General features: G+C 68.2%; 60 protein-coding genes, 1 tRNA gene and 1 pseudogene (1 of these 62 running past the window's edge). 33 read left to right on the top strand and 29 right to left on the bottom strand.

Annotated features, from left to right (window positions below):
- From VEB62_RS02785 to VEB62_RS16690, 5 genes and pseudogenes are all read right to left on the bottom strand, one after another.
- Positions 1-495, bottom strand: partial view of a hypothetical protein gene (locus VEB62_RS02785; RefSeq protein WP_324795163.1) — the 5' portion only. Its footprint begins 12 nt before the window's first position; only the first 495 of its 507 coding nucleotides appear in the window; the start codon lies at positions 493-495; its stop codon lies beyond the left edge, outside the window.
- Between the two features lie 150 nt (positions 496-645).
- Positions 646-1,098: a hypothetical protein gene (locus VEB62_RS02780; RefSeq protein ID WP_324795162.1), complete on the bottom strand. Its 453-nt coding sequence runs from the start codon at positions 1,096-1,098 to the stop codon at positions 646-648.
- Between the two features lie 163 nt (positions 1,099-1,261).
- Entirely contained in the window at positions 1,262-1,684 is a 423-nt protein-coding gene (locus VEB62_RS02775; protein WP_324795161.1) for a DoxX family protein, read from the bottom strand.
- Positions 1,685-1,755: 71 nt separating this feature from the next.
- Positions 1,756-1,929, bottom strand: coding sequence for a hypothetical protein (locus VEB62_RS02770; protein ID WP_324795160.1), 174 nt, complete (start codon positions 1,927-1,929; stop codon positions 1,756-1,758).
- Between the two features lie 398 nt (positions 1,930-2,327).
- Positions 2,328-2,504: pseudogene (locus tag VEB62_RS16690) on the bottom strand (pirin family protein); the annotation flags it as partial.
- Here VEB62_RS16690 and VEB62_RS02760 point away from each other — a divergent pair.
- Positions 2,457-2,618, top strand: a complete 162-nt coding sequence (locus tag VEB62_RS02760; protein WP_324795157.1) for a hypothetical protein — start codon at positions 2,457-2,459, stop codon at positions 2,616-2,618. The pseudogene VEB62_RS16690 and the gene VEB62_RS02760 sit on opposite strands and share 48 nt — an antisense overlap.
- A 68-nt stretch (positions 2,619-2,686) precedes the next feature.
- Here the strand turns inward: VEB62_RS02760 and VEB62_RS02755 are convergent, their stop codons facing one another.
- Positions 2,687-3,295, bottom strand: coding sequence for an isochorismatase family protein (locus VEB62_RS02755; RefSeq protein ID WP_324795155.1), 609 nt, complete (start codon positions 3,293-3,295; stop codon positions 2,687-2,689).
- Between the two features lie 121 nt (positions 3,296-3,416).
- Between VEB62_RS02755 and VEB62_RS02750 the strand changes: the two genes are divergently transcribed.
- Positions 3,417-4,340 (top strand): LysR family transcriptional regulator, encoded by a 924-nt coding sequence (locus VEB62_RS02750; RefSeq protein WP_324795153.1) that lies wholly within the window; start codon positions 3,417-3,419, stop codon positions 4,338-4,340.
- Positions 4,341-4,436: 96 nt separating this feature from the next.
- On the opposite strand, the gene VEB62_RS02745 is transcribed toward VEB62_RS02750, so the two are convergent.
- A complete protein-coding gene (locus tag VEB62_RS02745) occupies positions 4,437-5,315 on the bottom strand; it encodes an SDR family oxidoreductase (RefSeq protein ID WP_324795151.1) in 879 nt (292 codons plus the stop codon).
- A 96-nt stretch (positions 5,316-5,411) separates the two neighbouring features.
- Between VEB62_RS02745 and VEB62_RS02740 the strand changes: the two genes are divergently transcribed.
- On the top strand, positions 5,412-6,311 hold the full coding sequence (locus VEB62_RS02740; protein ID WP_324795149.1) for a LysR family transcriptional regulator: 900 nt from the start codon (positions 5,412-5,414) through the stop codon (positions 6,309-6,311).
- Between the two features lie 336 nt (positions 6,312-6,647).
- On the top strand, positions 6,648-6,944 hold the full coding sequence (locus VEB62_RS02735) for a DUF7662 domain-containing protein (protein WP_324795147.1): 297 nt from the start codon (positions 6,648-6,650) through the stop codon (positions 6,942-6,944).
- A gap of 38 nt (positions 6,945-6,982) precedes the next feature.
- On the opposite strand, the gene VEB62_RS02730 is transcribed toward VEB62_RS02735, so the two are convergent.
- Both VEB62_RS02730 and VEB62_RS02725 read right to left on the bottom strand, forming a co-directional pair.
- On the bottom strand, positions 6,983-7,204 hold the full coding sequence (locus VEB62_RS02730; RefSeq protein WP_324795145.1) for an ammonium transporter family protein: 222 nt from the start codon (positions 7,202-7,204) through the stop codon (positions 6,983-6,985).
- A gap of 134 nt (positions 7,205-7,338) precedes the next feature.
- Positions 7,339-7,746, bottom strand: coding sequence for a nuclease (locus tag VEB62_RS02725; protein ID WP_324795144.1), 408 nt, complete (start codon positions 7,744-7,746; stop codon positions 7,339-7,341).
- 98 nt (positions 7,747-7,844) lie between these two features.
- On the opposite strand from VEB62_RS02725, the gene VEB62_RS02720 reads away from it, so the two are divergent.
- The 4 genes from VEB62_RS02720 to VEB62_RS02705 all read left to right on the top strand — a co-directional run bounded on the left by VEB62_RS02720 (position 7,845) and on the right by VEB62_RS02705 (position 9,429).
- Positions 7,845-8,102 carry a hypothetical protein gene (locus VEB62_RS02720; protein ID WP_324795142.1) on the top strand — a complete coding sequence of 86 codons (258 nt, stop codon included), beginning with the start codon at positions 7,845-7,847 and terminating at the stop codon, positions 8,100-8,102.
- A gap of 2 nt (positions 8,103-8,104) precedes the next feature.
- Positions 8,105-8,638, top strand: a complete 534-nt coding sequence (locus VEB62_RS02715) for a transglycosylase SLT domain-containing protein (protein WP_324795141.1) — start codon at positions 8,105-8,107, stop codon at positions 8,636-8,638.
- A complete protein-coding gene (locus VEB62_RS02710) occupies positions 8,635-8,916 on the top strand; it encodes a hypothetical protein (RefSeq protein ID WP_324795139.1) in 282 nt (93 codons plus the stop codon). The genes VEB62_RS02715 and VEB62_RS02710 overlap by 4 nt, the downstream gene beginning before the upstream one ends.
- A gap of 87 nt (positions 8,917-9,003) precedes the next feature.
- Positions 9,004-9,429: a helix-turn-helix transcriptional regulator gene (locus VEB62_RS02705; RefSeq protein ID WP_324795137.1), complete on the top strand. Its 426-nt coding sequence runs from the start codon at positions 9,004-9,006 to the stop codon at positions 9,427-9,429.
- 62 nt (positions 9,430-9,491) lie between these two features.
- On the opposite strand, the gene VEB62_RS02700 is transcribed toward VEB62_RS02705, so the two are convergent.
- The gene (locus VEB62_RS02700; protein ID WP_324795134.1) at positions 9,492-10,985 is read right to left on the bottom strand and encodes a Fic family protein; all 1,494 of its coding nucleotides are present in this window, start codon (positions 10,983-10,985) and stop codon (positions 9,492-9,494) included.
- Positions 10,986-11,374: 389 nt separating this feature from the next.
- Here VEB62_RS02700 and VEB62_RS02695 point away from each other — a divergent pair, with 389 nt between their 5' ends.
- From VEB62_RS02695 to VEB62_RS02680, 4 genes are all read left to right on the top strand, one after another.
- Positions 11,375-12,769 carry a serine hydrolase domain-containing protein gene (locus VEB62_RS02695; protein ID WP_324795132.1) on the top strand — a complete coding sequence of 465 codons (1,395 nt, stop codon included), beginning with the start codon at positions 11,375-11,377 and terminating at the stop codon, positions 12,767-12,769.
- A 1,089-nt stretch (positions 12,770-13,858) separates the two neighbouring features.
- Complete coding sequence (locus tag VEB62_RS02690; protein WP_324795130.1) at positions 13,859-15,805, top strand: TonB-dependent receptor plug domain-containing protein; 1,947 nt, start codon at positions 13,859-13,861, stop codon at positions 15,803-15,805.
- A 1-nt stretch (position 15,806) separates the two neighbouring features.
- A complete protein-coding gene (locus VEB62_RS02685; protein ID WP_324795128.1) occupies positions 15,807-16,328 on the top strand; it encodes a YfiR family protein in 522 nt (173 codons plus the stop codon).
- On the top strand, positions 16,325-18,295 hold the full coding sequence (locus VEB62_RS02680; RefSeq protein ID WP_324795127.1) for an ATP-binding protein: 1,971 nt from the start codon (positions 16,325-16,327) through the stop codon (positions 18,293-18,295). The genes VEB62_RS02685 and VEB62_RS02680 overlap by 4 nt, the downstream gene beginning before the upstream one ends.
- Before the next feature lie 456 nt (positions 18,296-18,751).
- Here VEB62_RS02680 and VEB62_RS02675 read toward each other — a convergent pair whose 3' ends face one another.
- From VEB62_RS02675 to VEB62_RS02660, 4 genes are all read right to left on the bottom strand, one after another.
- Positions 18,752-20,422, bottom strand: a complete 1,671-nt coding sequence (locus tag VEB62_RS02675) for an MHYT domain-containing protein (protein WP_324795125.1) — start codon at positions 20,420-20,422, stop codon at positions 18,752-18,754.
- A gap of 506 nt (positions 20,423-20,928) precedes the next feature.
- A complete protein-coding gene (locus VEB62_RS02670; protein ID WP_324795123.1) occupies positions 20,929-21,096 on the bottom strand; it encodes a hypothetical protein in 168 nt (55 codons plus the stop codon).
- The gene (locus VEB62_RS02665; protein ID WP_324795121.1) at positions 21,096-21,272 is read right to left on the bottom strand and encodes a DUF3606 domain-containing protein; all 177 of its coding nucleotides are present in this window, start codon (positions 21,270-21,272) and stop codon (positions 21,096-21,098) included. The genes VEB62_RS02670 and VEB62_RS02665 overlap by 1 nt, the downstream gene beginning before the upstream one ends.
- A gap of 10 nt (positions 21,273-21,282) precedes the next feature.
- A complete protein-coding gene (locus tag VEB62_RS02660; protein WP_324795119.1) occupies positions 21,283-21,483 on the bottom strand; it encodes a hypothetical protein in 201 nt (66 codons plus the stop codon).
- 365 nt (positions 21,484-21,848) lie between these two features.
- On the opposite strand from VEB62_RS02660, the gene VEB62_RS02655 reads away from it, so the two are divergent.
- The 4 genes from VEB62_RS02655 (at position 21,849) to VEB62_RS02640 (ending at position 24,835) form a co-directional block, all read left to right on the top strand.
- Positions 21,849-22,517 carry a DUF6766 family protein gene (locus VEB62_RS02655; RefSeq protein WP_324795118.1) on the top strand — a complete coding sequence of 223 codons (669 nt, stop codon included), beginning with the start codon at positions 21,849-21,851 and terminating at the stop codon, positions 22,515-22,517.
- Between the two features lie 252 nt (positions 22,518-22,769).
- Entirely contained in the window at positions 22,770-23,003 is a 234-nt protein-coding gene (locus tag VEB62_RS02650) for a hypothetical protein (RefSeq protein WP_324795116.1), read from the top strand.
- Between the two features lie 397 nt (positions 23,004-23,400).
- Entirely contained in the window at positions 23,401-24,180 is a 780-nt protein-coding gene (locus VEB62_RS02645; RefSeq protein ID WP_324795114.1) for a COG4705 family protein, read from the top strand.
- Between the two features lie 31 nt (positions 24,181-24,211).
- Positions 24,212-24,835: a methyltransferase family protein gene (locus VEB62_RS02640; protein WP_324795112.1), complete on the top strand. Its 624-nt coding sequence runs from the start codon at positions 24,212-24,214 to the stop codon at positions 24,833-24,835.
- Between the two features lie 80 nt (positions 24,836-24,915).
- Here VEB62_RS02640 and mprF read toward each other — a convergent pair whose 3' ends face one another.
- Complete coding sequence (mprF, locus tag VEB62_RS02635) at positions 24,916-27,486, bottom strand: bifunctional lysylphosphatidylglycerol flippase/synthetase MprF (protein WP_324795110.1); 2,571 nt, start codon at positions 27,484-27,486, stop codon at positions 24,916-24,918.
- Positions 27,487-28,033: 547 nt separating this feature from the next.
- Between mprF and VEB62_RS02630 the strand changes: the two genes are divergently transcribed.
- Positions 28,034-28,246 (top strand): hypothetical protein, encoded by a 213-nt coding sequence (locus VEB62_RS02630; RefSeq protein ID WP_324795108.1) that lies wholly within the window; start codon positions 28,034-28,036, stop codon positions 28,244-28,246.
- Between the two features lie 259 nt (positions 28,247-28,505).
- Here the strand turns inward: VEB62_RS02630 and VEB62_RS02625 are convergent, their stop codons facing one another.
- Together VEB62_RS02625 and VEB62_RS02620 are read right to left on the bottom strand one after the other, a co-directional pair.
- Entirely contained in the window at positions 28,506-28,667 is a 162-nt protein-coding gene (locus VEB62_RS02625; protein WP_324795106.1) for a hypothetical protein, read from the bottom strand.
- Positions 28,668-29,228: 561 nt separating this feature from the next.
- Positions 29,229-29,435: a hypothetical protein gene (locus tag VEB62_RS02620; RefSeq protein WP_324795105.1), complete on the bottom strand. Its 207-nt coding sequence runs from the start codon at positions 29,433-29,435 to the stop codon at positions 29,229-29,231.
- Between the two features lie 397 nt (positions 29,436-29,832).
- On the opposite strand from VEB62_RS02620, the gene VEB62_RS02615 reads away from it, so the two are divergent.
- Positions 29,833-30,345 carry a hypothetical protein gene (locus VEB62_RS02615; protein ID WP_324795104.1) on the top strand — a complete coding sequence of 171 codons (513 nt, stop codon included), beginning with the start codon at positions 29,833-29,835 and terminating at the stop codon, positions 30,343-30,345.
- A gap of 9 nt (positions 30,346-30,354) precedes the next feature.
- On the top strand, positions 30,355-30,696 hold the full coding sequence (locus tag VEB62_RS02610) for a hypothetical protein (RefSeq protein WP_324795103.1): 342 nt from the start codon (positions 30,355-30,357) through the stop codon (positions 30,694-30,696).
- Between the two features lie 83 nt (positions 30,697-30,779).
- On the opposite strand, the gene VEB62_RS02605 is transcribed toward VEB62_RS02610, so the two are convergent.
- Positions 30,780-30,956 (bottom strand): hypothetical protein, encoded by a 177-nt coding sequence (locus VEB62_RS02605; RefSeq protein ID WP_324795102.1) that lies wholly within the window; start codon positions 30,954-30,956, stop codon positions 30,780-30,782.
- Between the two features lie 201 nt (positions 30,957-31,157).
- Here VEB62_RS02605 and VEB62_RS02600 point away from each other — a divergent pair, with 201 nt between their 5' ends.
- Entirely contained in the window at positions 31,158-31,871 is a 714-nt protein-coding gene (locus VEB62_RS02600) for a hypothetical protein (protein ID WP_324795100.1), read from the top strand.
- A gap of 271 nt (positions 31,872-32,142) precedes the next feature.
- On the opposite strand, the gene VEB62_RS02595 is transcribed toward VEB62_RS02600, so the two are convergent.
- On the bottom strand, positions 32,143-32,649 hold the full coding sequence (locus VEB62_RS02595; protein WP_324795098.1) for a peptidase S14: 507 nt from the start codon (positions 32,647-32,649) through the stop codon (positions 32,143-32,145).
- 89 nt (positions 32,650-32,738) lie between these two features.
- Between VEB62_RS02595 and VEB62_RS02590 the strand changes: the two genes are divergently transcribed.
- The 3 genes from VEB62_RS02590 to VEB62_RS02580 all read left to right on the top strand — a co-directional run bounded on the left by VEB62_RS02590 (position 32,739) and on the right by VEB62_RS02580 (position 34,483).
- Positions 32,739-32,891 carry a hypothetical protein gene (locus VEB62_RS02590; RefSeq protein WP_324795097.1) on the top strand — a complete coding sequence of 51 codons (153 nt, stop codon included), beginning with the start codon at positions 32,739-32,741 and terminating at the stop codon, positions 32,889-32,891.
- A gap of 396 nt (positions 32,892-33,287) precedes the next feature.
- Positions 33,288-33,467, top strand: coding sequence for a DUF3606 domain-containing protein (locus tag VEB62_RS02585; protein WP_324795096.1), 180 nt, complete (start codon positions 33,288-33,290; stop codon positions 33,465-33,467).
- A gap of 38 nt (positions 33,468-33,505) precedes the next feature.
- Complete coding sequence (locus VEB62_RS02580) at positions 33,506-34,483, top strand: TIGR03885 family FMN-dependent LLM class oxidoreductase (protein ID WP_324795095.1); 978 nt, start codon at positions 33,506-33,508, stop codon at positions 34,481-34,483.
- Here the strand turns inward: VEB62_RS02580 and VEB62_RS02575 are convergent.
- A complete protein-coding gene (locus tag VEB62_RS02575; protein ID WP_324795093.1) occupies positions 34,480-36,186 on the bottom strand; it encodes a glycoside hydrolase family 15 protein in 1,707 nt (568 codons plus the stop codon). The two genes, VEB62_RS02580 and VEB62_RS02575, sit on opposite strands and share 4 nt — an antisense overlap.
- A gap of 222 nt (positions 36,187-36,408) precedes the next feature.
- Between VEB62_RS02575 and VEB62_RS02570 the strand changes: the two genes are divergently transcribed.
- From VEB62_RS02570 to VEB62_RS02560, 3 genes are all read left to right on the top strand, one after another.
- Positions 36,409-36,783 carry a sensory rhodopsin transducer gene (locus tag VEB62_RS02570; protein WP_324795091.1) on the top strand — a complete coding sequence of 125 codons (375 nt, stop codon included), beginning with the start codon at positions 36,409-36,411 and terminating at the stop codon, positions 36,781-36,783.
- Between the two features lie 165 nt (positions 36,784-36,948).
- Positions 36,949-39,060 carry a glycoside hydrolase family 65 protein gene (locus VEB62_RS02565; RefSeq protein WP_324795090.1) on the top strand — a complete coding sequence of 704 codons (2,112 nt, stop codon included), beginning with the start codon at positions 36,949-36,951 and terminating at the stop codon, positions 39,058-39,060.
- 410 nt (positions 39,061-39,470) lie between these two features.
- On the top strand, positions 39,471-39,872 hold the full coding sequence (locus tag VEB62_RS02560; RefSeq protein WP_324795088.1) for a nuclear transport factor 2 family protein: 402 nt from the start codon (positions 39,471-39,473) through the stop codon (positions 39,870-39,872).
- A 94-nt stretch (positions 39,873-39,966) separates the two neighbouring features.
- Here the strand turns inward: VEB62_RS02560 and VEB62_RS02555 are convergent, their stop codons facing one another.
- The 4 genes from VEB62_RS02555 to VEB62_RS02540 all read right to left on the bottom strand — a co-directional run bounded on the left by VEB62_RS02555 (position 39,967) and on the right by VEB62_RS02540 (position 42,739).
- Positions 39,967-40,221, bottom strand: coding sequence for a hypothetical protein (locus VEB62_RS02555; protein WP_324795086.1), 255 nt, complete (start codon positions 40,219-40,221; stop codon positions 39,967-39,969).
- A 239-nt stretch (positions 40,222-40,460) separates the two neighbouring features.
- A tRNA-Val gene (locus tag VEB62_RS02550) sits at positions 40,461-40,535 on the bottom strand.
- A 79-nt stretch (positions 40,536-40,614) separates the two neighbouring features.
- Positions 40,615-41,904 (bottom strand): dicarboxylate/amino acid:cation symporter, encoded by a 1,290-nt coding sequence (locus tag VEB62_RS02545; protein ID WP_324795084.1) that lies wholly within the window; start codon positions 41,902-41,904, stop codon positions 40,615-40,617.
- 85 nt (positions 41,905-41,989) lie between these two features.
- Positions 41,990-42,739: an SDR family oxidoreductase gene (locus tag VEB62_RS02540; RefSeq protein WP_324795082.1), complete on the bottom strand. Its 750-nt coding sequence runs from the start codon at positions 42,737-42,739 to the stop codon at positions 41,990-41,992.
- A 105-nt stretch (positions 42,740-42,844) separates the two neighbouring features.
- On the opposite strand from VEB62_RS02540, the gene VEB62_RS02535 reads away from it, so the two are divergent.
- Complete coding sequence (locus VEB62_RS02535; protein ID WP_324795081.1) at positions 42,845-43,249, top strand: winged helix-turn-helix transcriptional regulator; 405 nt, start codon at positions 42,845-42,847, stop codon at positions 43,247-43,249.
- On the opposite strand, the gene VEB62_RS02530 is transcribed toward VEB62_RS02535, so the two are convergent.
- Complete coding sequence (locus VEB62_RS02530) at positions 43,219-43,947, bottom strand: HAD-IA family hydrolase (RefSeq protein ID WP_324795080.1); 729 nt, start codon at positions 43,945-43,947, stop codon at positions 43,219-43,221. The two genes, VEB62_RS02535 and VEB62_RS02530, sit on opposite strands and share 31 nt — an antisense overlap.
- A 66-nt stretch (positions 43,948-44,013) precedes the next feature.
- Between VEB62_RS02530 and glmU the strand changes: the two genes are divergently transcribed.
- On the top strand, positions 44,014-45,366 hold the full coding sequence (glmU, locus tag VEB62_RS02525; RefSeq protein ID WP_324795078.1) for a bifunctional UDP-N-acetylglucosamine diphosphorylase/glucosamine-1-phosphate N-acetyltransferase GlmU: 1,353 nt from the start codon (positions 44,014-44,016) through the stop codon (positions 45,364-45,366).
- 3 nt (positions 45,367-45,369) lie between these two features.
- On the opposite strand, the gene VEB62_RS02520 is transcribed toward glmU, so the two are convergent.
- A complete protein-coding gene (locus VEB62_RS02520) occupies positions 45,370-45,852 on the bottom strand; it encodes a hypothetical protein (protein ID WP_324795076.1) in 483 nt (160 codons plus the stop codon).
- An 89-nt stretch (positions 45,853-45,941) separates the two neighbouring features.
- On the opposite strand from VEB62_RS02520, the gene rpiA reads away from it, so the two are divergent.
- Both rpiA and gor read left to right on the top strand, forming a co-directional pair.
- Complete coding sequence (gene rpiA / locus VEB62_RS02515) at positions 45,942-46,628, top strand: ribose-5-phosphate isomerase RpiA (protein ID WP_324795075.1); 687 nt, start codon at positions 45,942-45,944, stop codon at positions 46,626-46,628.
- Between the two features lie 140 nt (positions 46,629-46,768).
- Positions 46,769-48,163 (top strand): glutathione-disulfide reductase, encoded by a 1,395-nt coding sequence (gene gor, locus VEB62_RS02510; protein WP_324795073.1) that lies wholly within the window; start codon positions 46,769-46,771, stop codon positions 48,161-48,163.
- Positions 48,164-48,197: 34 nt separating this feature from the next.
- On the opposite strand, the gene VEB62_RS02505 is transcribed toward gor, so the two are convergent.
- Positions 48,198-48,752 carry a PadR family transcriptional regulator gene (locus tag VEB62_RS02505; protein WP_324795072.1) on the bottom strand — a complete coding sequence of 185 codons (555 nt, stop codon included), beginning with the start codon at positions 48,750-48,752 and terminating at the stop codon, positions 48,198-48,200.
- Positions 48,753-48,834: 82 nt separating this feature from the next.
- Between VEB62_RS02505 and VEB62_RS02500 the strand changes: the two genes are divergently transcribed.
- Positions 48,835-50,103, top strand: a complete 1,269-nt coding sequence (locus tag VEB62_RS02500) for a S41 family peptidase (protein ID WP_324795070.1) — start codon at positions 48,835-48,837, stop codon at positions 50,101-50,103.
- A gap of 216 nt (positions 50,104-50,319) precedes the next feature.
- Positions 50,320-50,838, top strand: coding sequence for a hypothetical protein (locus tag VEB62_RS02495; protein ID WP_324795068.1), 519 nt, complete (start codon positions 50,320-50,322; stop codon positions 50,836-50,838).
- Between the two features lie 96 nt (positions 50,839-50,934).
- On the opposite strand, the gene VEB62_RS16750 is transcribed toward VEB62_RS02495, so the two are convergent.
- Positions 50,935-51,366 carry a YunG family protein gene (locus tag VEB62_RS16750; RefSeq protein WP_422653083.1) on the bottom strand — a complete coding sequence of 144 codons (432 nt, stop codon included), beginning with the start codon at positions 51,364-51,366 and terminating at the stop codon, positions 50,935-50,937.
- A gap of 75 nt (positions 51,367-51,441) precedes the next feature.
- Positions 51,442-51,897, bottom strand: coding sequence for an SMI1/KNR4 family protein (locus VEB62_RS16685; RefSeq protein WP_414641974.1), 456 nt, complete (start codon positions 51,895-51,897; stop codon positions 51,442-51,444).
- A gap of 148 nt (positions 51,898-52,045) precedes the next feature.
- Here VEB62_RS16685 and VEB62_RS02485 point away from each other — a divergent pair, with 148 nt between their 5' ends.
- The gene (locus VEB62_RS02485; protein WP_324795064.1) at positions 52,046-52,351 is read left to right on the top strand and encodes a hypothetical protein; all 306 of its coding nucleotides are present in this window, start codon (positions 52,046-52,048) and stop codon (positions 52,349-52,351) included.
- Positions 52,352-53,015: the final 664 nt, after the last annotated feature.

Genomic DNA, 53,015 nt, shown 5'->3' with positions numbered 1-53,015 from the left:
GAGTGCTAGTCCGAGGCCTCGATCCGCCGCCCGTTCGGCAAAGTGGAGGAGGGCCGTGAAATGGGCTGCGTAGTACTCGACTGGATCGTCCGGCAGCATCGCCCCGCGCAGTTCCATCTGAGCTTCTCGCGTTGGCGGGAATGACCGAAGGATGTCGCTAGAGGTGAGGCCCGCGAGGATGCTCGACGCATGCTGAACCTCGGAAGGGTAAAGGCAGGTGACATCCGACCAGACTAGGTCGTCCTGCAGACCCGTCGCACATTCCTTGTTGAGACGCTTCGACCCTTCCAAGAGATCACGCAACGCTCTGACCTGCGCTTCCGACAAAGAGTCTTGCGCAAGCGCGAGCAGCGCTTTGGGAGCCCAATCGAGGTCCAGAATGTCTTCTGGGCCGGTCAGTTTGAATCGCAGGAGCCGATCCAATACCTCGGGATTGGCGGACATCTCTTCCAAGATGCCCTGAGCGACTCGGGCGATTTGCTGAGTGACAGCCACCGGGTCAGCGTCCTTTTGTCTTGGATTGCAGGCAGGGAGTGATCATCGCCCGAGCGTAGTGGCCCCAGTGCAGTCTGCAATCGTCTTGGAAGACACCTACTGTCCGCAAGGGTCGCAAACGGAACGTCGCCTGAGGGTGGGAAGCGGTCGTTACTTCTTCGGTGGAAGCCGTCTCTTGGCCTCGCCTATCATCCATTCCACCGCATCGAGCGGAAGGCTATTTCCGAAGGTGGATGCCGTCATGGAGCCGTCGAGGTCAGAGTAAAAGACTTCGCCGAGCGGCATCGTCTCCATCGAGCCGTCATTCAGTTCGAGATACATTCCGTCTCGGTCAGCCACGTCGCTTCCCATTACTAACTCATAGCCGCCAAGCGCCGGTGAAACCGGTTCGATCTCTGTCAGCGATGTCGAGGCGAAGCGCAGGACATATGGTTTTTCGGTAGGTTTGCCCTCCGGCATCGCGCTTCCGAAGAAGGCCACGTAGCAGTCGAAAACGCCAAGCTGATCGTCCAGCCAGCAATGGACGACAACACCATCCTCCCAACTGTCGCCGGGATGGTTGATGCGCCGAACGACCGTGCCGGGTTTCAAATAGTGAGACATGGCATCTTGTCGCTGATGGCTCGAAGGCCCGCAATGGGTCGGAAGCTGACCTTCTGCCTAGCTCCACTCGAACGTCCGCTTCTCCGGCCGCGGGCCAATGTCCGCTCCTGGCGCGGAGCGGCGGAAGCGAAGGCTGTGGCTCACCCCGCCCCCATGTCGGGTTTCAGGTCAAGGCGGATTGCGCCAGCCGGGATCGTCCGCGCTTGATCACCGCATCGAGGGAAAACGCCGTCGCTCCTAATACCGCCACCTGAAGCAGGCCGCCGGTGATCGCGACGTTTTTCATGAAGTGGATCATCTGGTTCTGATCCGCGAACCGGGCGTGGAACAGGATCGCAGTCAGGATCGAAAAGCCGGCGAGCAGCACGGCCGCCGGGCGTGTCTGAAAGCCGACGGCCAGAGCGAGGCCGCCGAGCAGTTCCATCGCGATCGCGCCCCACAGCGCGACGTCGGCCGCTGGAAGGCCCACGGACTGGATGTAGCCCCTGGTCGCCTCGAGGGCGGCCAGTTTGCCGGCTCCGCTGAGGATGAAGATCAGGGCAAGGGCGAGGCGACCGCCGGTGGCGGCCGCGTTGGAGATGTTCATGGTCGTGTTCCGGAATCTGGAGGAAATGGAAAGGCCGCGGACGGCCGTCGGCGGCCGTCGGCGTGCCTGGTTCAGCGGAAGACCGGGGTAGAGCCGGAAGCGGTGCGGCGGTCGCCCGCCTCGGCCAGGGCCCGGCCAAGCTCGGCGATCCGGCTCTCTCCACGCGCCAAGGCCTCAGCCGAGGTGTGGACGGAGTAGTAGCCGGTGTGCAGGTCGTGCGGATGCGGAACGGCCGACCCCAGCACGAAGACGGCATCGTCGTTTCCGGACGCGGAGAGGGTGATCGTCTCCTCCGACGGGGCGAAGGCGGCGAGCTCCCCGCCGAAATCGGCTTCGAGGCCGCAAGCCTGCCCTGGGCGACGCCGACCCAGGCCGCGGTGTGGCCGGCGGGTGGCGTGTAGGACCAGGTCTCGCCCGGCCGCAGCGTGACCGGCAGGTAGTTGACGCCATCGGGTGCGCGAACCGGACTGCGAACGCCCTCATGATGGCCCAGGATGACATGGGCAGGACCGGCGGCGGCCATGCCCTCGGCAGCGATGTACTGGCTTTCGGACGGCCCGTTCTCCGTCTCGGGCGGAAGCGTGATCCAGAGCTGGAAGCCCTGGACCCGGTCCGAAGATCCGGCCGACAACTCCTTGCCGTGCCATACCCCGCCTCCCGCCCGCATCCATTCGACGCCGCCGTATCCGATCGTCCCCTGGCCGGCGTCCGGATCGTCAAAGCGCAGATCGCCTCGGATCAGGACGGTGATGGTGGCTATGCCTGAGTGAGGATGAATGCCCATGCCTTCGGCCATCGCCTTCGGATCGGCTTCGAACAGGTCGAGGAAGACGAAAGGCTTCAGCGCCTGACCGAGGTCGCCGGGGCTCATCAGCCGGGTGATCGGTCCGTGGCGGCGCCCTCGCGTCAGATGCACGATCTGACGGGGGAGTGATGTTTCGGCGCGGGCGGTCGAGAGGACGGCCAAAGACATGGGAGTTTTCCTTGAGGGTTCGCGCCGGATCAGCGCGCCGCGAGGGCGCCGAGGTCCGTCAGGTAGGTTTTCAGGATGGTGCGGGCGTCGTTCGCCACCGGAGAGGCCCAGTCCCGGAACAACTCCGTGACCATGGCCAAGGCGGTGTTCGGGGCGGCGCCGGCCTGGGTCAGGCGTTCGACGGCGGTGCGGTGGGCCAGCTGCGACATGCCGCCGACGGCGTCGACCACGAAGGTCACGTCGTAGCCGTCGGCCATGGCCTCGAGCACCGGGAAGGCCAGGCAGATTTCGGTGTAGAGAGCGCCGAAGATCAGCTTCTTGCGGCCCGTCTTCTCCACCGCCTTGCGGAAGGCCTTGTCTTCCCAGGCGTTCATCGACGAGCGGTCGATGACCTCGATCCCGGGCAATTCGTCGACGATCGACTGACGCGTCGGGTGGTTCACGCCCATCTTCACGCCGACCGTCGACAGGACGACGGGGATGCCGAACGCCCTGGCCGCCTTGATCAGCAGCCGCACGTTCAGATCGATCAGGTCCGCCGGCGTTTCCGAACGGACGTTGTCGAACATCTCGGTCTGGTAATCGATCAGCACGAGGGCTGATTCCTCATGCTTGAAGAGGCGCTGGGGCGTGGTCATCTGATTCATCCTCTTGGGGGGAGCCTGATCGCCCCGCCGTCTGTGGTTGAGATTGGCGTTCCGGACTTCGGCAGGGTAGACCCGCAAATCCGACCTCTGTGTCGCGGAAAGTGGAACACTCATGTTCGATCTGGAGGATCTCGCCACCTTCGTGGAGGTCGCCGATGCGGGGGGCGTGACCGCGGGTGCGCGACGCTTGGGGCTGCCGAAATCCATCGTGAGCCGTCGCCTGAAGCGACTTGAAGCCGCCCTCGACACGGAGCTTCTCACCCGTACGACCCGGGGCGCGGCGCTGACGGAGGCGGGCGTGACCTTTCGCCAGCACGCCGCCCGTGTTGTCGCCGAGCTTGAAGCCGCCAGAGAGGCTGTTTCACCGGAAGGCGAGTTGACCGGCCGGCTGCGGATCGCGGCGCCCCTGACCCTTGGGCCCACTCACTTCGCGCCGGTGCTCGCCCGGCTGGCCAGCCGCCATCCGCAGCTCCAGGTGCATACGGCCTACAGCGACCGGTTCGTGGATCTCGTCGGCGAGGGGTTCGATGCGGGGATTCGCGTGGGTTATCTGACCGACTCCAATCTGCTGGCGCGCCGGATCGGCCCATTGCGGGGCCGGTGTGTCGCCAGTCCGGACTACCTCGCCTCGCACGGCGAACCGGAAACGCCGGAAGCCCTGGTCGAGCACCAGTGCCTTATGCAGGGGACCGAGACCTGGCGTTTCCTGAAGGACGGGCAGATCATTTCCGTTCGGCCTCAGGGGCGGTTCAAGGCCGACAACGGCGTCGCCCTGGCCGCCGCCGCGATTCAGGGGCTGGGGATCGCGGCGCTTCCGGACCTTCTGATCCAGGACGCGATCGCCTCCGGCGCGCTCGTCACGGTGCTGGCAGCCTGGCCCCCGCCGCCGGCCGGCATCTATCTCGTTCGACCCCCCAGCGATTTCCAGACGCGTAAGGTCCGCGTGCTCGGCGACGCCCTGAGCGAGTGTTTCGAGAGCGGCGCCTTGGTGTGGGAGGCGGACATCCCCTCCGGTGCGCACCATGGAAGCGGATAGTTGTCGACGGACGACTGGCGGTGGTTGAGCTGTCGTCCCAGGCGTCACCGGGGCGGGCGGGGACCGCCTCCAGGAGACGGCCCCGGGCCTCATTTGTCAGGCTTGATCCGCGGCGGTGGCGATTCCGGCCGCGAAGCCGCGATAGGTGTGCAGCGGGCGGCCGAGGATGCCGGTCAGACGCGCGACATCGCCGGCCTCCGGGATCATGCCGTCGCTGACGAAGCGCTCGGCCATCAGCCGCATTTCATAGGCCATCCATTTGGGCATGAAGTTCGCCAGGTTCTGCTCGAACCCGGCGGGATCATCGCCGCCATAAACGATCGGGCGGCCCAGGACGTCCGACCAGATCGCCGCCACGTCCGATCCCGTCAGCGTGTCGGGGCCGACCAGATTGATGGTCTCGACCGGCAGCTTGCCGGGCGCCTGATCACGGCGGATCAGCTCGATCGCCGCGACCTCGGCGATGTCGCGGGAGTCGACCATGGCCAGGCCCTTGCCGCCGATCGGCATCGGATAGACGCCGTGGTCCAGGACGACGTCCTTGATCGTCAGCTCGTTGTCGATGAAGTAGGCGGGACGCAGGATCGTGGCGCTGAAGCCCATCTGTTCGATCATCCGTTCGGCGCCGGACTTCACCGCGAAGTGCGGCACGTTCACGAAACGGTCGGCGTGGATTACCGACAGATAGACGACCCGCTCGACGCCAGACTGGCGGGCGACGTTCAGAGTGATGAGCGCCTGGGTGAATTCGTCCGCCGCCACCGCATTGAGCAGGAACAGCGTGCGAACGCCGGCGAAAGCGGTTCGCAGCGCGTCGACGTCCAGCAGGTCGCCCTGCACCACGTCCACGCCGGCGGGGAAGTCGGCTTTCGCAGGATCGCGGACCAGGACGCGCACGTGGGCGCCGCGATGGATGAGTTGCTGGACGACCTGGCGGCCGATGCGGCCGGTGGCGCCGGTGACAAGGATGGTCATTGGAAATCTCCGGGTTGAGTAGGCCCGGGAGATTGGTGATCCACATGTTGTCCGACAGCCGCTAGATTGGGACACTGCGTCTCATTGGTGGAACACATGGACCTGCTTGCGCTTGCGGACTTCAACCTTGTCGCCCGGCATGGAGGGGTCGGCCGGGCCGCCCGCGCCGCCGGTCGCCCCAAGGCGACCTTGTCCCGCAGGGTCGCGGAACTGGAGGCCAGCCTCGGCCTGCGCCTGTTCGAGCGGGGCGGGCGGACGCTGAAGCTCACCCAGGAGGGACGGGCGCTGCACGAGCGGACGGCCGCACTGCTCACCGAGCTGGACGAGACGGCGGTAGAGATCGCTTCCGGCGGAAGCACCCCTCGCGGGCTACTGCGGATCAGCGCGCCGTTGCTGTTCTCGCAGATGGCGATGGGAAGGCTGGCCGCCGGGTTCGCCATGAAGTTCCCGGATGTGCGGCTGGAGGCGACGACGGAGGATCGGGCCGTCGACATGGTCGAGGAGGGCTACGATCTGGTGATCCGCGTGAACCCGGATCCGGACGAGACCCTCGTCGGGCGGGCCTTTCTGCGCGACCGTCTGGTGGTGGTGGCCAGCGCCGATCTCGCCCGGCCCGGCGACGGATCCGCCGTCCCCGCCATCGCACGGGGGACGGCGTCCGGAAGGCAGGTCTGGAAGGTGGCGAATGCGGGCGAAACGTCGGACATCCTCATCGACCCGGTTCTCGGCCTGTCATCGATGATCATGGTCCGCGACGCGGTTCGGGCGGGAGTCGGCGCTGCGCGACTTCCGGTGTCGCTCATCAGTCACGACGTAGCGGCTGGCAGCCTGGTGCATTGGGGCGACGTCGACGGGCCCGAGATCGCCCTGTGGGCGCTATACCCGTCGCGTCGCCTGCTCAGCGCGCGGGTTTCGGCGTTTCTTGATCACCTCAAGACCGCATTTCCCACCGGCGAGCCGCACGAACTGGCCGCCTTTGTGAGGGCTCAAGGTTAGCTGAGGCCCCACGGTCGTCAGCCCTGACCGGCGTCGGCGATGGAACGGTTCGGCCGAAAAAGGACCGCCGCTGATAGCAATGTCAGGCCGGCAACCCGTTCTGCTTTCGCAGGCGTTTGCCAAACGCGGACTCGGGGACGAAACGACGCAGGAAGCTGATATGGCGGGTCATTTTTCCGGCCGCATAGCGCCCCTCGGCGCGGAAGCGTCGTCATCCGAGCCTTCCAGTTAGCCTGGCCGACCCGGCAACGATCAGCGTCAGCAGAGTTGCTGACCGGCGGGACCCAGGCTCTGCATTGGGCTTGACGTTGGACCACGCAGGCGGAAAACACGCTGATGGCCAAATACGCCCCCCTCGCATCCTTCCTCCAGCGCCAACGGCGGCCCGAGGTGATACTGACCTTCCGCGATATCGAACGCATCGTCTGCGACCTTCTCCCGAAGGCTGCGACGACCGAAACCTGGTGGAGGCCGGATCCCGGCGCAACGGTGATGCCGCAGCACCTCGCCTTTGCGGAGGCCGGATTCGTCGCCGAGCCTCACCTGCGGACCGAAACCGTGCGGTTCGTGCGTTCGGACCCGCCCCGGGGCGACGGCATCGTCGTCCCCAACAGCGATCCTCTGACTTTGTGACGCCGTGCCCCGCGGTTGAGCCGCTCAGGTGAAGCGGGTCAGCGGTGGGCCTGCCCTTGCGGCGCCGGCGTATCCGACGGAGCCGGTGCGGGCGGCGCGGGTTCGGCCGGGGCCGGCTCGGCCTTCATCTCGTCGCAGCAACTCACGGCGGCGCCTGCGGCCATGTCCTTGCAGCAGTCGCAGCCCTCGGCGGCCAGGGCCGCGCCGGCGCTCAGCGTCAGGATCGCTCCCGCGGCGGCCAGCAGATTGGAAACTTTCATCATTGTTCTCCCGGTGACCCATCGAGCTGACGGAGCCGGACGTCTTGTGACCGTCCGGACCTTCAGCGGCCCGGGCGGCACTGTAGGGGCCCGGCGCCGGGCGCGGCAAGGCGCCTGACCGACGAAGCCGCCGTCTAGTTCCCGCCTTCGCGACCGCCGGCCGCGCGGAGGAGGTCGCCCACCCGGCGTCCATTCAGGTGACAAGAAGCGATGACCCGGTCGTGGACGACGACTCGGCCGGTCCGGCCGCGAACCGCTACGCAGTCGAGGCGGCGGCCGCGGACGACGCGGACCAGCCGGTCGCGGTCGGTGGAGCCGGTCGGGCTGTGCAGTTCAGCGGCGTCGAAGTCCGAAAGCCGCACCTCGATCCAGTCGTCAGGGTCGGTGGCGTTTCCCAGGCAGAGGCTGTCGCCGTCGCCGACATAGCGCACGATTCCAGAGAAGGCTTCCCCGGCGCGGCCGGGCAGCCGGCCCTCGCAGGGGTCGGCCCGGGCGACGGCCGGAACCAGCAGGACGGCGGCGCAGATCAGAAGGCCTTTCATGGTCGCAGGGTGGCGCGGCGCCGACGAGGGGACAAGCCCGCGCCGGGAGAAAGGAAGGCCGACGGCGGGCGCTCCGTGGTGGAGCGAAGGAGACCGCCATGACACCGACCCCGAACCGGGCGCCGACCCCCGAACCGCACCGGCGCGCGCGCCCGTCGCCGACCCTTGTCCCTGCGGCGCTGGACGATCTGACCCTGCTCGCCCTGTTGCTGGGGCGGACGGGCCCGGACGCGGATCCGCAGCGGCTCGCTGCGGCCCTGCTCGACCGGTTCGGAAGCCTTGGCGCCCTGGCCGGAGCGACATCCGGCGAACTGGCGCGCGCGGCCGGCGCGGGCCCGGCGTCCCGGCCGAGCTGAAGTTGCTGCGCGAGTTCGCGATCCGCCTGGCGCGAGAGGACGCCGGCCGCCGCCCGGTGATCACGTCCTGGACGGCGCTTCTGGCCTATGTCCGGACGGCGCTCGCCCACCAGCCGCGCGAACAGTTCCGCGCCCTCTATCTCGACCGCCGCAACTGTCTGCTCCGCGACGAACTGGTCGCGGACGAGAGCGCCTACCGGCCCGATGCCCGGTCGCCGGTCGGCGCGGGCGGACTGACCCAGTTGATGCCGGGCACCGCCGTGGAGCTGGGCGTCCGCGACCGCTTCGATCCCGTCGAGAACCTGCGCGGCGGCGCGGACTATCTGGCGCGTCAGATCCGGCGCTTCGGCGACCTTCGGCTGGCGCTGGCGGCCTACAATGCGGGTCCGGCCCGCGTCGCGCGGCTGGGGCGGGTGCCGGACATAGCCGAGACCCAGGCCTATGTGGCGACGGTTGTGGACTGCTACCTGGCGCTGACCGCGGGACGGGGGATCACCAGTTCGGCCCAGTGTCGCCCGCGCGGAGCGGGGCGATGATCGGGGAGACGTCCGCCGAACCCGGGGCCGCCTCCGGCGGGGATGAGGATCTGCTGACGCGGGCGGAGGCGTCGGCCTTCCTGGCCCAGTTCGGCATCCGGTTGAAGCCGTCCAGCCTGGCGCGACTGTGGTCGACCGGCGGCGGCGGTCCGCCCTGCCGTCACATCCGGTCCAGGCCCCACTATCCGCGCGGCCTGCTGCGGGAATGGGCGCGGTCGCAGATTACCGACATCCGCACCGCCGCGCCGCCGGCGGCGAGGGGACGGCGCCATGGTTGAGCGCTCGATCAGACACGCCGCGATCGGCGCCCGGACGGTTTGCACGATGTTCGGGACGGCGGCCGGGCGGATGTTCGGAGGCCCGTCATGACGTTCGAGCCCGAAGGCGGGCCGGTCGAGACGGGCGGCCCGGAAGACCGGCTGCTGCCCTGGGATCGGGTCCGGGACGTCACGGGCCTCAGCCGGTCCACGGCGTGGCGCCTGCAGCAGGTCGGGGATTTTCCCGAGCCGGTGCGCATCTCGTCCAACCGGGTCGGCTGGTGGGAAAGCGAACTGACCGCCTGGAAGGCGACACGCAAGACCCGGGGCCTCCCATGTCCCAGGCCGCTGGCCCGGCCCCGGGAGCCGAAGCTGATTCAGAGCGCGCGGTCGCTCCGTCGGCAGAAGGATGAGGAAAAGCCGATCGCGGCGGCGACGGCCGCGCCGGAGCCCTCGGTCCCTGTTGCGCCGGCCGCTGCGCCCCGGCGGCGGAAGGGGCAGGCGTCCGCGGATCAGATCGATTTCGGGTTCTAGCGCCGGACGTCGAGACGCCGTGGTCGTGGGCTGACCCGCGCCGACCGACGGCGGCTCCCTGGCTAGAAGGTCTGGGGCAGGCGCAGCCTTATGCCGCGCTCGTCGGCCTCGGCCGGGTCCATGAACGCGTTGCAGCCCTCCAGCACCGCTTGCGTCGCGCCGAGATCGGCCCAGGGGACCGCCGCCACCCATTTCTGCGCGAAATCCAGGCTGCGGATCAGGGTGTTCGGATTGTCGCTGTTCGAGAGCACCTTCAGTCCCGTCAGGTAGTTGCTGCGGAAGATCGTCGGGATGATGATGCGCTCCTCGTCGGCGGCGACGAGTTCGGCGTTCATCATGATCCGTCCGATCCGGCCGTTGCCGTCGGCGAAGGGGTGAACCTCCGACACCAGGAACATCATGTAGACGGCGCGGGCGAAGGGCGTCTCCAGGCTGTGGTAGAGCTCAAGCCCGCGCGCCAGCGTGCCTTCGACGTGGGCCGGGTCCACGAAGGTCGTCTGGCCGGCCCGATTGGCCTCCTGCTTGAACGCTCCCGGGTTCTTGTCCGGCCGTGCGGCCATGAGAGCGGCATGCCGGCCCTTCAGGAGATCGAAGAACTCCGGGGCGTCCCGGGGCGTCCTGGCCATTTCGACGGGATCCGAAACCAGCCTCCAGGTGCCGAGGACGTCATGGGCGTCCGAAGGACGATCCCGGGGGATGACGTTCCGGAACACGATGTCGGCGGCCTCGCTGACCTCGAACTCCGTGCCTTCGATGAAGTTGGAGAAATAGGCCTCGAAGAAGGCCAGGCTTGATCGGCCGTCAGGGGTTCGTCCGGCGGCGGGGCGGATGACCGGCGCTGTCGCTCGCAGTTCCCGATGCAGCAGCTCAAAGCGGGCGAGCCGTTCGGGATCGAACGGGACGCCGGCGCGTCGCGCCTGGGCCCGGTCCGTGATCAGCGGCTCGTCGCGCGTCCCGAGGAGGGCTCCGATCAATCTCTCCAGGGTTTCGCATTCTGCTTCCCGCCCGATCATGGGCGCGATCCGGCGCGCCTCGTCTCTGAGCCTGTTGGCCGCCGCCTCGCCGCCGCGGCGAACAAGGGTGTCGAGATGGGCCTCGATCTCGCCCCGCGTCAGGGTGCGGGTCACATCGCCTCCGCGTCGGCGCGACGGGGCCATGTTGTCGAGGTAGGCTCGCGCGGTCGATGAGAGGAAGAGATTGCCGACGAACGGCAGGTCGGTGGGCTGGGGCGGCGCCCCTCGGCGGGTCCGGATCGTCACGCCCGGCAGCTCGATGTCGCGCTTGCGATCGGAGACCACGAAGACCGAGCCGTCGGCCGCCGGCTTGTTCTCGATCGCGGTTCGGTCGGCGATCAGCGCGCCCGGGATATAGGCTCCGACGAGCGTCCAGAGATGGCGGCCCACGATTTGCTCAGGCGGATCGACAAGATTGCGGGTATACAGTTTGGACCCGATCTGCCGGAGCTCGCCCTGGCGGACCGCGCGCGACACCGCGGTCGCCGTCTCGCTGGTGGAGACAAAGACCTCCGGGAAGGTTTGCATCGGGGACCTGGGCATTAAGCGGCTCCTTCGGCCCTGTTTAGCAAGAAAACGGGACTTAGGCGCGCAGTTTTGAAAGTTTTTGGGGTTTAAGAGTCTCTCTGGCTCAAGAGGCTCTCTCGGCGGCCTGACGCCCCGGAGGCCGCCCAATGCCCAATCGTGACTCATCCGAGACCTTGAAATGGTCCGGTTCCCGGCCTCTACACCAGAACGCACCATGACCATGGAGGGGCCGGGTTTCGATCGGGAAGCCATCTTCCAGACGCGCAGCGGACGGTTCGCGGTTTCGGGCTTACGATAGCAACGGGAAAGGCATTGGGTGGTCAGCATGGTCGAGGCGCGAAACTTCGACAAGGCTTGATCCGGCAGGGCTTCTCTTCCAGGCTGGGCGATGAGGGGGCGACGGCATGATTTCCAGGCGTGGCGTTCTGGCGGCGAGCGCCTCCCTGCTCGGCGGGACGCCTGCGCTGGGATCGCCGCCGACCGGCTGGCGCGATCGGGTGTCCGGCATCCTGAGCGCCCGAGGCGTCCCGGGGGCCGCCGTTGTTCTGGTGAAGGACGGCCAGACGGTGATCGCCGAGGCGTTCGGCCTGGCCTCTGTACCCTTCGCCGCCCCGGCCACGCCGCGCTCGTTGTTTCACCTGGGCTCCGTCTCGAAGCAGTTCACCTCGGCGGTCGTCGTCCAGTTGGCCGAAGAGGGCCGTCTCGCCCTGGACGCGCCGATCGGCCGATACGTGCGAGACCTCCCTGACGGCCTCGGCAGCCGGCCGGTGGAGGCGCTGCTCAGCCACACCGCGGGCGTGCCTGACTACTACGGCCAGCCGGGCTTTGCGTCGGACCGGTACATCGACCGGCCTGCGTTCATAGCAGGCGTGGCGGCCCTGCCGGGGTCGTTCGCCCCCGGAGAGGCCTGGGCCTACTCCAACACGGGCTACGTGCTGCTGGGTTACCTGATCGCCGACGTGACCGGTCTCAGTTACCATGAGGCTGTTCGCACCCGCCTGCTGGCGCCGGCGGGCCTCACGCGAGCCCGGTTCGACGCGGCGAGGTCCATCATCCCGGGCCGCGCCGAGCCCTATGTGCTGGGCGCAGATCAGCTTCTTCACGCGGTCCAGATGGATTCCGACTACTCCGGATGGCCGGACGGCGGCCTCCTGATGTCGGGGGAGGACGGCGCCCGGTGGGAACGGGCCCTGCAGGCCGGAACGGCGATCCGGCCCGCCACCCTCGCCCGAATGACCACGCCGGTCCGCCTGTCCAACGGCCGTAGCACCGCCTACGGCTACGGCTGGTTCACGGACCAGGTCGCCGGTCAGAAGCACGACTACCACTCGGGAAGCGTGGACGGGTTCCTCGCCTATTACGTCCGCAACCCCGGACGCCGGGCGGGCGCGCTTGTCATGGTCAATATGGAGAGCTCGCTTGCCGGGCGCGCCATGCGCGATGTCGCCCACGACCTTCTTGAGATGGCCGCCCCCGGCTCCACCGTGGCTTCGCTCGTCGTTCAGCGTGATGACGCCCCGGCTCTGACCCGTCAGGCGCGGGACATGGTGTTCCGCAACGGGACGCCCCTGGACCACTCCCTGTTCACGCCCGAGATGGCGCCCCGCCTGGGCCTGGACACAGTGGGTCCGCCGGACCGCGGCGCGATCGGCGCTCCGGCGGCTTTCAGCCTGGTGGAATCCTTCGATGAACCGGGCGGTCTCGTACGCCGCTACCGCGCGTCGTACGCCGACCGGATCGAGCACTTCGCCTTCGCCTACGCGCCTGACGACCGAATCTATCGGGTGAGAGCGGTCTGAAGCCTCTACTGTTCCCCTCCGCCGCCTGCCGCCAGGCCCGAGACGAAGACCCTCGCGTGAACCGAGGGATGTCGGCTTCACGGCTCCCTGCGGAGGTCCATAGCTGGCCCACGGGCCAATGACCGCCAAGGCGCATACCAGCCTGGCCAGCCGTTGAACCGCCGGGACTCCGGCCAGGGAAGCGTGATCGGGAGTCATCGCAGGACGACCTCAAGCCGGCGGCCGCCGCCAAAGTCGACCTGCAGGGCGTCGTCGGGTCCCCGCCGAACCTCATGGCCCCGATCGGCGACACCAGGGTGGCGCGGGCGAGGCGTCCGTCGGCCTGCAGGGCGATGACCTCGAGCGCGTTGGCGTCCTTCTGCGGGACGGCGTTCAGCCAGGCCCCGAGGGCGTTGTCGGTCGAGAGCGAACCCCGGCACAGGCCGCCCTCCAGTCGGAACCGGGCTGTCCCGGCGACGATCTCGTCGACGAAGGTCCCCCGGAACGCGCTGGCGCCGACCGGGCAGGGGGCGCCGTCGCCTCCGGGCGGCTCGCGGAACGGCGCGGCGATCATTTCGGCGGTGCGTTCGATCGAGGAGGTCCAGGACGCGTTGGACAGCAGACTTACCGAGACGCGCCGCTCCGGATAGACGAGCAGTGCGCTCCGGGCCCCGATCGCCGCGCCGGCGTGGTGGGCCACGCGTTCGCCGTCGATCGAGTCGCCGATCCGCCAGCCGAACCCGACCCGGCTGCCCCCGTTCGGTGACGACCTCGCCGTCAGTCGTCGTCGCCGGGGCCCACATCGCCTCCCGCGCCTCGACCGACAGGAACCCTGGCGTCATGACGCGGTCCCCGAACAGCGCGATGGCCGATGCCGACGCCCGAAAGCCCGCGCCCCCCCACGAATAGCTGTAGTCGCGCGCGCCGCGACCATCCTCCGTCAACAACGGGGCGCCGGGCGCCCACGATCTGCAATCCCTGAGAGACGCCATCCGCCCCAAACGCGGCCGCGATATCTGGATGCCGCCCGGCCGGTTTGCGCGCCAGCCGCCAGCGGCCCTTCACGCTTCCTTTAGCGAAAAGAAGGACTTTCATTCCTGAAGGGGAGCCATGTCCACCAGACGCATCATCCTTGCGGCTATCGCTGTTGTCCTGTCGGCTGCGTCCGGCGGCGGCGCGCTCGCGCAGTCCGAAGCAGCGAGCCTGGAGGACCTGAGCCTTGAGGAAATCCTGCAGGCGAACGTCACCTCGGTCGCCAAGCGGCCGCAGCGGGTGGAGGAAACCGCCGCCGCCGTGTTCGTGATCAGCCGTGAGGACATCCGGCGGTCGGGCGTCACGACCTTGCCGGAGCTCTTCCGGATGGTTCCGGGCATGGAAGTCGCCAGCCTCGCGTCAGGCAATGCGGCCGTAAGCGCGCGCGGGTTCAACGGGCGATTTTCCAACAAGCTGCTGGTGCTGGTCGACGGCCGGGCGATCTATCTGTCGACGCTCTCGGGGGTGCTGTGGGATCAGCAGCTTCCGCCCGTCGAGGATATCGAACGGATCGAGGTGGTTCGGGGACCGGGCGCGACGCTCTGGGGCGCCAACGCCGTAAACGGGGTGATCAATGTGGTCACCAAACACGCCGCCGATACGCTCGGGACCCTTGCGGGCGCCCGGTACAGCACCGACCAGGGCGGGCGGGTCGTGTTTCGGCACGGAGGAAGGGTTGGCGAGAACGGCGCCGTGCGGGCCTACGTGGTCGGCCATCGGGCCGAAGGCGCCGCCTTCGCGGCCCCGGACCGGCGCCATGACGTCTCCTCCGCCATGCAGGCGGGCTTCCGGTACGACTTCGAGCCGACCGAGAGGGATTCCTTCACGCTCCAGGGCGATGTGCATGCCGGCGAGGCCGACCTTTCGCAGCTCGCGCCCTCGGCGGTCGTTCCGCCGGTCGGCGTGCGCTTCAGCGGGCAGAATCTGCTGGGCCGCTGGACCCGGACCGGGGAGGGCGCGGTCACCTCGGTCCAGGCCTACTGGGATCGCGTGGAGCGCAGGGAAGCCGGGCTCGACGGCGTCCGCGACCAGGCCGACATCGACGTCTCGCAGCATTTCAGCCTCGGCGAGCGCCATCAGGTCGTCTGGGGCGCAGGCTATCGCTGGAGCAGCGACCGGGTCGAGATGATGACGCCAGCCATGGGGCTCGCGCCAGCCTCGCGCAGCGACCAGTGGTACGGGGCCTACGCCGCGGACGAGATCTCCCTGATGTCTGACCGCCTGCGCCTCACGCTGGGCGCCAAGGTGGAGCACAACGACTATACCGGCTTCGAGGTCCAGCCGAGTCTGCGCCTCGCCTGGACCGACGCCGCCGGCTGGACCGCCTGGGGCGCAGTGTCGCGGGCGGTGCGCACGCCCTCGCGGCTCGAGACCGCGCTGGAGGTCGATGATCCGGTCATCGCCATATCCGCCGCGGGCGGTCTGGGCGCCGAGGATCTGGTCGCCTGGGAGGCCGGCTGGCGCGGAAAGCTGGCGCCGGCGGTGTCGCTGGACCTCACCGCCTATGTCCATCAGTACGAGAACCTGGTGATCTGGGGCGCTACCCCCGCGACGGCGCCCGGGCAACCGTTCATCACCCTGGAGTTCGCGAACGGGGGCCGGGTCGAGACGCGCGGCGTTGAGGTGGCCCTCGACGCGAAGCTCTCGGACCGGTGGACGGTCAAGGCCGCGGCCTCCGCCATGGACATGGACGTCCTCGAGAACGGCTTCACCGTGGCCGGGCTCGACACCTTCAATCCCGACCGGTCCCCCAGACGCCAGCTTTCGGTGCGGTCCTGGTTCGACGTCACCGAGACGATCGACCTGGACGTATGGGCCCGCCGGGTCGCCAGCGCCGGTCTGGTCGAGGCGTACACCGATCTGGACATCCGCGCCGCATGGCGTCCCACGCCGTCCCTGGAACTCTATGTCCTGGCGGAGAACCTCATCGACCGCGAACGGCTGGAGATGATCGAGACGGGCCTGGGCAGTCCGTCCGCGTTCAGCGAAAGACGCGTCTGGTTCGGCGCGGCGGCCCGTTACTGAGATGCGCCGTCGTTCGCTCCTGCTGCTTTCCATGGCGGTGTTGTCGATCGCCGGAGGGCCCGTGCAGGCCCGCCAGGCCGCGCCCGCGGACGCCGCCGCGCGCGCGGCGATCATTTACAACTTCACCCGGTTCAGCAGTTGGGGCGCCGATCGCTTCGCCGCGCCCTCCAGTCCGGTGGTGCTCTGTGTCCACCCCCAGCACGTCCTTGCGACCCATCTGGCCGGTTTCGACGGCCGGCCGGTCGGCGACCGGACCTTGCGGGTGAGGAGGACGGCCGACTTCGACCGCGGCTGTCACGCCGCCGTCGTCGGCGCCGCGGATGCGAACCCGCAGACCCTGGCCTCGCTCGCCCGTAACGGCGTGCTCACCATCGGGGATGCGCGCGGGTTCATTACGCACGGCGCGATCGGACTGATCACCGTGGGGCGGCAGATCCGCTTCGAGATCAACAATCGCGTCGCTCGCGACGCGGGCGTCGCCCTGAGCTCCCGTCTGCTACGGCTGGCCGTGGTCGTCCGATGATCCGCCGCGTCCGCCGCATGATCGCTTCCTCGATCCAGGCGAAGGTCGCCGCGGTCGCGATCGCGACCGCTTTGGCCGCGCTTCTGGTCGCCTACCCCACCTTCATCGTCCACGAATGGAACAGCGACCGGACCCGGATGCTGGAACAGCGCGAGGTGCTGGCGGACGTCCTCGCCGCCAACGTCGCCGCCACCCTCGTGTTTCAGGACCGCGAGGCGGCGCGGGAAACCCTGGGGTCCGCGGCGCAGATCCCCGGCGTCAGCGCGGTCTGGCTGTTCGACGCCAGGGGCGCCCCGTTTTCCGCCTATTCGGCAGATTCCGGGGTGAGCCAACCGGCCGCGGCGCCCTTGCTGGAAGGGTCCCGGTTTGAGCGCGACCGGTTGATCGTCAGCACGCCTGTCCTGCTCGACAGCGACACGGTGGGCGTCCTCGTCCTGGTCTCCAGTCTCGATGAACTGGAGCAGATGGTGCTCGGGTACACCCTGGTTTCGCTTCTCGGCCTCTGCGGCGCCGTGGGTCTCGCCTTGCTCACCTCGACCTGGCTCGCGCGCGGCGTCATCCGTCCGGTGCGGGTGCTTTCCGATGCGATGGTGACGATCAGGGAGAGCGGGGACCTCGATCTGCGGGTCGCGCCTGAGGGCGACGACGAACTGGCGGCGCTCACGACGGACTTCAACGCCCTGCTGCAGCGGCTGCGCGACCACGACGACGCCCTGCGGACGGCGATGAGCGACCTGGTCGATGCGCGGGACCAGGCCGAAAGCGCCAACCTGGCCAAGTCCCAGTTCCTCGCCAACATGAGCCACGAGATCCGCACCCCTCTCAATGGGGTGCTCGGCATGGCCCAGGCGCTCGAGAACGCGGACCTGCCCGCGGACCAGCAGGAAAAGGTGGCCGTCATCCGCCGATCCGGCGAGCTGCTCCTGGCGGTCCTGAACGACATCCTCGATCTCTCGAAGATCGAAGCCGGGAAGCTGGAGGTCGTGGCGGAGGACTTCGAACTCGCCGACGCGGTGCGGTCGGCGTTCGACGCCTTCGTCGGCCTGGCGCAGGAGAAGGGGCTGGATTGCCGGCTCGACCTCGAGCCCTCGTGCGAAGGCGTCTGGCGCGGGGACGCGATGCGCACCCGGCAGATCGTGTCGAACCTGCTCGCCAACGCCGTCAAATTCACCCAGGCCGGTTCCGTGCGCGTCGAGGTCCGCGCCGATGACGCCTCGATCCAGATCGTCGTGACGGACACCGGCATAGGCATGCCGCCCGACGTCCTATCGCGGCTCTTCTCCAAGTTTTCCCAGGCCGACAGCTCCACCACCCGTCGCTTTGGCGGAACCGGGCTGGGTCTCGCGATCAGCCGGGAGCTCGCGCACCTCATGGACGGCGACATCGCAGTGGAAAGCGAGCCGGGCGCGGGTTCGCGGTTCACCGTGCGGCTGCCGATGCAGCGCGTGGCTTGCAGCGGGGGCGCGGCGGGTGCGCCCGGCGGAAGCCATGCGCCCTCGGCCGGGCCTCGACAGCTCCGGTTCCTCCTGGCCGAGGACAATCCCACCAACCAGATGGTCGCGCGCGCCTTGCTGGAACCGCTTGGGGCGGACCTTCGCGTGACGGCGGACGGCCTCGAAGCGCTCGAGTGCTGGCGCGCCGAGACGTTCGACCTGGTTCTCCTCGACATCCAGATGCCCCGGCTGGACGGCACCGACGTCGCCCGGGCCATTCGATCCGAAGAGATTCAGACGGGAAGGGCCCGGATTCCCATCCTCGCCCTGTCCGCCAACGCCATGGCGCATCAGATCGCCTCCTACCTCGACGCGGGCATGGACGGGCATGTCGCCAAGCCGATCGAGGTGGGCAAGCTTTACGGCGCCATCGAGGAGGCGCTTCGGCGACAGGCCGGTTTCGCCGCGCGGGACACGGGCGAGGTCGCTGACCATCCCGGGTTGGCGGTCGCGGAAGCGGCGTGGGGAACATGAGCCGCCTGCCGCGCACCTGCCGAGGGGTGACCGGAAAGGCCGAGCCTCTGCTCACCGCGCTTGGCGCCCAGGCCGCCACCGAAGCGTCAGGGCGTGACGCAAACGGGAAGGGGAGCGCCGGGAACTGGCGGAAGCTCGCCCGTCGTTGTAGGGACGCTGCGGCGAAACCAACGGGACCTTCGAGTCGGCAGCCATGGCGTCCGCACCGCCCGCCCGGTCGATCTGGACAATAATCCGCTGGAGGTTTGTCAGGAGGATTCGGCGGTGCGCGTGAGGGTAGGGGACGCCGCCCTGGCCCTGACGGCCGACGCGGCCGAAACGACCGGCCTGCGTCTGATCAGGGCGGCCATGGCCGCGCGTGAGTGGACCGATTCCGCCAGGCGGCCAAAGCCGCGACGGTGATTGCCAGGCCGCTTGCGCGTCCAGCCCCCCGACGGAGTCCGCCGTCACGGGGCGTCAGTCGGGCGGTCCGCACGGATCTGACGGCGAATCCCTGAGGGGAAAGCTGAGTTCCGCCTCCACGCCGCCGGGCGCGTATCGCAGCTCGAGCACGCCCTCAAGCGCGCCCTGGACGCTGGTGCGGATCAGGCGGGATCCGAATCCGGCCCGCTCCGGCTCCCGCACGGGCGGACCACCGCGTTCGCGCCAAACCAGAGTCAGACGCCCGGCATCCGAGGTCCAGTCGACTTCCACACATCCGTCGTGGGTGCTGAGGGCTCCGTATTTCGCCGCATTGGTGGCGAGTTCATGAAACACCAGGGCTAAGGCCAAGGCCTGCTGGGCGGAAACCTGGACCGGCGGACCGTTCAGTCGAACCTGCTCGAGCGCATAGGGGCGGAACTCCTCCTCCAGCAGCCGCCGAAGGTCCGCGCCGTCCCAGCCCTGGGCCGTCAGCAGATCGTGGGTTTTCGACAGGGCGATCAGGCGAGCCTCAAACGACGAGACGAAGTCCGCGATCGTGGTCGTCCGCCGCGCCGTCATGGTGGCGATGGCGAGAACGCTCGCGAGGGTGTTCTTCACCCGGTGATTCAGTTCGTTGATCAGGAGTCGCTGCCGACGTTCGCTCTCGGCGACGGCGGCGAATGCGGCATGACGGTCGGTCGCGTCGAGGAGCACGCCGGCGATCTTCAGCGGCCGCCCGGCCCGATCCTTCACCAGTCGCCCGCGCAGACTCACCCAGCGCCCGTCGAGCAACTGGTATTCCACATTGTAGTCCCGTCCGGTGCTGAGCACCTCGGCCACCAGGGCGTCGCGCTCGCGGCGCGATTCAGGCGTGAGCAGGGAGCGCCAGATCGTCTCGTCCAGGGGAGCAGCCGGCGACAGTCCGAGGATCACCTTCCCGCGCTCGGAGGCGTCCAGTACGCCGGATCGGGGGTGAAACTCCCAATAGCCAACGTCGCCGGCATGTAGGACCTCGAGCAGCGTTTGTCGTTGCTCGTAGAGGGAAGCGGCCAGGGCTGTGAACAGGATCACGCCCGTGCCCGCCGCAACGGCCACGGCGAGCATCAACGGGGGGGCGCCCTGGACGTTGGTCGCAGCGGCTGTGGGAGTGAGCACCAGCGCCGCCATGGCGGTGTAATGCATGCCGACGATGGCGAGCCCGAGCACGATCGCTGCGGCGGCACGCCAGAAAACCGAGCCCTCCCGGCGCGCGCCCCACAGGGCGGCGGTCGCCGCCCCGATCGCCACGATCAGCGACAGCAGGACCAGTTCCGGCCGATACCCGAGGGAGGCGTCGGTCCGAAGCGCCGCCATTCCCACGTAGTGCATGGCGCAGATCGCCAGGCCCATGGCCGCTCCGGAGACGACCAACCGGCCAGGGCTTACCCCGCCGAGCCCGGCGGCGAAGAAGGCGCCGGCGGTTCCGCCGATGGCCAGCAGCAGCGAAGCCAGGGTGAGGACCGGGTCATAGCTGACTGGCGATCCCGGGTCGAACCCCAGCATGGCGATGAAGTGCATCGACCAGATGCTGCTGCCCATCGCGACCGATGCGACGACAAGCCAGACACGCCTGGCCCGGCCGATCTGCGTCCGCATCCGCCGGAACAGGTCCAGCGCCGTCCACGATCCGAAGATCGCGACGACCACGGACAAGGCGATGAAGATCCAGCTGTGGTGGTAGTGCACCTCTCGCCCCGATCCTCAGCAGCGCATGGTTATGTACGCCGCTCCCCCGGAAAAGGGGAATCGTGGACGGGAGCAGGGACGTGTCAGCTTCGGGCGCTCGAGTTTTCGTTTGCCCGGTCGGCGTCTGTGACCGGACCCTTCGACCCTTTCGAACCGCCGCCCCATTCCTTCGCCTTGCGGACGTGATCGCCCCCCTGTCGGGGCTCGACGCTCCTGTCGCTTCCGCTGGCTCGCTTCTGCCCTGTGTTGCGATCCTCAGTCATCGACCTGACTCTCCTGCCTCCGCCGGGCGCTCCATCCCACGACCTATGGGCCCGGCGTCCCATTCAATCCCCGGAGCGGCATTCGGATGCGTAGCGGGGCGCGAATGTCCGAACTGATTGATGGCGGCTTTCAGCGCGAACGCGAGCCGGGTCCGCCGTACTGCGGCGGTGGGCAGGTCGGTCGATACGCAAAAAGCGGCTGACGGAGCCGCCATTTGCGCCCGGACGGCCGCCGACGGCCCTTCAGTCGTGTCCGGTCATTCCCTTCGACGGATCGTCCGGAGGCGTGTCCGGGTCGGCCTGATCGTCAGCCTTGCGGCTGCGTAGCCAAGCCCAGAAGGCGACCGCGAACAGCAGGATGGGGCCGCCGACGATGACCAGTCCCCACGGGAAGGCGCTCCCGGATTCCATCACCTGCCCCGCGGTTCGGGCTCGGCCACGTCCGCCCTGTTGCCGACCATGGTCGCGGCGGCGCGCAGGCGGTCCCCGCTGACGCCGAATGTCTGAGATGAGTCGCGGTCTTCGTAATCCTCGCCGAGGATGACGTGGGCGCGGTCCTGGCCGCCGGTCTTGAATTTTTCAGACATGGAAGGCTCCCTAAAAGCGCAACGAAGAGGCCAGGGGACGTTGCATCACCCGGCGGACCTCGGTTCCTTCGGACATGATCGCGATGCCGAAGCCCGGCTCGCTGAACAACAGGCGCAATCTGGCCAGATCCTCCGCATCATCGGTCGTCCCGGCCTGAATCGTTTCGGTCGCGTCAGCGGGTCCCAGGTACTGGAGTTGGAATCGAGGCATGCACGATCAACGGCGGCATGGGGCTCGCCGTTCCAATGTCGGGAAGGCGCATTCGGCGCGGGAGTGATCTGGTCGCTTGCCGGTCTCGAAGGAACCGGCGGCGGGGCAGGGGACGGAGTAGCGGTTCGGGAAGGGGTGTCGGGCGTACGTCCATTCGCCGCCCGGGACCCCGCCGTGTCGCCGCAATGCGGCTTGAGGCGGGGGCATCCGGCAGCGGTTGAAGAACAGGCTCGGCGTCGCGGCCGCATCCGACGCCGGCGCTCGTCGCGCTCACGGCGAGCGGATACATGGCCGGAACTTGCCCATGCCTGATCCGGAACAGCCGGGAACCACGACCGTTCAGCTGCGGAAGCGGAGGCTTAGACATGAAAAACTGGTTGAAGGACAACGGTCTGACGCTGGCGCTGATGGCTCTGTTCGCGGTCAGCCTGATTGGGCAGGCGGCCGCCGGGTTCGCGCACGAAAACGACGAGCTGCGCGAACACGGCGCGCAGACCGTCGGCTTGGCGGCCTATCTGGGGAGCGGCGCCTTCCTCTCCGCCCTGTTTGAGAACTGGGAGAGCGAGTTCCTGCAGATGTGGGCGTTCGTCATGCTCACCGCCTATCTGTATCAGCGCGGATCGCCGGAATCGAAGGACCCCGACAAGGCCGCGCCTCAGGACCGGGATCCGCGGCTGGACAAGGCCAAATCCAGCGCCCCTTTGCCGGTTCGTCTCGGGGCTTTCACGCGTGGGCTCTATTCGCACTCGCTCGGTCTCGTCTTATTCGCGCTGTTCGTCGTCTCCTTCATTCTGCACCTGGTCAACAGCGCGCGGCTGGCGGCCGACGAGGCCGAAATGCACGGTGAGGGTGACGGCCTGAATCTGCTAGCCCACCTCGGGGAGACGCAGTTCTGGTTCGAGAGCTTCCAGAACTGGCAAAGCGAGTTTCTCTCAACGGCCGTCCTGATCGTGCTCGCCATCTACCTGAGGGAAAGAGGGTCCCCTGAATCCAAGCCGGTGTCCGCGCCACACGGCAAGACCGGAACGGATTAACGTTCGGGTTCAAACGGCCGGGCTCCCGGCGTCGTCAGGTCCCGTGAAGCGCCGCGGTCAGCTCCGCGCGGGCTGCCCTGTGCGGGCGCGCGATTGCATCGACTTGCCCGGGCCACATGGGGAGCCCCTTTCTTGCCGCCGAATTATCGGCCTCCCGATGCGGGGCATAAAAATGGCGGCCCCGCGAGAGCCGCCATTTTTGCTTGTCAGGGGTAAGGCCTAGTCAGGTGCTTTGTCAGCTTGCTGGCCGCCTTGGCCGCCCTGTTGACCTTGGCCGCCTTGCTGGCCGCCCTGCTCCTGTTGGCGTTGTCCGCCCTGGCCGCCTTGCTGGTCTTGACCGCCCTTCTGGCCGCCTTGTTCCTGCTGGGCCTGATCGGGCCGCTGTCCGCCCTGGCCGCCCTGGCCGCCCTGTTGGCCTTGGCCGTCCTGGCGACCGCCTTGTTGGTTTTGATTCTGATTGTTGGTCATTGTGGCCTCCTTTTCTGATGAGAAGGAAAGCCCTTGAGACGTCCAGGGTTCCCGGCGGAGGAGTTGGACGAAGACGATCTTGATTGCGCTGCTGGGGATCTTGGGCCCTACTCGAAGAGTGGGTTGAACGTCCGCATTCGCACCGACGCAATGGGCCGCTTCCGGCGCAAAAACTGCGATCCTCATGATGACCTGCCTGGGGCCGTCACGCCCTGCCGCTAGCCGCGCAGGGTTCGGCATCGGTCCGGAACCAGTCGAGGAGCGCGGGTGACTTCGCCTCCGGCGTCGACGTCCCGGGTTCATTGATGCTGGATCAATATCCCCCGGAGGCCGCGCCTGTCTCATTTCCGACCCAACATCCCGATCTCAATGCAGGCCTTGTTTGGCCCGCGCTTCCACAGGAAGGATCAAACCCATGACCGAGCCGGGCGCCTCCGCGATCCCCGAAGCGGCCAGCAAGGTCGCCACGGTGACATTCGCCTTCTGGGTCATGAAGATCTGCGCCACTACGGTCGGAGAGACCGGCGGCGACCTTTTGTCGATGACGCTGAAGATCGGTTACGCGGCCAGTTCGCTGGTGTTGATCTTCTTCTTCCTCGTCGTGCTGGCGCTGCAGCTTCGTGCGAAGGCCTTCCACCCCTTCCTGTACTGGGCGGTCATCCTCGCCACGAGCACGGCGGGAACCACCATTTCCGACTTCATGGACCGGAGCCTGGGCCTGGGTTACGCCGCCGGGGCCGCGATCATCGCCGCCATCCTCGTTGCCGTGCTCGCGGCCTGGCGCCTGACAACGGGCTCGATCGCTGTGGACCACATCCGCGCCCCCAAGGTCGAAACCTTTTACTGGGTCGCCATCCTCGTCTCCAACACGCTCGGGACGGCCCTGGGCGACTTCCTCGCCGACAGCTCCGGGCTGGGGTACGGATACAGCAATCTGCTCATCTCGGGGGGCATCGGCCTGACGGTCCTGGCGTATTTTTTCACGCCGCTCTCCCGAACGCTGCTGTTCTGGATCGCCTTCGTCCTCACCCGTCCGTTCGGCGCGACGATGGGCGATCTTTTGACCAAGTCGCCGGACAAGGGCGGCCTGGGGTTCGGGACGGTCGGTTCCACAGCGGTGCTTCTGGCTGTTCTGGTACTGTTGATCGTCGCCACCGCCTGGTCAGCTGGACGCCGACGCAGCCACGCCGCCTGACCCGACCTTCCTCAACGTCCCCGGAGTTTCCATGTCGACAGCTCACCCCCTTGACCTCCGTCGCGTCCAGTTGATCCGCAAGGCCGTGCTGCTCGTCGCCCTGCTGGCCATCGTCGCCGGCGCGGCCGTCAGCCGCTCCCTCGGCGGCGAGACGGGGATGCATGAGACCCTTGAGACGCTGGGCGTCGCCGCCATCGTGTTTTGCATCGTGGGGCGCGGTTGGTGCTCGCTGTACATCGGCGGCCGCAAGAAGGCTGAGATCGTCGATCGCGGCCCCTATTCGATCACCCGCAACCCCCTTTATGTGTTCAGCTTCATCGGCGCTTTCGGCATGGGCGCCCAGACGGGCAGCCTCACGATCGCGGGTCTGTTCGTTCTGATCGCGGTCCTGGTGTTCGCCGCAACGGTGAAGCGGGAGGAGGCCTGGCTGGCCGGGACCTTCGGCCCGACCTATGCGGCCTATGTCGCGCGCACGCCCCGGTTCTGGCCCGATTTCAGCAAGTGGCGCGACGCCGAGGTCATCGAGGTTCGCCCCCGGTTTTTCCTGACGACGCTGCGGGACGGCCTCGTGATGCTGTTGGCCTTTCCGCTGTTCGAGAGTCTCGAGTTCCTGCAGCGGGTCGGCTGGCTGCGGGTTCTGGTTTCGCTTCCCTGACCATCCGTCCTGCGATGAGCAGACTGGCGCCGCCGGCGCATGTGGGGCGGCGGCCCCGGCCAAAGGGATGGGCCGCTTGTTCAACGAAGCAGGCCCATCACGCCCCCGCTCGACAGCAGGGCGGCGTCCGCCAGGGCGGGTCCCAGCAGCCATGTCGCGGGCGCGGCGATGTAGACCGGCTCCCAGCGCGGACCGAACTTGTCCTTGAACGCGCGCAGGCCCTCGAAGCCATAGAGACCGCCCGCCTGTCGATACACGAGGGCCGCGATGCGCGTCGCCATCGGGGCGAGGCGATGTTCCTCGAGACCGGCGAGGGGGGCCATGCCGAGGTCGAACATGGCGTATCCTTGCTCGCGCCCCCAGAGCATGAGGTGGATGAACAAGGCGTCCATCGTGTTCTTCGGCGCCTCGCCCCCGTAGCGCATCAGGTCGACGGACAGGACACGCCGATCCGGCGTGATCCAGAGGTTGGCGAACGCGACGACGCGGTTGTCCAGCCGCAAGACCGCGGTGGGGAAACGACGGAGGTAATCGGGATCGAAGCGGCCGAGACTGAAACCCTTCTCTCCCCCCTGGTGAAGCGCGAGCCAGGCGTCGGAAACCGCCTTCAGGTCGTCGGCGACGCTGTCGAACGCCGACGGCGGCACGACGTCGAAAGCCAGGCCCGCCCTGTCCGCCCGGTTGAAGGCGTGTCGAAGACCCGCGCGGGCGCTCCCCTCCAGCGCGAAGCTGGGCAGATCCACCAGCGCCGTCTCGCCGATCTTGGAGGCCACGAGCCCGCAATCCACAAACTCCGGCACGCTCTCCCGGCTGACGGCGTAGAAGATCGGCCGCGCGCCGTTCCGGTCGCACAGCTCACGGAACGCCCAGATCATCTCATGACGTTCGCCTAGCGGCCCGACGGGCTCGCCCATCGCAATCCAGGTCCCGCCCTGGGCGCCATACTGGACGAAGCTGCGGCCGCTTGCGCTGAACAGAAGGCGCTTGTCGCCGAGAAAGGCCAGGTTTGCGTCCGGAGTCGCACGCTCCGCTCCGGCCAGCGCCGCCGCCGCCCTTTCCAGGTCATCTCGCGTGGCCGGCCCGGGAGGGGAGGGAGCAGGGCGGGTGAGCCGCCAACAGGCGAGCACCAGGGCGAGACCTGCGGCGGCGACCGAGGCCCGCAGAAATCGCGGGGCGCCCTGGTCGGTCACGAAGGTCCACCACAGCTCATCCCGGTAGGCGACGTGCTGATAGGCGAACAATCCCAGCCACCCGGCGGCGATCAAGGCCACCGCGATCGCGGCCATCGCCCGAGGGGTCAGGATGGTCGCTCCTTCCCCCCGGTAGAAGGCGTCGCGCGCGGAATAAAGGAGACCCGCCAGCGCGAGCAGGAACACCGCCTCCTCATAATCCAGACCCTTCAGCAAGGCGCCGCCGGCGGCCGTCATCAGGAGGGCCAGTCCAGCCCGATAGGCGCGGCGTCGCCGGGCCTTGATGCCGAACGCCACAAACAGCAGGCATACCGCCGCGAGGCTCGCCACCAGGTGCGACAGATCCACCAGCCCGGGCGGCGCCAGGCGGGCGAGGAGCTTCAGGCGGGAGGCTTCTTCCGGCGTCGCCACTGACACCAGCATGAGCACGCCGGCCGCGAACGTCAGAACGGCGAAAGCCGCCGGGGCGACGGCCATCCAGGTCTGGCGAAGTTCGGTCAGTCGGCGTCCGCCGCGGGCGAGGCCCCCGCGGGTTGCGCTCGCCGCTATGGCGCCTGCGACGAGGAGCAACGGCGTGACGACATAGACAAGGCGATAGGCGAGCAGCGCGGCGGCGGTCTCGGCTGCGCCGACGCGGGGCCCCAGCACCGCGAGCACGACCGCGTCGAATGGTCCGATGCCGCCCGGCAAGCCGCTGACCGCCCCCACGAGGCCGGCAAGCCCGAAGACAGGCAGGAATTGGAGGAGGGGCCCCCGCGTCTCCGCCGGCAACAGGACGTAGAGGATGCAGGCCGCCGCCGTCCATTCGGCCGAGCTCGCGAGCACCATGCCCAGCCGGACGCGCCGGGCCGGCAACAGTCCGCGAAGGAAGCCGATCCTCGGCGCGAGCAGAAAACTGGCCAGCCCCTTGAGGCCGAAGATCGCGAGCGCCAGACCCAGAACGCCCGGCAGGTGGGCTGTCGCGGCTATCTGGCTGAGGCTTCCGGCGGCGCCGAGCCCCACGAGCGCGAGACCGCCGATCAGGCCTGTGCCGGCGACGACGGCGCTCAGGATCACCGTTTCGGCGCCGGCCAGTCCGAGGCCTTGATAGGCGCGGAAGCGCGCCGCGCTAGCGCCCGCCAGACCCGCCGCCCCGACATTGGCGAGCACGAAAGCGATCCCCGAGGTGAGGCGCGTGACGCGCCAGGGCGCCGGCTTGCCCAGCGCGGCGAGTCCCAGGCTGTCATAGGTCGACGATGCGACGAGGCTGGCGGCGAGAGCGAGCAAGGCCACGACCAGCCCGTCAGGCGGCACAGAGCCCAGGGCGCCTTCGATCTGCGGCCAGGCGACGCCCCTCAGGTCCCGCCCGATGGCGTAGGCCGCGATACTGAAAATAAGGATCGCCACAGCCGCTTCGGCCCAGGCGATCCACGCGCGGCGTGGTCGCTGGATGGCGTTGTCGTCAGGTTGCGATGCAGGCATGTGTCGCCCCAGGCTCTGAACCAACCGGCCTGTTCCCTCAGGTGGCTCGTAAAGGCCTCTGCGACAAGACTCGCCGCCGCATCGCCTGCGCCGGGCGTCGCATCTCGCCGGGGGGGCGCTCCATCGTAGCCCGCGCAGGGAATTCCCACGTTCCCGGCAGCTGAAAATAGCTGCCCGCCTGGCCCCTCGCAGCGCCGGCTATGGGTGGATGTCTTTGGAGCTCCGGCAGAAGGAGGTCCGCTCCTCAGCCCTCGGCGAACGTCGAGCGTCCTCAATGGTGGGCCAACGTCACCGACCCGGATACGACCCATGTTCAACGCGAGGCCTGGCGCGCAGCCGGCTTTGACGCCTTCCTGATCGCAGGCAAGGACCGGGTCCGGTTCCGCAGGGCGCGGTAGCCCGCGTGGCTCGGCGTCCGGCCCGCTCAAAAGAGATCTGTCGGGAGTCACTCAGCACCGCGTGTATCCGACGCCACGCTCCTGATCGAAAATAACGTCAGCCGGGAAGTGTCCGGAACCGAACACGCCGAGCCGGGTTTGGGCCCCCGATGAGCACTGTGCCCCTGTTCGATTCCGACAAGATATCTCCTGAGGACGCGGACCGCGCCAACGATGTCCTCGGGTCGCAGATGGGGCGCGTGAAGGCGGTCGTGGAGCACTATCGGTCAGTTCTCCAGCCCATGGCACCCGTTGAGCTTCCGGAGCGGGGGGACGTCTCCACGGTCGTCGCCGGCGCGACGGGAGATGGCGACCCGACCTGAGCTTCGGGCGGAAGGATCGAGTCGCCGTGCCGGCGTAATCCCCGACGTTGACAGTGGTGGGTCAGCGCGGCGGACGTCCACCATTTTTTTCCGCGACCTTCTCGCGGAGCCGAATGAACGCCTGCCGCTCGGCCTCGCCAGGCGGCGCGCCGGGAGCAGCGGCTGCGTCCGCCAGGCGGGTAACGGCGGACCGTCCGCTGGACAGCCAGCGCCGGCAAGGAGTGGGAAGGCAACCGATGACGCCGCCCATGGGAAGCGGCTACCCGGCTTCGAGCTTTTCCTGAACCTGCGCCACCACCGCGAGCCATCGCCAGTCCGCCGCTACCTCCCTGAATCCGTCCCGCAGCAGCCCCTTGGGGGACTGCAGGGCTTTGCCATCCAGCTCTTTCGCCTTGGCGATGCACTCATCGGACGTTCGCATGGGTCGCTCCGGCCTGTCATGATAAGCCGGCTGGCGGGCGATGGTTGCCTGCCAACGACGTCGGACGCGGTGTCCGATGGCGAATCCGGCGGGTGCGGCCGAGAGCAACCGAAACGCCCGCTGCGGGTCGAAAGCCGGTCTAGGGCAGGACGGTGAATCTGGGGCCGTCCTCAGCCGCGCCCGGAGGGGTTCGGTTTTCGCTCTGCCGGTTCGGGATTACCGTGTTCTCATCAGGCAGAAGTTCACCTCCGACGTAGAATCCGTAGTCGGCCAATTCCTTTGCGATGCGGGCCAACTCTTCAATCCGGCGGTCACCTTCTTCCACCCTGGGTTCCGGTCCTGCTCTCATGACAGGCCTCCTGTCCGGCGGGGACCGAAGGCCCGGTAGGCGCCGGGCGCAACTCAAAAGCCTGGCATCGGGCCGAGGTCGAACTGCGGAGCTGCCGTCGCTCAGGCCCATGCAAAGGAGGGCGAGCGCTGCGACGCGGCTGGCCATGGGACGCCGACGCTGCCCACACATCAGCTATGGAATGCAGCACCCGGGTTGAGTTGACGCCTGATTCAGTTCGCTGGCGCGGGCTGGGGTGACAGAGCCTTGGGCCGGTCATCGCCCCCGCGGACGAGATGACGATAATCCGCGATGGCGAGCCACTGCAGCGGCGGCAGCGTCTCGCCGAGCAGGAGGAGACCCAGGATCGCGCCCACGGCCGGCTCGGCGCTCAGCAATGTCCCGAACGTCTTTGTGGGCAGGCGCGGCAGCGCGATCATTCGAGGGAATAGGGAATCGCGCTTGAGACGATGGCGACGAACAGCCCCATCATCAGAATCTCGGGCTTCAGGAGGGCGACGCCGGCATGAGCAATGCCGATCTACTTCCAAGAACCGGACCCACCCTATGTCGGCAAGGGGTGGTTAGCGGACGTTGGCACCGACACCTTGTTAGGCTGCGCCCAAGCTCGCTCCTGAGGGAAACATGCTCTTGTTCTCCGGCGCGAATACAGCCTAGAATGGCAACGCTGGGCTGTCGGTAAGGGGAAGTGCATCTTAGGGGGAGTGTCGAGGCGACGTGGTCCTTGCGTGATCACGCCCTTTCGCAGGCCGCCTTCGCTGCTCGCCGTAGTCGTGCCGCTCGGCTCATCGACCTCAGATCCAGACAGGTCTGCGCATGCTCAAGCTAACCCTTCACAACAATCTCGAATCGTCGTGGCGGCGCGTCAGAAAGCTCGGAACGGAGCTCGTGGGCTACGATCGCTTTGTCACTCAACCGGGCGACCACCTGGAGGCCCACGACGATGCTGTGATGATCGTCGACAACTCGGGCTTCATGTCCGAGGTGGGGACGCATACGGCAGACCACTTCGGCGGCATTTGGTTCAACTCACACCTCGGCATTCTGTTGGGAGTGACGATCCACCAGAACCTACAGCTCTTTGGCATGGGTTATGCGCCGAACTGGTTCTGGTGCTTGAAGTCTGACGACAAGGGCGACGACGCGCCCTATCCACCCAGTGAGCCTTGGCGGGAGGAGTCAGATCCGACGGTGGTGAGGGTCATCGATTTCCCCACGGATCGCTTTGGCCCCCATATCGACGCGCTTCGACTGACGGTGACGCCCCAGTCTACGCACACCTCTCTCGACTTGAACGCGATCATTGGTTTCCGCAAACGGGGCGGGTAGGGGCTTATCATGTTGAGGATCTTCGAAACGGAGACTGGCGCCGTCATCGCGAGGAACATCCAAACAGGAGTCGAGCATGAGTTCCTCCTCGGTTGGGAAGGCGTCCGCGCCTTTGCGAACGCAATGAAAGCGGGTCGTGCACAAACTGTGGAAAGCATCCCCGCGATCTTCCTCGCGTCGGAGGAGGAAGCCGAGTTCGTCCTGACTGACCTGCTCACTACCGACACGGTGATGGTCGGCTCCCAGATGCAGCAGGCCTACACGGCGCTAGACGAAACCTTGCTCGACATAATCGGGGAGGTCGGAGCCGCCATCGAACAGTTCCTCCTCGACCTCGGGCTTGTCGTTTGAGGTCGACGGGGCTCCCGGGAGCAAACCCCGCTAACGACTGCTAAGGGTCGAAAGCGGACCACAGGGCAGGGGCGGGCCGCCCCTCAGCCGCGCCCGGAAGGGCCGGGTTTCGGCTCCCGGCTTGGGACGAGCTTGTTCTCGTCAGGCAAGAGCTCGCCCCTGACGTAGAATCCGTAGTCGACCAGCTCCTTGGCGATGCGGGCCAACTCCGCAGTCCGGCGGTCGCCGTCTTCCGCCTCGCGTTCCGGTTCCGATCTCATGACAGGCCTCCTGTCCCGCCGAGGACAGAAGCCCCCGGAGGCGCGGGGCCGCAACTAAAAAGCCTGTCATCGGGCCGAGGTCGAGCTGCGGACCGCCGTCACCAAGCGGGTGCAGGGAGGGCGAGCGCGGCCACACGGTTGGCCGTGGCGGAACGCTCGGGCCTTCCAGTCATTCTGCTGAGACCTGGAGGAGGACCTTGCATGACCGACACGACCGTTGCGCACACGGCGGTGCATCCGCCCCATGTCCTCGTGTCCTGGCCGGCTGTGATCGCCGGGGCGGTTGTCGCCGCTGCGGTCGGCGCGATGCTCAACCTGCTGGGGGTGGCGCTCGGCGCCGCGTCCTTCAACCCGTATGATCTCGACAGCAATGACGCGGCCGGGTTCACGGCCGCGGCGGGAATGTGGATGGCCCTGGCCAATGCGCTTGCGCTGTTCGTTGGCGGCGCGGTGGCAAGTCGCGCCGCCAAATATCCCGACCACCACAGGGGCGCGCTGCACGGCCTCGGCGTCTGGGCGAGCGCGTTTCTGCTCGCGTTGGTCATCGCGACGGCCAGCGCGGCCGGGGGCGCTGCGGCGATCGCTGGCGGTGAAGCCGCCGATCCGGCGCCCGATGTGGTTGTCGACGGGGCGACTGGCGCCCGCAGCCGCCTCGTGGAAGGGGAGTTGGCCCCGCCTCCTGTCGTCGTTCGCGAAGCGGCCGACAATGCGGCCGACGCCACGGCCACGCTCGCCTTGTGGGGTTTCCTGACCATGCTGATCGGCGCCGCCGCCGCCGTCATCGGAGGCATGTACGGGGCCCGTAATCACCGCTGGATGTCCAGGGCGGGGCTGTCCCGCCATGCGGACGAGGCGGCTGGCGTGGACGCGGCGCCGGAAACACCGCATCGCGTGTATCCGACGCCCCGAACCTGAACAGGACGACCGCCGCTCAGCGGCGCTGGAACGTCTCTCCCCCATGACCGAGCGGCCGCTGGCCGAGGTCCAGCTGCGCCGGGCTCGATCCCTGGTTCCCTGCCGGAGGCGTTGTCGTCGACACCGGCCAACGGGCAGATGACAGTCGTCGCCTCGGCGGGAAACCCTCGCGTCTGAGCACCGGCAAATCCGCGCCGGACGGTTCCCGTCCACGCATCGCGGTTCGCGGTCGCAGCCCGAGGGTCGCAGCCCGAGGTCTGCGTGGCGCGTATCAGACCACCCCGGCGATCAGACGGCGCTGCATCGCCTCTTCGGCGGTCAGGTACCAGTTCTGCCGCGCCTTCTCCTCCAGCTCCTCCAGGCTGACGTCGCTGCCGGCGATCAGCTCCTCGAAGCCCCAGGTCTCTACCCGGATGCCCACCTCGATCTCGGCCAGCAGCGCTTCGGCTACGTCGCGTTCGTGTTTCAGGAAGCTGTGAAAATCCATCGATTTGGACAGCTTGCGGCAGTGGACCATCAGCACAGCGTGACGGTCCAACCAGCGATCCTCCCGCCGGAAGGCCGCCATGATGGTGGCGCCGGCCGAATAGATCGTCGTCTTGCCGAAAAAGAGCGGGTTGCGCCCGGTGTGCCGACGGAACAGCCGGATGTCGGCCGCGATGCGCCGGCCGATGTCCGCGTCTCCGCCCAGGGTCGTCAGTTCAATCACCAGGGGATCGGGCGACTCGGCCGCCTTTTCGAATTGCTCCCGGAAGCAGGCGAACATGGCGTCGCTCACATCGCAGCAGAGGCGGACCTGGGGTTTGAACAGGGCGTCGGGCGGCTGCATCGCTGCGGAAACGAAGAGGGAGCCCTGGGGCTCCCTCCGTGCGCCTACTGCCGCTGCTTCTGTCGCTGCTGGTCCTGGCGCTGGCGCTGTTCGTCCTGCCGCTGCCGCTGCTCGTCCTGGCGCTGACGATCGCCGGCCTGGCGCTGTTCCTGCTCCTGATTGGGGTTGTTGGGCACGTTTCTGCTCCGTGAGTGGCGCGCCTGGGGGCGCGGTGGACTAACCCGTCGGGCGGTCTGCGGTTCCTGGTGAGCGACAGCGGAGCCGCGTCGGGAGGTAGAAGCCGCCGGAGCCCGCATGTCCGTCACAGGAACGGATCCTCGGCGTCGTCTCGCCACCGTTGTCCGAAGGCGCGAGCGAGAGCCGGCGGAGGGCTGGAGCCGCTGCCTTCGCCTGTTGCTCCGCGGCGAGCCCCGGGCGGCCGGGCGGCAGCATCGCGCCCGCGCCGGCCGCGTGCTCCCGTGACCTTTCAGCGCCCAGGCGGATCGCATACCGGGCGGAACCGACATGGTCCCGGCCGCCTTAACGCCACGAACAACGAAGGACCGTTCAATAGGTCTGGCCCGCCGTTTCGACCGAGGAAACAGAAGATGACCGACGACAAGACCAACACGGGCGGCCTGGACCGGAAACTGATCAGTCTGGACGAGGACTACGAAGTCCGGGACTGGGCCGAAAAGTTCGGCGTCACTGAAAAGGCTCTGCGAGACGCCGTCCGCCGCGTCGGAAACGGGGTCGAGGCCGTGCAGCGCGAACTGGGGGGTCGATAGACACGACCCGTACAGCCCCTGACCTTCCCGCGCCGGCGATGAACACCCTCAGGCTGGGCTACCACGCCTCCCATGAGCAATTCGCCCCATCGGAACTCCTGGCGCTCGTCCGCCAGGCGGCCGGTGCGGGTTTCGCCTCGGCCATGTCGGCGGACCATTTCCATCCCTGGAGTCGCCGTCAGGGGCAGTCGGGTTTCGGCTGGTCCTGGCTGGGAGCCGCCTTGCAGGCCACCGGGATCGATTTCGGCGCGCTGTGCATACCCGGCGGGTGGCGGTATCATCCGGCCGTCGTCGCTCAGGCCGCGGCGACCCTCGCCGAGATGTTTCCCGGGCGTTTGCGCTGGATCGCGGCGGGCAGCGGCGAGGCCCTGAACGAGCGCCTGATCGGCGCGGGGTGGCCGGCCAAGGCGGAGCGAAACGCCCGCCTCGAGGCCGGGGTGGAGATCATCCGGGCCCTGTGGCGGGGGGAGACCGTGACCCGCGCGGGACCGCCGCCCGTGGAAGGGGCCACCCTGTTCACCCGGCCGGACCGACCGCCGCGCATCTTCGGCGCGGCGCTGACGCCCGATACCGCCGAATGGATGGGCGGCTGGGCGGACGGCCTGGTCACCTCGGCCGCCGGCGTCGACGAGCTGGGCGAGATCGTCGAGGCCTTCCGCCGCGGCGGCGGACAGGACAAGCCTCTCGTCCTGCAGATGCACCTGTCGTGGGCGAACACCGATGACGAAGCGCGCGAGGCGGCGCATGACCAGTGGCGGAGCAACGCCATCAAGCCCGCCATCGCCGCCGCCCTGTCCACCCCCGACCAGTACGACGCGGCCGCCGAACACGTCCGTCCCGAGGACATGGATCGCCATGTGGCCATCTCGGCCGATCCGGCGTGGCATGTGGCGCGGATCCGCGAACGCCATGGGCTCGGCTTCGACGAGATCTATCTGCACAACGTCGGACGCAATCAGGCCCGGTTCATCGAGCTGTTTGGCCGGGAGGTGCTGCCGGCCCTGGTCGGGGCCTAGCCTTGGGTCAGGGCGGCGGCCGCCTGGATCAGCGCCAGGTGGGTCAGGCCCTGGGGCATGTTGCCCAGCCAGCGGCCGGTCCCTGCCTCGGCCATCTCGGGCAGCACACCGACGCCGCCAAGGGCGACCACCAGGGCCTCGAAGTCGGCGGCGGCCTCCTCCCGTCTTCCCAGCCGCGCCTTGGCCTCGATGATCCAGAAGCTGCAGGCCAGGAAGCAGCCCTCGCTGTCCTGCACGCCCGACAGGCGATGGTGGAACAGTCCGCTGCGCAGCGCCTCGTCGATGGCCCGGATCGTCGCCTCCTGGCGAGGCCTCGCGCCAAAGCCCAGCCGCACGACGAGCGCCAGGCTGGCGTCGATGGCCTCCGAGCCCGGCCAGGCGACATAGGCCTGCCGGGCCTCGCTCCAGCAGCGTTGCTCGATCCACGCCGCGATGCGGTCGCGTTCCACGGTCCAGGCGGCGCGGCCGGGCTCCGCCAGAATCCCCCGGTCGGCCAGGTCGACGGCGCAGGCCAGGGCCTGCCAACAGCTGAGTCTGGAGTTGGCGTAGCGACGCATCTCGGACAGCTCCCAGAGGCCGGCGTCGGGCCGGTCCCAGCACCGGGCGCATTCGTCGGCGAGGGCGCCGAGCACCCGGGCCGCCCCGGCGTCCAGCGGGCGTCCCGCGTCGACCAGCCGCACCGCCGCCTGCAGCATGTCGCCGAACACCCCGTGCTGCCGCTGCCCGGTGGCGAGGTTGCCGACATGGGCCGGCCGCGAGTTCCGGTAGCCGGGGACGTCTAGTTCCTCGTCCGTCGGGGCCACCGCGCCATCCAGGTCGAAGACGACCCTCGGGCCGTGTTCGGCGATGCGCTCGATCAGCCAGGCGAAGGCGCGGGCGGAGTCCTCCACCGCGCCGACCTGGACCAGAGCCTCGATCGTATAGGCCGCGTCCCGGACCCAGACGTAGCGGAAGTCCCAATTGCGCTCTCCGCCCATGATCTCCGGCAGGGAGGTGGTCCCGGCGGCCGGAATCGCCCCGCCGGGCGCGCACAGCAGCTTCAGCGCCAGGGCGTGGCGCCGGACCAGCGCCGCATGGGGTCCTTCGATCGTCAGGCCCCGCGCCCAGCCCCGCCACGCGGCGTCGGCCTGATCCAGCCGCCGGCCCGGCGGCGGTCCCGCGGGGGCCTCGGACGCCACGGCCAGGCTGAAGGCCTGTTCCTGACCGTCGGCGAGCAGGAATCGGCCCTCCAGCAGATCGTCCCGGCGGCGCCTCAGCGGGATCTCCGGGCTCGCCCGGAGCTCGCATGAGACGGAGGACGACCGGCCCGGCCGGAAGGCGACGCGGAAGCGCACTGTCCCCTCCAGGCCCACGACCCGTCTGAGGATCTGCGATGGCCCGCGTGCGCCGCCGGGCTCCATCGCCATGCCCTCGACCAGGCGGGCGCGCCCGCCGGGCGTCGTGACCTCGGTCGCCAGGACGTTGCTGTCGGGCAGGTACCCGCGGTCGACGCTGAACGGGCCGACCGGACGCACCTCGAAACGCCCGCCGTCCGCGGCGTCCAGCAGCCGGTCCAGAACCCGCTCGCCATCCAGCCTCGGGACGCACCACCAGTCGATGGAGCCGTCGGCGCCCGACAGGGCGATGGACCGGCCGTCGCCGAGGGCGGCGTAGCTCTCGAGGGGCAGGTAGCCTTGGCGGCGGCGAGACGTTTGAGGGGCCATTCCCTGGGGTCGATCCGTGAGGAGCTTGCGCGGGCGCGCGGGAAAGAGTGAACGCCCCCCGGTTCGAACCGTTCGCCCGGTCGGGCGCCCGGCGATCGTCGGCCGGACCCGGCCGGTGCTGCGGCGATCGATGCAACCTCGCCGATCAGGATCCGGTTTACGGGGGCGTCGGAAGGCGGCGGCCGACGACCCCAGCCTTCCCCGCCATGTGAGGAGACGACCATGGGCCAGATCGGCCATCATCTCTGGGTCATCGCCGAGGGCTTCATTCCCGGCCGGAGCCATGGGCCCGAGCCGGCGATGACCAGCCACGAGACGGCCTGCATCCTCAATGCCGGCGATGAGGACGCCCATCTCGAGATCACGCTCTACTTCACCGACCGCGACCCCGTCGGTCCGTACCGCGAGACGGTGCAAGCCCGGAGGACGAGGCATATCCGTTTCAACGATCTGACCGATCCCGAGCCAGTGCGGCGCGACACGGAGTATGCGTCGGTGATCCGGTCCGATCGGCCCGTCGTGGTGCAGCACAGCCGGCTGGATTCCCGGCAGGCCGAGAATGCGCTGATGACCACCATCGCCCATGGCCAGGCCTGACACTTGCCCGCTCGCGCCGGGCGGGAGGGCCGGCGCGGGAACTCTCCGCCCGCCGGGCCATTGGTTTGCGGGTCGCCGCACCGGCGGCGTGGAGGAGGCGATCAGTGAACCACGACATGACCGGCGGGCCATCGCTGAACCGCCGCCGCGGCGAACGGCGCGGGCGTGGTGGCGCCCGACGCCGCCCCGGGCGGTCAGCCTGAGATGGACGCCCGGCATGTTCCGATCAGCCCGCCGGTCGAACGCGGCGCGCGCGGCGCGGATCTCCCGGCCTACGTCTCGAACGGTCTGGTCGGCCTGCGGGTGCGCGAGAACCCGCTCGATGCGGGCATGTGCATGGTCAGCGGTTTCATCGGCCTGCATCACGAGTACCGGGTCGAAGCCGCGGCCGCCGCGCCCTATCCGCTGTCCGGCGACCTCGCGCTCGGCGGCCAGTGGGCCAGCGACCGGACCGGCACGATCGAGGCGGTGGGCCAGGCCTATGATTTCGAAACGGCGGAGCTCACCAGCCGGCTGGCCGTGACGATCGGAGGGGTGCGCGCCGATGTCGAGGTGGTCACCTTCGCCAGCCGGACCCATCCGACGATCCTTTGCCAGGAGATTTCGCTGACCGTGGCGGCGGCGTGCGCGGTCGAGGTTCGGCTGGACACCGGCTTCGACGGTACGCGGGGCCGGCCTTTGGAAAGCCGGATCGACACCCCAGGTGAGTGCGCGCCCGTCTGCGACGGCGCCTTGCTGTGGGAGTCGGCCGGCGGTCTCGGCCGATGCGGCATCGCCCTGTTGACGACCGGGCCCGACGACGCCGAAACCGAGCAGAGCGCGTCCGATCCCGACGGGCCCATCGCCAAGACCTACGCCTTCAAGGCGCGCGCGGGACGCCGCTACCGGTTCACCCAACTGGCCAGCCTGGTCCCCGACGTCCTGCACCGGCAGCCTCAGCGGCAGGCCGTGCGCCTGGTCGCCGCGGCCGGCGATCTGGGCTTCGACGAACTCCGTCGCCGAAACCGCGCTGTCTGGCGCGACCTGTGGCGCGGCCGCCTCCAACTGGTCGGAGCCGAGGAGCGGTGGCAGGCGATGGCCGACGCCGCCTTTTTCTACCTGACGACCTCGGTCCACTCGGCCTCGCCGTCCTCGACGTCGATCTACGGTCTCGCCGGCTGGTGGGACTACCACTACTACTACGGCCATGTGATGTGGGACGTGGACGCCTTCGCGATCCCGGTCCTGACGCTGCTGCAGCCGGAGGCCGCGCATACCCTGCTGGAGTTCCGGACCCGCGGTCTGGATGCGGCTCGCAACAACGCCAAGATGCGGGGCCGGCAAGGATTGCAGTTCCCCTGGGAGGCGGGGCCGGGCCACGGGGAGGAGACGACGCCGGGCGGCGCCGCCGCCGCCAGCCGCGAGGACCATGTCAGCCTGCACGTCGCGCGGGCGTTCGCCTTTTTTGCGGATGTGACAGGCGATGAGCAGTTCCTCAGGGAGGAAGCCTGGCCCGTCCTTTCCGGCGTGGCGGACTGGTTCGTGGACCGGATCGACCGCGCCCGCGGCGGTTTCACGTTGCGCGAAGGGGGCGGCCCGGCGGAACGCGCCGGGACGGACGACAATGACGCGCTGACCCTGATGGCCGCCCGGGTGGTACTGAACCGGGCCATCCAGGCGGCCGAAACCGTCGGATTGCCGCCTCGCGGCAAATGGATCGAGGTCGCCGGCGGGCTCGCGCCGCCCATGCGCAGCGACGGCGTCATCGCGTCTCACGACGGCTACAGGAGCGACGAGGAGAAGGGCGCGACGCCGTCGCCGCTGATGGGACTCTTCCCTTACTGGGCGGAGGTCGAGCCGGAGACGGCGCTCAGGACCCTGCGTTTCTATCTGGACCTGTGGCCCGACTACGTCGGAGCGCCGATGCTGCCGGCCCTCTATGGCGTCTGGTCATGCTGGGCGGGCGACCGGTCGCTGGCCCTGAAACTTCTCGACGAAGGCTATGGCCGATACCAGTACGGCCGATTCCAGCAGACTCTGGAGTACCGGCTGGACAAGGTGCCGGACGGCGTCGCCTCGGGACCGTTCTTCGCCAACATGGCCGGGTTTCTGACCGGGCTTCTCATGGGCATGCCAGGCTTGAGGGTCTCCCGCGAGGACCCCCAGACATGGGCGTCCCGGCCCGTGGTGCTGCCCCAGGGCTGGACCGCGATCGAATGCGACCGCCTTTGGATCCGGGGAACCGCGATGAAGTTGCGGGCCGCGCAGGGCGCCGACCGCGCCGAGCTCACCGGGTGACCTCGATGCCGAACGCAGCGCCTGCAGCTCGTTCCAGCGTCAAGGGTCCCGCTCCCGGCAAGGGTCGCGAAATCGGCCAGCGATGCAGAACCCCGGCCCTGCTCAGGATGCATCGCTACGACCAATTTTGACGCAGGCTAGGAATATAATCCTCGTCTAGTTGGCCGCGAGGAGAGCGTCATGACCATCACGCCGGAACACATCAGCGCCTTTGCGATCCTGATCACTGCACTTTCCGGCCTGGTCTGGAGCTTGCGCCGGAAGCGATAGGGTGAAGTGATCCTGGCGCTCGGCCCATCACGCGCCCGCAGGCGACCAATTCCGGCAACGCAGTCATCGAGGTCCTGGCCGCTGGAACCGGCTCGCTGTCGAAAAGGTTCGAGGACGCATCGACTAGATGGAACCCAGCCATGTCGCAGGAAAATCAGATCGCCAATTCAGTGACCGGTCAAGCCGCGCGGTCCCCCCGGGCGGTGCTTGACGATCACCTGGCTCGCCGGCTGGACGGGGATATCGAAGGGGACCTCGCCGCAAATTATGCTCCCGGCGTCACCATTCTGACCAAGGACGGCGTGTATAGCGGCTGGAGCGGCATCCGGCAGACGGCCGCGCTGCTGGAGCGAATGCTTCCCGAGGCCCGGTTCAGCTACGACGTGGTCCGGGTCGCCGACGAACTGGCGATCCTGAGCTGGAGCGCGGTTGCGGCCAACGGCGCACGCACCTGCTGGGGCGCAGACAGCTACCTCATCCGAAATGGCCTGATCGTCGGCCAGACGATCCAGTATGAGGTGCGCCAGCCGGGGCAGAAATAGTCGGGAGCTGAGCCGACCGTCCGCCAAAGCCTCGCCGGAACCGGCGCCGCGCGGGTGGAGCGTGCCCACCCACCCACCTCTCGTCACAGCCAGGCTACGTAGCGGATTCTTCGGTATTCGGCGGCGCGAACACCGCCTCCCCGGGGAGTATGCCGGCGAGTTCATTGAAGCGGGCGCGGGCCTTGGCTTCGTCGTACATGATTTCCGTCTGCCGGGGCGGCGCGACGACGTAGTACATCATAACGGGCGCGAACGTCCGCGGCTCCCGGCGCCAAAGAGCGAAGCCCTCAACTCCTTCCAGGCGCGTCCATGTTCCCGCGTCGTTGGGGTGGCCCGGGATCGACGCCATGACGTCTCCTTCGAAAGAGTGGCCGCGAGGAATGCCGCGGGGGAGGGGCTGCGGCAAGGGGGCGAATCAGGCTCCCGCCGGTCATCGTTCAACGTTTTTCAGGGCGTTTCGTCGTTATGCCGGGGACAATTTTGCGCGGCGTTTGCCCCACTACTGCCCCACTAACCCGTCTCTATCGAGAAAATGATCCGTAGACGGAAGTTGGGAGTTCTATAAGCGGATGTTTTTATTGCGAAAAATGGTGGATGCGACAGGGATTGAACCTGTGACCCCCTCGGTGTGAACGAGGTGCTCTCCCGCTGAGCTACGCATCCATCAATCGGGCCCCATCAACCGGGGAGGCGGGGACATAGCCCGGTCGCCCCACGCTGGCAAGATGCGACCCGCAAGCCGTCAGATGCCCGCCGCCCGCACGGCCTCCGGCGTCTCCGCGTCCGGGTCCCCGGGCAGCCAGGCGACATGGCCGTCATAGATGCCTTCGTCGAGGATGCCTTCCTCCTTCGCCACCAGCACCGGGACCAGCATCTGGCCGGTGACGTTGGTGGCGGTGCGCATCATGTCGATGATCCGGTCGATGGCGATGATGTAGCCGATGCCCTCCAGCGGCAGGCCGGCGGTCGACAACGTCAGGGTCAGCATGACGATCGAGGTGCCGGGCACCCCGGCCGTCCCCAGCGAGCCCAGCACCGCCGTCAGCCCGATCAGCACATACTGGGTCAGGGTCAGGTCGATGCCGAAATACTGGGCGATGAAGATGGCCGCGATGGCCGGATAGATGGCCCCGCAGCCGTCCATCTTGACGTTGGCGCCCAGCGGCACGGCGAAGGCGGCGTAGGCCTGGGGCACGCCCAGCCGCTCGACCGTCTGGCGCAGGGTGATCGGCAGCGTCCCCAGCGACGACGAGGTGGCGAAGGCCGTCTGCTGGGCCGCGAAGGCCCCGCGGAAGAAGCTGCGCACCTTCAGCCCGTGCAGCTTCAGAAGACCGGAGTAGACGATGAGGATGTGGAACAGGCAGGCGGCGTAGATGGCGAGGATGAACTTGCCCAGCGGCAGCAGCGCCTCCCAGCCGTAGGCGCCCACGACCGAGCCGATCAGGCCGAACACCCCGAACGGGGTCAGCTGGATGATCCAGCGGGTGATGCGGAAGACGATGGCCGCGCCCTCGTCGACAAACCGGCGGGCCGTCTGCGCCCGGTCGCCCAACGCCACCAGCGCGCCGCCGACCAGGGCCGAGAAGAAGATGATCTGCAGCACCTTGCCCTCGCTCAGCGCGGCGAAGGGATTGGTCGGGACGATGCCGATCAGCACGTCCAGCGGCGTCGGGATCTCGCGCTCGCGCACCACCCCCAGGGGCAGGTTCTCCAGCCCGAGACCCGGATTGATCAGATGGCCGAAGGCGAAGCCGACCAGCACCGCCAGCAGGGAGGTGACGGCGAACCAGACCAGGGTCCGCACGCCCAGCCGGACCGCGCCCACGCCCTCGCCCAGTTTGGCGATCGACGAGGCGATGGTGAACAGCACCAGCGGCGCCACCACCATCCGGATCAGGTTCAGATAGACGTCGCCGATCGGCTGCAGCCAGACCTCGGCCTGCTCGCGCAGGATCAGTCCGGCGACGATGCCGAGCGCGAAACCGGCGGCGGTGCGCTGCCACAGCGGGATCGCGAAGAAGCGTCGGAACATGGGGGAGGGCTCTCGGCGGTCGGCTGCGGTATGTGCTGGCTCATTCCACAAACCGCAACCGCGCCGCCGACAGTTTTTTCGCGGATCAGTGCGTCCCGTTCAGCGCGTCGAATACCTTGCCGTACTCGCCTCGCGCCTCGGCGCCGCGCAGGAATTTCACCCGCTCGACCAGCACCTCGTTCCCGCCGCCCGCCTCGAACAGGGCGAGGCTTTCGGAGATGAAGTCGGCCAGCGGCATGGAGTTGGGGTTCTCCGCGTGGCCGGGCATCAGGTCCGTCGCCACCGCGGGCGGGGCCCATTCGATGACCTCGACCGACGTGCCGGCGAGCTGGGCCCGCAGCGACTGGCTCCACGAATGGATCGCCGCCTTGGTCGCCGAATAGGCCGGCGTCGCCGTCAGCGGCACGAAGGCCAGACCGGATGACACCGTCACCACGGTGGCGGCCGCCTTGCGCTTCAGATGCGGCAGCAGCGCCGCCGTCAGCCGGATCGGGCCCAGCAGATTGATGGCGATGGTCTGTTCGGCGATCGCCAGGTCGACCGGCTCGGCGGTCAGGTCCTCGGGGACCATGATCCCGGCGTTGTTGAGCACGACGTTCAGGTCCGGGTGGGCCTCGACGACCCGCGCCGCGAACGCCCTGATCGCGGCCGGGTCCCCGACGTCCAGCGTCTCGAAGGCCATGCCGGGGTTGGCGGCGGCGACCGCCTCCAGCGCGTCGCGGCGTCGGCCGGCGATGATCACCTTGGCGCCGCGCGCATGCAGGGCCTCGGCGAAGGCCCGGCCGATGCCGGAGCCGCCGCCGGTGATCAGGATGGTGTCGTTTCGGGCGTCCATGGGTTTTCTCCGTCGATTGGATTTCCGACGGCCGATCATCTATACCTGACACTTACGATCAGAAAGTAGGCACCGAAACGTGCTGTAGTTACCGAGAAGAGAGAAATGGCTGAGACAGGCGTTCACGCCCCTCCCCATCCTGATCAGGCCCCCCTCGACCCCCGCGTCGAGGCGCTGGTCAACGAGGTCATCGGCCGGGTGGCCGACAAATGGACCATGATCGTGCTTGAGGTGCTGACCGAACACGGCGAACTGCGCTTCACCCGCATCGGCCAGCTGGCCGGCGGCATCAGCCAGAAGATGCTGACCCAGACCCTGCGCCAGATGGAGCGCGACGGCCTCGTCATCCGCACCATCCACCCGGTGATCCCGCCCAGGGTCGAGTACCGGCTGACCGACATGGGTCACAGCCTCAGCGAAGCCTTCTGCGGCGTGTGGACCTGGGCCGAGGCGCATCTCGAGCGTATCGAGGCGGCCCGTCAGGCCTTCGACAACGCCCGCGCCACGTAGAAGTCGGCCAGCAGACCGTCGACGGCCTCTTCCAGATCGCCGAAATGGTCGATCAGCACGTCGCCGCCCAGCGCCTCGACCGGGATGGGGGTGTAGCCGAAGGTGACGACGACACAGGGCACGCCGGCGTGCTTCGCCGCCTGCACGTCCGGCGCCCCGTCGCCGACCATGATGGCGCGGGCGGGATCGCCGCCGGCCTTCCGCACGGCCTCGCGGATGTGGGCGCCGTCGGGCTTGCGCGCCGAGACCGCGTCCGGGCCGCAAATGACGGCGAAGTGGCGGTCCAGCCCGAGCGCCTCGATCAGGGCCACGGACAGGTCGGTGCGCTTGTTGGTGGCCACGCACAGGATCGCCCCGCGCGCCGCCAGCCGGTCCAGCGTCTCGACCACCCCCTCGTACGGTCGGCTGTGGACGGCGATGTTGGCCAGATAGTCGGCGAGGAATTCCTCCAGCAGGGCAGGGGCCTTCGCCTCGTCCCACGCCGCGCCCGCTTCCTGGAAGCCATGCCGCAGCAGGGCCAGCGCTCCGTGACCGACCAGATGCTGCGCCGCCTCGACGGGCATCCGGGGAATGTCGCGCGCGCCCAGCATCCGGTTCAGCGTGCCGATCAGGTCCGGCGCCGTCTCGACCAGCGTCCCGTCCAGGTCGAAGGCGATGGTCCAGCCGTCCAGATCCGCCCCGTTCGTATTGGCCGTCACCTGCGTCTCCCGCCCGTCGCCCCGATGGGCTAGACCTCGCAGGGTGACTAACCGCCGGACCGATTCATGACCAGCACTCCGCATCCTCGCGCCGCCATCATTCTCGCCGCCGGCCAAGGCACGCGGATGAAGTCGCCGCTGCCCAAGGTGCTGCACCCGGTCGGCGGCCGGGCCATGCTGGACCACGCCATCGACGCCGCCGAGGCTCTGGGCTGCGAGCGGATCGTGGTGGTGGTCGGGGCTCATTCGCCCGAAGTCCGGGACCACGTCGTCCGCCGCCTGGGCGAGGACGCCATCGCCGTCCAGGACCCGCCGCTCGGCACCGGCCACGCCGTCCGCGCCGCCGAGGCCGTGCTGGGCGACTTCGTCGGCCAGGTGGTCATCACCTATGGCGACGTGCCCCTGCTGCGCGCGGCCGATATCGAGCCGGTCTTCGCCGCCCACGACGGCGTCACCGTCATCGGCTTCGAGGCCGCCGACCCCGGCGCCTACGGCCGGCTGGTCATGGACGGCGACGCGCTCGCGGCCATCACCGAGGCGAAGGAGGCGTCACCCGAAGTCTTGGCGATAACCGCCTGTAATTCAGGCGTCATGGCCGCCCCAGTGGGCCTGCTGTTCGACCTTCTGCGCGAGGTGCGCAACGACAACGCCAAGGGCGAATTCTATCTGACCGACGTGGTCGAGCTGGCCCGCAGGCGCGGCGCCCCGACCCGCGTCGTCATGGCCGGCGAAGACGCGGTCATGGGCGTCAACTCGCAGAGCGAACTCGCCATCGCCGAGACGGTATTCCAGGAGGACGCCGCCCGGGCCTTCATGGAAGCGGGCGTCACGCTCATCGCGCCCGACACCGTCCATTTCGCCTGGGACACCGAGGTCGGCGGCGGGACCACGATCGAGCCGTACGTTGTCTTCGGCCCCGGCGCCCGGATCGCCTCCGGCGCCCGCATCCGCGCCTTCAGCCACATCGAGGGCGCGACCGTCGCCGCCGGCGCCGAGGTCGGCCCCTACGCCCGCCTGCGCCCCGGCGCGGACCTCGGCGAGAACGTCAAGGTCGGCAATTTCGTCGAGGTCAAGAACGTCCGCATGCACAGGGGCGCCAAGGCCAACCACCTGGCCTATCTCGGCGACGGCGAGGTGGGGGCGAAGGCCAACATCGGCGCCGGGACGATCTTCTGCAACTACGACGGCTTCTTCAAACACCGCACCACGGTGGGCGAGGGCGCCTTCGTCGGCTCCAACACCTCGCTGGTCGCCCCGGTGACCATCGGCGCGGGGGCCATGGTCGGGTCGGGCTCGGTGATCACGAGCGACGTCGCGCCGGGCGATCTGTCTCTCGCCCGCGCCCCGCAGACCGCGAAGCCGGGCTGGGCGGCGAAGTTCATGGAGGTGATGCGGGCGAAGAAGGCGGCGAAGGCCTGACCCTCACCAGACCTGGACGCAATTACGATCGTACGGATGCTCCACGAGCGTCGACGGCGCCGCCCCCGTCCCCGTGTCCGTGAGTTCGACCGTACAGGCTTGGGCGCCCCGGACGTGCGCCAGGGTGTAGGCGCGGCCTGCCTCGGGCACAAAGCTGACGGTATTGGCGCAGGACGTGTCCTGGAAACCGTAGGCCCCGCCCTGGGTGTGGATGGTCTCCAGATGAAAATAGCGCCGGGCCCCCGCCTCGACGCGGAAACTGTGGGGGTCCTGCGAACCCATGGGCACGAAATCCTTCACACGATTGCGCGAGGTGCAGTGTTCGTCGCTGACGATCTGCAGAATCTGGGTGTGGCCCCATCGCGGGACGGAGCTGTGGCGGGCGAATGTCATCGACGCCGAGGACGCGGAAGCCGGGGGTTCCGTGTACGCCGTCGCGCAGCCGCCCAGCGCCATCGCGGCGACCATTGGAACGAGGATCCTCATTGAATGCCCCCTTGCGCTTTGAACGGCGAGCCTTACCCATCCGGCGAGGCGCCGCAAGACGTCCACCGGCCGAGCGACACAGGAAGAGCATGACCGCCGAAGATCAGAAACGCCGCGCCGGCGAGGCCGCCGCCCTCCGCGTCGAGGCCGGCATGACCGTCGGGCTCGGCACCGGCTCGACCGCCGCCTGGTTCGTCAAGGCGCTCGCCGCCCGCGAGCTGCCGAACCTGCGCTGCGTCCCGACCTCGGAGGCCACCGCCGAACTGGCCCGCGAGCTCGGCCTGCCGCTCTCCACCCTCGAGGATTCCCCCCGCATCGACCTGACCGTCGACGGCGCCGACGAGGTCGGGCCCGGCCTGGCCCTGATCAAGGGCGGCGGCGCGGCCCTGCTGCGCGAGAAGCTGGTCTGGGAGGCCTCGGCCCGCTGCCTCGTCATCGCCGACGCCGCCAAGGTGGTGAAGACGCTCGGGGCCTTCGCCCTGCCGATCGAGGTCGTCGCCTTCGGCCACAAGACCACCGCCAACCGCATCGCCGACGTGCTCACCGACCACGACATCGCCATGCCGGCCCGGGTCCGCACGGCCGAGCGCGGCCTGGTCCGCACTGACGGCGGCAACCTGATCTATGACGCGAAATGCGGCGCCATCCACGACCCCGCCCGCCTCGCCGACGACCTCAAGCTGATCACCGGCGTGGTCGAGCACGGCCTGTTCCTCGATCTGGCGGACGAGGCGATCATCGGCTTGGATTCCGGCGTGGACGTTCTACATCCCTGATCTCCGCTCATCCCGGCGAAAGCCGGGACCCAGACCTTTGGGCGACGGATGTTTCTGTTCGGCGCGGACGATGGTCCGGACGCGCCGGCGCACGCTGGACAGAACTGGGTCCCGGCTTTCGCCGGGATGAGCGGTATTAGATGACCCAATACGACTACGACCTCTTCGTCATCGGCGCCGGCTCCGGCGGTGTCCGCGCGGCCCGCCTGACCGCCCTGGGCGGCAAGCGCGTCGCCATCGCCGAGGAGCACCGGGTCGGCGGCACCTGCGTCATCCGCGGCTGCGTGCCCAAGAAATTCATGGTCATGGCCTCCGAGGTCAGCCACGCCCTCGAGATCGCCGAAGGCTACGGCTGGTCGTTCGAGGGGACGAAGTTCGACTGGCCGACCTTCCTCGAGACCAAGGACGTCGAGATTGCCCGCCTGTCGGGCATCTACGCCGCCAACCTCGGCAAGGCCGGGGTCGACCTGGTGCACGGCCGGGCGGTGCTCACCGACGCCCACACCGTCGAGATCACCAGAAGCGACGGGAGCAAGGGCCAGACCATCACGGCGGAGAAAATCCTCATCGCCACCGGCGGCCGCCCGTGGCGGCCCGAGGGCCTGCCCGGCATCGAGCACGCCATCACCTCGGAAGAAGCCTTCCAGCTGCCCGAGCTGCCGAAGCGCATCCTGATCGCCGGCGGCGGCTATATCGCGGTCGAGTTCGCCGGCATCTTCGCCGGCCTCGGCGTCGAGACAACCCTGATCTATCGCGGCCCCAACATCCTGCGCGGCTTCGACGACGACGTGCGCGCCCACCTCGCCGGCGAGATCGAGAAGCGGGGCATAAAGGTCATTCTCGGCTGCCAGCACACCTCGCTGGAGAAGACGGAGACCGGCATCGTCAACCACCTCGGCAACGGCATGGCGCTGGAGACCGACGTGGTCATGTTCGCCACCGGCCGCGTTCCGCACGTCAAGGATCTCGGGCTCGAGACGGCCGGCGTGAAGATCGACGACAACGGCGCGGTCTGCGTGGACGCCTTCTCGAAAACCTCCGCCGACAACATCTGGGCCATCGGCGACGTCACCGACCGGATGAACCTGACGCCGGTCGCCATCCGCGAGGCGGTGGCCTTCCACGAGACGGTCTACCGCAACAACCCGATCCATTTCGACTACGAAGCCGTCGCCACCGCCGTGTTCAGCCAGCCGCCGGTCGGCGTGGTCGGCCTGTCCGAAAGCGAGGCGCGTCACTCCTGCCCCGGCGAGGTCGACGTCTACATCACCCGTTTCCGGCCGATGAAGTACGCCTTCACCGGCTCCGACGAGCGCATGCTGATGAAACTGGTCGTCGACGCCACCAGCCAGAAGGTCGTCGGGGTCCACATCGTCGGCCCCGAGGCCCCCGAGATGATCCAGCTCGCCGCCATCGCCGTGAAGGCCGGCCTGACCAAGGCCCAGTGGGACGCCACCTGCGCCGTCCACCCGACCATGGCCGAGGAGCTCGTCACCCTGCGCGAGAAACAGTCCCCGGACACCAACGCGGGATGAGGGGTTGGGCGCGAACCATCAAGGGCCGGCTGGACTAACGCTCTGACAATCCGCGGGCGGACAATGACCGCAACCAGTCGAGACGAGACTGCTGAAGCCGGATCGCGAGGTCCACGCTGGCGGTCTCGATGACGTCGCCATAGCGTCGGTGGCCCTTGAGCGCCTCGATGTCGCGGATCAACGCCGCCTGCAGCTGTTCGTACAGTCCCGGCCTGATAGCAGGGTCAATGGCGTCCCATATGCCGGAACGCAGCCGAAACGGATCAACGCCGACACTGATCGCGCGTGTGACGTCGCACGCCCAGGCCGCCATGGCGGCGCTTCCCTGTTCTGTGATGCGCAGCAGCCGCGTCCCGCGCCTGTCCGCCTGCTCCTCCCCCTCGATCAGGCGCGCCAGCTCAAGGCGACGGATTGCTGCGTAGACCGAGCCCGCGCTTCCGCGCCATTCCAGCGACGGTGAGGTCGCGAACGATCTACGCACCTTGAAGGCCGTCTGTCGGCCGCGATGCCGAAGCTCGGACAGGATCGCGCCCTCAAGTTCGCTCAGGGCCGGGATCGTCTCCTCACCATTCGTGGCTTGCATGATCATCCTTCTGTGATAGTCCGAAGCGGACTATTCTGGAGAGGTCGCGATGAGACTCCTATCTCACCCACCGGTTCGGTCCAGAGCAGTGGCCGTCGCGACGGCTACCGTCGCTGCTCTTCTGCCCGGCCTGGCGTCGGGCGCTCTCGCGACAGGGGTGCACGCCCAGACGTCGTCCGCCGGGGCGGCGAAGGTCGATCGCAGCGCGGCCTTGCGGACGATCCAGGACCTGATCTCGGCGAACTACGTCTTCGAAGACCTGCGCGGACTTCTGGGTGCGGCCCTTCGCGAGTCGGAGGCGGCGGGCCGTTACGACGTGGACGATCCTGATCAGTTCGCCGCCCGGGTGACCGAAGACTTTCAGAGGGTCGCTCGTGACGGGCACCTTTATCTGAGGCGTGACGCGTCCCGCTATGCCGCGATGACGACCTCGGCTGACAACGACCAGGCTCTGGCGGCGCTGCAACGGAGCCGGGCGATCCAGCGCAACCACGGCCTCGTCGAAATGAACGTCCGTCCCGGCAACATCCGCTATCTGAAATTGACGAACTTCGACTGGGTCGCCGATGGATCGACGGCCGGCGCCTATGACAGGGCGGCGGAGTTTCTCGCTGACGGAGACGCCGTCATTCTCGACCTCCGGGGCAACGGAGGCGGCCAGAGCGACGCGGCTGACGACTTCACGAGAAAGCTGCTTCGCATCGGCGAAGAAGGGGTTCCGAACCGCGGGCCCGTCTTTGTGCTGGTGGATGGAGACACCGGTTCGGCGGCCGAGGCCGTCGCCTACGACGCCAAGGTGCGGGGTGCGGCCGTCATCGTCGGGGCCCGGACCTACGGCGCCGCGAACAACGTACGTCACTATCCTGTCGCCCCCGATCTCATTCTCAGCATGTCCTACAACCGCCCCGTCCACCCCCTGACCGGGACAAACTGGGAAGGGACGGGGGTCCTTCCTGACCTTGTGACCGATTCCGCCCTGGCCCTGGAGAGCGCGGAACTGGAGGCGCTGAAAGCGTTGTCCGACGACCTCCCGGACGATTCTCCCGCCAGGATCGGGTACGAATGGAGAGCGGCCGGCCTCCGCGCCCGTCTCGAACCGCCTCTCATTGATGAACCGACGCTTGAGGCGTTCGCTGGCCGGTACGGAACGATCGAGATTCGATACGACGCGGGCGTTTTGAAACTCTACCGGCCCGAACGACCGCGCTGGCCGCAAGGCGCGCGTTTGCTCCCCATGACGCCTGATGCTCTTTTCTCGATGGAAGGGACGGATGACCTGAGATTCCAGTTTGTCGCCGGGAGTCTGCAGATCCTTCGGCCGGGCGCGGCCCGGGAAATCTTCCTCCGCCTGCCCTGAAACAGGCGGGTGGGAAGCAGAACTTGCCCGAATGCAGAAGGGCCTTGTCGCCGTCCTCGCCGCGACGGCTTCACCGACGCCTTCAGGACCGCCGGCTCGCCCTGACGGAGGGACGGGGATGTTTGGATCATGGAAACCCGGCCGGGGGTACGCTCCCTGGCCCGGGCGCCGATCGATGTGCAGCCGGGATGGACATGGCCGCAAAGGGGGGCGGAGATGACGGAATTTCTGGTGTTTCTGGGCCTGTGCCTGGTCTTTTCGGTCGCCTTCTGGCGATTTCTCCGGATGCCGACCCGGGAGCAGCGGATCAAGGCGCAGGCCCGGAAGGAAGTCCGCGAACTGCGCGCCAGGGTGGCGGCTGAGGGACCGGAACAGGCCGCCGATCCGGCCCCTGCGAGGGATGATCCGTCCGGCCCCTTCGGCGAGAACATCGTCAACCCGGATTCGCGGACCATTCCGCCGGTCTTCCATGGCGACTGGAATGCGGATGGACGGACGCTGGAGACGATCGCGGCGGACCGGATGGTCTTCACCTTTTTCAACCAGGGCGAAGTCCGGATGCGCGAAGAGGAGACGGTCGTGGCGGTGCGCTACATCGACGGGCCGGCCCAGGTCGCGATCGTCACCCGGACTCCGGACGGCGGCTTCAGCCTCCACTACCGCGGCGTCGATGAGGATGGCCGGCTGCTGGACCTGGAGAATATGGACTGGAAGCTGGACCGGGCGAGAGCGTGAGGCGGACATGACCGCCGCCAGGCGGGCGGATTCAGGACGCCGGACCGTCGCCTGAGGGTGGGGAGCGGAAGGTCGCCTGAGGGTGGAAAGCGGACCTCAGCGGGAAAGGTGTGCCAACACGCGGCGCAGAAGAATCTCACAACGCGTAAGCGTGGGAGGGCTGTCGCTGGTGTCATGACGGCCAAGGACGACGTAGCTCCGGATGGTCGACCCCTCCGGGAACTGCGCCCATGTCAGATCGATGGAGTCATCCGCACCGCCACCTCGCACGTTCCAGAAGTGCCATTCCGTGGACTGACCGGTCCACACCTCGCCGCTGGCGATTTCGAACTCGGGATAGAACCACTGCACGACCCGTGACGTCGGATAGCACTGGCCGAAGGCTCGGCTTTCCTGCCGTGTCGCGCCTCGGTAGGCCGTGTCGGGCCCCCACGACGCTTCCAATGCTTCAGCAAGGCGCGGCAAAGACTCGGGTGACTCAGGGCGCGACAGCCCAAGGCCCGCAAGATGGTCAGTACTGCTCGGCATCATGGCAGTGTCGAGCGATGCGCGGATGTCCGCAATGGGTGGTTAGCGGACATCGAGCCCCGGCCCCGGGGATCGTCAGAGGATGAGTTGACCCTTGGTCAGCTTGAGGGCGAACTCATAAAGTCCACCTGAGATGCGAGTTCGAACGCCTGGGCCAATACCCCAAATCTCGACGTTGGGAGCAGCCGTGGTGTCCAAATAGAAATAGACCCCCATGCCGTCATCGGAAATTGGCAAATAGCCCGGCTCTTCCGTCCCAGCTTGACACCACCCCCTGAGCAGCTCGGTGACAGTCCGAACATCTATCCAAAGCGGGGGGTCGTTGCGGGACGGCTCAACGAGCCCGTATATTTGAGCCCCGGGAACTAGCGCCGCCCCACATAATCTCAGGAATTGGCGATATTCTTCGGGGAACACCACGCCCAGCCTCGATTCTGCGCCCGTAATGTCAGAATCAGACGCGGGACCTGCGACCTCGCAGGTTTGAGCCAACTCCTGAAAGGCGTCCTCGGCGGTCCGGCGGGAATTCATTCCTCAGGATGGCGTAGGCAGGCAAGGTCCGCAACGGGTCGAAAGCGGTCCACTCCCGATGGCCCGAGACCCGACATGCCGGGCATCTGGACGGCTCGCGGTCGTTGAACGTCGTTGACCGCCAGAGCGGCGCAAGGGAGGATTGCCCATGGAAGCCCCGACCAAACGCAACGCCTTCTTGGACTGGCTGTTCGGAGCACCGCTGACAGGCGGTGATCTCGCGAGGCACTTGGCTGAGCGTCCTCCCCTTTGGGCGCGCAACACCACGTCGTTCCTCTATCTTCTTGTTCTTGGTCTGATAGCGGCGGGCTGGATGGGTTTGCTGGACAGACTGCCACTCGTTGGTCCGTGGCTGGCGCGAGAACGGACACTCATCCTGATGGGCTGCTTGGCAATAATCATCGCGCTGGATTGGTATTACAAGCGACGAGCCGGCAAGGGCGGCAAGCCGTAGCCAGACTTCCGCTTGGGGTCGGATGCCGTCTTCCGCCAAGTCTGCTTTCGGGCGCTCCGGAGCGCAGGTCACTTACAGGCGAATGGGGAGCAGGTCAGCTCCAGCCCACTCTCACCTCCCCACGCCGTGGGGAGGGGGACCGCGCGAAGCGTGGTGGAGGGGGCGACGCGGCCCTGAAGTGATGAGCGAACAACTGGCCGACGCCCGCGCCGCCCCCTCCGTCCGGCCCGCTGATCGCGGCCCGGCCACCTCCCCACGGGGTGGGGAGGTGAAACCCGTCCTCACCTCCCCATCGCAGATGGGGAGGGGGACCGCCGGAACGGCGGTGGAGGGGGCGGCGCCGGCGCCGTGACGCTGTGCTGACAATCCGGGAATCTATAGTCGGGTTCGGTGGGTGAATATCCCACACGATCAACCACATCACCTGTTGCCAAACCCCGTCTCCTGCGCACAGCGGGGGCCCTGCGTACAATAGTCCCCATCCCGTCGACGGGGAGGGCGTCGGATCCACGTTCCTCGATGACGGCGGGCTGTGGTCGAGCGATGAAGCCGGGGGGAAGCGTACTTCCGGGGTCCTCGAGGGCAGGGATGGATCCTGCCCGCTTGCTCGCCGCACGCCTTCGGATCGTGACCGCTGTTCGCCCACGGGCAGGACAAGTCCGTC

Source organism: Brevundimonas sp. (assembly GCF_035626975.1).
Taxonomy (GTDB): Bacteria; Pseudomonadota; Alphaproteobacteria; order Caulobacterales; family Caulobacteraceae; genus Brevundimonas.
Note: the sequence above shows the minus strand (reverse complement) of the source record. Positions and strands in the feature narration are given on the sequence as shown.

What these genes read in the sequence shown, in the direction of transcription:
- VEB62_RS02625 (WP_324795106.1), bottom strand. Translation starts at nt 28,667, where the DNA reads ATGCGAACGTCCGATGAGTGCATCGCCAAGGCGAAAGAGCTGGATGGC.
- VEB62_RS02610 (WP_324795103.1), top strand. Translation starts at nt 30,355, where the DNA reads ATGTTGAGGATCTTCGAAACGGAGACTGGCGCCGTCATCGCGAGGAAC.
- VEB62_RS02760 (WP_324795157.1), top strand. Translation starts at nt 2,457, where the DNA reads ATGAATGCCCATGCCTTCGGCCATCGCCTTCGGATCGGCTTCGAACAG.
- VEB62_RS02615 (WP_324795104.1), top strand. Translation starts at nt 29,833, where the DNA reads ATGCTCAAGCTAACCCTTCACAACAATCTCGAATCGTCGTGGCGGCGC.
- VEB62_RS02780 (WP_324795162.1), bottom strand. Translation starts at nt 1,098, where the DNA reads ATGTCTCACTATTTGAAACCCGGCACGGTCGTTCGGCGCATCAACCAT.
- VEB62_RS02575 (WP_324795093.1), bottom strand. Translation starts at nt 36,186, where the DNA reads ATGGCCCCTCAAACGTCTCGCCGCCGCCAAGGCTACCTGCCCCTCGAG.
- gor (WP_324795073.1), top strand. Translation starts at nt 46,769, where the DNA reads ATGACCCAATACGACTACGACCTCTTCGTCATCGGCGCCGGCTCCGGC.
- VEB62_RS02775 (WP_324795161.1), bottom strand. Translation starts at nt 1,684, where the DNA reads ATGAACATCTCCAACGCGGCCGCCACCGGCGGTCGCCTCGCCCTTGCC.
- VEB62_RS02680 (WP_324795127.1), top strand. Translation starts at nt 16,325, where the DNA reads ATGATCCGCCGCGTCCGCCGCATGATCGCTTCCTCGATCCAGGCGAAG.
- VEB62_RS16685 (WP_414641974.1), bottom strand. Translation starts at nt 51,897, where the DNA reads ATGAATTCCCGCCGGACCGCCGAGGACGCCTTTCAGGAGTTGGCTCAA.
- VEB62_RS02720 (WP_324795142.1), top strand. Translation starts at nt 7,845, where the DNA reads ATGACACCGACCCCGAACCGGGCGCCGACCCCCGAACCGCACCGGCGC.
- VEB62_RS02600 (WP_324795100.1), top strand. Translation starts at nt 31,158, where the DNA reads ATGACCGACACGACCGTTGCGCACACGGCGGTGCATCCGCCCCATGTC.
- VEB62_RS02660 (WP_324795119.1), bottom strand. Translation starts at nt 21,483, where the DNA reads ATGCCTCGATTCCAACTCCAGTACCTGGGACCCGCTGACGCGACCGAA.
- VEB62_RS02755 (WP_324795155.1), bottom strand. Translation starts at nt 3,295, where the DNA reads ATGACCACGCCCCAGCGCCTCTTCAAGCATGAGGAATCAGCCCTCGTG.
- VEB62_RS02535 (WP_324795081.1), top strand. Translation starts at nt 42,845, where the DNA reads ATGGCTGAGACAGGCGTTCACGCCCCTCCCCATCCTGATCAGGCCCCC.
- VEB62_RS02485 (WP_324795064.1), top strand. Translation starts at nt 52,046, where the DNA reads ATGGAAGCCCCGACCAAACGCAACGCCTTCTTGGACTGGCTGTTCGGA.
- VEB62_RS02545 (WP_324795084.1), bottom strand. Translation starts at nt 41,904, where the DNA reads ATGTTCCGACGCTTCTTCGCGATCCCGCTGTGGCAGCGCACCGCCGCC.
- VEB62_RS02705 (WP_324795137.1), top strand. Translation starts at nt 9,004, where the DNA reads ATGACGTTCGAGCCCGAAGGCGGGCCGGTCGAGACGGGCGGCCCGGAA.
- VEB62_RS02570 (WP_324795091.1), top strand. Translation starts at nt 36,409, where the DNA reads ATGGGCCAGATCGGCCATCATCTCTGGGTCATCGCCGAGGGCTTCATT.
- VEB62_RS02495 (WP_324795068.1), top strand. Translation starts at nt 50,320, where the DNA reads ATGACGGAATTTCTGGTGTTTCTGGGCCTGTGCCTGGTCTTTTCGGTC.
- VEB62_RS02560 (WP_324795088.1), top strand. Translation starts at nt 39,471, where the DNA reads ATGTCGCAGGAAAATCAGATCGCCAATTCAGTGACCGGTCAAGCCGCG.
- VEB62_RS02690 (WP_324795130.1), top strand. Translation starts at nt 13,859, where the DNA reads ATGTCCACCAGACGCATCATCCTTGCGGCTATCGCTGTTGTCCTGTCG.
- mprF (WP_324795110.1), bottom strand. Translation starts at nt 27,486, where the DNA reads ATGCCTGCATCGCAACCTGACGACAACGCCATCCAGCGACCACGCCGC.
- VEB62_RS02640 (WP_324795112.1), top strand. Translation starts at nt 24,212, where the DNA reads ATGTCGACAGCTCACCCCCTTGACCTCCGTCGCGTCCAGTTGATCCGC.
- VEB62_RS02520 (WP_324795076.1), bottom strand. Translation starts at nt 45,852, where the DNA reads ATGAGGATCCTCGTTCCAATGGTCGCCGCGATGGCGCTGGGCGGCTGC.
- VEB62_RS02580 (WP_324795095.1), top strand. Translation starts at nt 33,506, where the DNA reads ATGAACACCCTCAGGCTGGGCTACCACGCCTCCCATGAGCAATTCGCC.
- VEB62_RS02670 (WP_324795123.1), bottom strand. Translation starts at nt 21,096, where the DNA reads ATGGAATCCGGGAGCGCCTTCCCGTGGGGACTGGTCATCGTCGGCGGC.
- VEB62_RS02725 (WP_324795144.1), bottom strand. Translation starts at nt 7,746, where the DNA reads ATGAAAGGCCTTCTGATCTGCGCCGCCGTCCTGCTGGTTCCGGCCGTC.
- VEB62_RS02700 (WP_324795134.1), bottom strand. Translation starts at nt 10,985, where the DNA reads ATGCCCAGGTCCCCGATGCAAACCTTCCCGGAGGTCTTTGTCTCCACC.
- VEB62_RS02605 (WP_324795102.1), bottom strand. Translation starts at nt 30,956, where the DNA reads ATGAGATCGGAACCGGAACGCGAGGCGGAAGACGGCGACCGCCGGACT.
- rpiA (WP_324795075.1), top strand. Translation starts at nt 45,942, where the DNA reads ATGACCGCCGAAGATCAGAAACGCCGCGCCGGCGAGGCCGCCGCCCTC.
- VEB62_RS02730 (WP_324795145.1), bottom strand. Translation starts at nt 7,204, where the DNA reads ATGAAAGTTTCCAATCTGCTGGCCGCCGCGGGAGCGATCCTGACGCTG.
- VEB62_RS02710 (WP_324795139.1), top strand. Translation starts at nt 8,635, where the DNA reads ATGATCGGGGAGACGTCCGCCGAACCCGGGGCCGCCTCCGGCGGGGAT.
- VEB62_RS16750 (WP_422653083.1), bottom strand. Translation starts at nt 51,366, where the DNA reads ATGCCGAGCAGTACTGACCATCTTGCGGGCCTTGGGCTGTCGCGCCCT.
- glmU (WP_324795078.1), top strand. Translation starts at nt 44,014, where the DNA reads ATGACCAGCACTCCGCATCCTCGCGCCGCCATCATTCTCGCCGCCGGC.
- VEB62_RS02740 (WP_324795149.1), top strand. Translation starts at nt 5,412, where the DNA reads ATGGACCTGCTTGCGCTTGCGGACTTCAACCTTGTCGCCCGGCATGGA.
- VEB62_RS02685 (WP_324795128.1), top strand. Translation starts at nt 15,807, where the DNA reads ATGCGCCGTCGTTCGCTCCTGCTGCTTTCCATGGCGGTGTTGTCGATC.
- VEB62_RS02620 (WP_324795105.1), bottom strand. Translation starts at nt 29,435, where the DNA reads ATGATCGCGCTGCCGCGCCTGCCCACAAAGACGTTCGGGACATTGCTG.
- VEB62_RS02745 (WP_324795151.1), bottom strand. Translation starts at nt 5,315, where the DNA reads ATGACCATCCTTGTCACCGGCGCCACCGGCCGCATCGGCCGCCAGGTC.
- VEB62_RS02695 (WP_324795132.1), top strand. Translation starts at nt 11,375, where the DNA reads ATGATTTCCAGGCGTGGCGTTCTGGCGGCGAGCGCCTCCCTGCTCGGC.
- VEB62_RS02585 (WP_324795096.1), top strand. Translation starts at nt 33,288, where the DNA reads ATGACCGACGACAAGACCAACACGGGCGGCCTGGACCGGAAACTGATC.
- VEB62_RS02655 (WP_324795118.1), top strand. Translation starts at nt 21,849, where the DNA reads ATGAAAAACTGGTTGAAGGACAACGGTCTGACGCTGGCGCTGATGGCT.
- VEB62_RS02735 (WP_324795147.1), top strand. Translation starts at nt 6,648, where the DNA reads ATGGCCAAATACGCCCCCCTCGCATCCTTCCTCCAGCGCCAACGGCGG.
- VEB62_RS02540 (WP_324795082.1), bottom strand. Translation starts at nt 42,739, where the DNA reads ATGGACGCCCGAAACGACACCATCCTGATCACCGGCGGCGGCTCCGGC.
- VEB62_RS02505 (WP_324795072.1), bottom strand. Translation starts at nt 48,752, where the DNA reads ATGATCATGCAAGCCACGAATGGTGAGGAGACGATCCCGGCCCTGAGC.
- VEB62_RS02645 (WP_324795114.1), top strand. Translation starts at nt 23,401, where the DNA reads ATGACCGAGCCGGGCGCCTCCGCGATCCCCGAAGCGGCCAGCAAGGTC.
- VEB62_RS02555 (WP_324795086.1), bottom strand. Translation starts at nt 40,221, where the DNA reads ATGGCGTCGATCCCGGGCCACCCCAACGACGCGGGAACATGGACGCGC.
- VEB62_RS02630 (WP_324795108.1), top strand. Translation starts at nt 28,034, where the DNA reads ATGAGCACTGTGCCCCTGTTCGATTCCGACAAGATATCTCCTGAGGAC.
- VEB62_RS02750 (WP_324795153.1), top strand. Translation starts at nt 3,417, where the DNA reads ATGTTCGATCTGGAGGATCTCGCCACCTTCGTGGAGGTCGCCGATGCG.
- VEB62_RS02665 (WP_324795121.1), bottom strand. Translation starts at nt 21,272, where the DNA reads ATGTCTGAAAAATTCAAGACCGGCGGCCAGGACCGCGCCCACGTCATC.